A 53678-nucleotide genomic window follows, 5' to 3' on the forward strand; every position below is an offset into this window, starting at 1 on the left:
GGACGGAGCCGGTGCGGTACGTGGCGGTGTGAGCCAAGGCGCCGAGGGGGGCGCCCGGGGCCGTGGCGTGTGGGGTACGGCGCCGGGAGGCGCCCGGGGCCCGGCCGGTAAAGTGGGCGGCCGTCGTCATGCCCGTACAGGGGGAAGCCGGTGGGAAACCGGCACTGTCCCGCAGCCGTGAGCCACCGTCACCAGTGGCGAGTCGGAATGCCCGGTACGGGACGTGAGCGCCGGCACCGTCGAGGAGAACGGCGCCGGAGGCTGGCTCCCCGGGTGCCGGTGTCCGGTGCCCGCAGGAGAGGGACCCATGATCAGCGTTCGCCGCGCCGCCGCCGCACTCGCGGCCGGTGCCGTGCTCAGCACCACCGCCGCCGGAGTGGCCGCCGCCGCGCCCGCGCCGACGCCCTCCCCCGTCCCCGTGAAGGTCCCCGCCGGTCTCTACGGCACGGGCGACCCCACCTACGACGGCGTCTGGCGCCAGTCGCTCGCCTTCCTCGCCCAGCGCACCTCCGGCATCCAGCCCGCCGACCAGGCCGTGAACTGGCTGCTCGGCCAGCAGTGCGCCAACGGCGCCTTCGCCTCGTACCGCCCCGAGCCGGCCAAGCCCTGCGACGCGAAGACGATGCTCGACACCAACGCCACCGCCGTCGCCGTCCAGGCCCTCGGCGCCGTGGCCCGCCAGTCCGCCGCCCCGGAGAAGACCACGCAGGCCGCCAAGGCCGGCGCCGCCTGGCTGAAGAGCGTGCAGAACAAGGACGGCGGCTGGAGCTACAACCCCGGCTCCGCCAGCGACGCCAACTCCACCTCCGTCGTCATCGGCTCCCTCGCCTCCGCCGGCGTCCGGCCCGCCGACGTCAGGTCCGCCTCCGGCAGGAACCCGTACGACGCCCTCCTCACCTTCGCCCTGCCCTGCGCGGGCGCGGCCGTGAAGGACGGCGGCGCCGGAGCCTTCGCGTACCAGCCCGACAAGACCGGCAAGCTCCTCGCCAACGCCGACGCGACCGCCGCCGCCACCCTCGCCGGTCTCGGCAAGGGCATCACCGCGCGCGGCGCCGACCCCGAGCAGCCGCCGGTCTGCACGGACGCCGCCAAGCCGGCACCCGACCAGGCCGCCCGCAACGGCGCCGCCTGGCTCGCCGCCCAGCTCGCCAAGAACCCGCACCTCTCCACCCCGCCGCTGCCCGGCGCCGCGGAGACCGGCGAGCTGCCCGACTACGGCAACACCGCCGACGCCGTCGTCGCGCTCGCCGCCGCCGGGGCGAAGAAGGAGGCCACCGGCGCCCTCGCCTGGCTGGAGAAGAACTCGGCGCCCTGGGCCAAGACCGGCGGCCCCGCCGCGTACGCCCAGCTGGTCTTCGCCGCGCACGCCATGGACACCGACCCGCGCAGCTTCGGCACCGCCGACCTGATCGAGCAGCTCAACGCCACCGGTCCGGCCCCGAAGGCCCCCGACAACTCGGCGGCGTCGGCCGGCGCGGGCGACGACGAGGGCGGCTTCGACGTGTGGTGGATCATCGGCATCGGCATGGTCGTCGGCGTCGGCATCGGCTTCCTCCTGAGCGGCCGCAAGAAGTGAGGTCGACGCTCGCGGTGGGCGCGGCCGCCCTGCTGATGTCCGTCGCGGCGGCCGCGCCCGCCCAGGCCGTCGGCTACCGCTACTGGTCCTTCTGGGACGGCGGCGGCAAGGGCGGTACGTGGGCCTACGCCACCCAGGGCCCCGCGAGCGCCCGCCCCGCCGACGGCGACGTCATCGGCTTCCGCTTCGCGGTCAGCCAGGACTCGAACGACGCCGCGCGCCCCTCCGCCCGGCCCGACTTCGCGCGGCTGTGCGCGGGCGTGCCGGAGCGGGCCGGCACCAAGCGGGTCGCCGTCGTCATCGACTTCGGCCGCCCCGAGGACGCCGCCGCCGGCGAGACCCCGCCGCGGCCCGGCCTGCGGACCGGCTGCCCGCGGGTCCGCGAGGACGCCTCGGCGGCGGAGGCGCTGGCGGAGGTCGCGAAGCCGCTGCGGTACGACACGAACGCGCTGCTGTGCGGGATCGCGGGATATCCGGCGAAGGGGTGCGGGGAGCAGGTGTCGACGGCCACGACGGCTTCCGCGAATCCCTCGGCGAAGCCCGCGGCCTCGGAGGCCGGCGGCTCCTCCGGTGGTCCGTCCCTCGGGCTCGTCGCGGGCGGGGCCGCCGTGCTCCTGCTCGGCGCCGCCGGCGTCTGGCAGGCCCGCCGCCGTCGCGGATGACGCCGCTGCGCGCCCCCGAGGCGAACCGTTCCAACGCCCTGCACCCCGGCGCCTGGTGGCTCTGGGCGCTCGGCCTCGCCGTGGCCGCCTCCCGCACCACCAACCCGCTCCTCCTCGGCCTGATCGTCGGCGTCGCCGGTTATGTCGTGGCGGCCCGCCGTACGGACGCGCCCTGGGCCCGCTCGTACGGCGCCTTCGTCAAGCTCGGCCTGTTCGTCGTCGCCCTGCGCGTCGTCTTCTCGCTCGTCCTCGGATCGCCGATCCCCGGCTCGCGGCTCCTCTTCACGCTGCCCGAACTGCCGCTGCCCGACTGGGCGCAGGGTGTGCGGATCGGCGGCCGGGTCACCGCCGAGCAGGTCGTCTTCGCCCTGTACGACGGCCTGAAGCTGGCCGCCCTGCTCATCTGCGTCGGCGCGGCGAACGCCCTCGCCAACCCGGCGCGGCTGCTCAAGTCGCTGCCGGGCGCGCTGTACGAGGCCGGGGTCGCCGTCGTGGTCGCCATGACCTTCGCCCCGAACCTCGTCGCCGACGTGCTGCGCCTGCGCACCGCCCGCCGGCTGCGCGGCCGTCCCACGGGCGGGGTCCGCGCCCTCCTGCAGATCGGGCTGCCCGTGCTCGAAGGCGCCCTGGAACGGTCGGTCGCCATCGCCGCGTCCATGGACGCGCGGGGCTACGGCCGTACGGCCCAGGTCCCGCCCGCCGTCCGGCGCACCACCAACGTCCTCACCCTCGGCGGGCTGCTCGGCGTGTGCGCCGGTTCCTACGGGCTGCTCGCCGCCGAAGGCGCGGGCTACGCGCTGCCGCTGCTCGTGGCCGGGCTCGTCGCCGCCTTCGCGGGTCTGCGGCTCGGCGGGCGGCGCGCCGCCCGTACCCGCTACCGGCCGGACCGGTGGGGCGCGCGGGCCTGGCTCGTCGCCGGCTCGGGCGTCGCCGTGGCGGTGGCGATGATCCGGGCAGGGTCGGTGGCGCCGGAGGCCCTGCATCCCGGGGTCGTACCCCTGGAAGCCCCGCAGCTGCCGGTGTGGCCGGCGGTGTCCGTGCTGCTCGGTCTGCTGCCCGCGTTCGTGGCCCCGGTGCCGAAGGATCCGAAGGAGGCGAACCGGTGATCCGTTTCGAGAACGTCTCGGTGACGTACGACGGCGAGGCCGCGCCCACGCTGAAGGACGTGGACCTCGTCGTGCCCGAGGGCGAGCTGGTCCTCCTCGTCGGCCCGTCGGGCGTCGGCAAGTCCACCCTGCTCGGCGCCGTCTCCGGTCTCGTCCCCCACTTCACCGGCGGCACCCTGCGGGGCCGCGTCACGGTCGACGGCAGGGACACCCGGACGCATCCGCCGCGCGAGCTGGCCGACGTCGTGGGCACGGTCGGACAGGACCCGCTCGCCCACTTCGTCACGGACACCGTCGAGGACGAGCTCGCGTACGGCATGGAGTCGCTCGGCCTCGCGCCCGCCGTCATGCGGCGGCGCGTGGAGGAGACCCTGGACCTGCTCGGCCTCGCGGAGCTGCGGGACCGGCCGATCGCCACGCTGTCCGGCGGCCAGCAGCAGCGGGTCGCGATCGGTTCCGTGCTCACCCCGCACCCGAAGGTGCTGGTCCTGGACGAGCCGACCTCGGCGCTCGATCCGTCGGCGGCGGAGGACGTACTGGCCGTGCTGCAGCGGCTGGTGCACGACCTGGGCACGACGGTGCTGATGGCTGAGCACCGCCTGGAACGGGTGGTCCAGTACGCGGACCAGGTGCTGCTCCTTCCGGAGGCCGTGATGGGCCCTCCGGCCGAGATCATGGCGGTGTCGCCGGTGCATCCGCCGGTGGTGGCGCTGGGCCGCACGGCGGGCTGGGACCCGCTGCCGCTGACCGTGCGGGACGCGCGGAGGCGGGCGGACGGGTTGAAGGAGCGGCTCCTCCCCCGGACCCCCGCGCCTCGAACGCCGGCGGGGCTGCGTTCGCAGCCGGCGGGGTCTGGGGCGGAGCCCCGGTTCGGTAAGGGGCTGGGTGGGGGAATTCGCCTGTTCGGACGGCGGCGCACCAAGCCCGCCACCCCCGCCCCCGCCGACCCCGCCTCCCCCCTCCTCTCCGTCACCCGGCTCGCCGTCCGCCGCGGCCGCGTCGAGGCCCTCCGCCGCGTCGACCTCCAGGTCCACCCCGGCGAGACCGTCGCGCTCATGGGGCGCAACGGGGCCGGCAAGTCGACGCTGCTCGGGACGCTCGTCGGGATGATCGCACCGACGGGCGGGGCCGTGCGGGTCGCGGGGCTCACCCCGCACGCCACGGACCCGCGCGCGCTGATCAGGCACGTGGGGCTCGTGCCGCAGGAGCCGCGGGACCTGCTCTGCGCGGACACCGTCGCCGCCGAGTGCGCGGCGGCCGACCAGGACGCGGGCGCCGCGCCCGGGAGCTGCCGGGCCCTGGTGTCCGAGCTGCTGCCCGGCGTCGCGGACGGGACGCATCCGCGGGACCTGTCCGAGGGGCAGCGACTCGCCCTCGCGCTCGCCGTCGTACTGACCGCGCGCCCGCCGCTCCTCCTGCTCGACGAGCCGACCCGTGGTCTGGACTACGCGGCGAAAGCCCGTCTCGTCACGCGACTGCGCGCCCTCGCGGCGGACGGCCACGCCATCGTGCTCGCCACGCACGACGTGGAGCTGGCCGCGGAGCTCGCTGACCGTGTCGTGATCGTCGCGGGCGGTGAGGTGGTGGCGGACGGGCCGACGGCCGAGGTGGTCGTGTCCTCGCCGGCGTTCTCACCGCAGGTGGCGAAGATCCTGGCGCCGGAGCCGTGGCTCACGGTGGAGCAGGTGGAGGAGGCGCTGCGCGCATGAGCTCGCGTCCCGTCCGGCTCGGGCCCCGCTCGATCGCCGCCCTCGTCCTCGTCTCCGTCGTCGGTCTGATCGCCGTCGGCTGGCCCCTCTTCGCCGACGCGGGCTCCGCGCTCACGGACCACGCCGCCGACGCACCGTGGTTCTTCGCGCTGATGCTGCCGCTGCTCATCGCCGTCGTCGTGGCGACGATCGCCGACTGCGGGATGGACGCGAAGGCGGTGGCGATGCTGGGGGTGCTGGCCGCAGTGGGGGCGGCGCTGCGGCCGATCGGGGCGGGGACGGCGGGCCTGGAGCCGATGTTCTTCCTGATGGTGCTGAGCGGCCGGGTGCTCGGGCCGGGCTTCGGCTTCGTGCTCGGGGCGGTGACGATGTTCGCGTCGGCGCTGCTCACGGGCGGGGTGGGGCCGTGGCTGCCGACGCAGATGCTGGCGATGGGCTGGTTCGCGATGGGCGCGGGTCTGCTGCCGGGGGCGGAGCGGCTGCGGGGCAGGGGCGAGCGGCTGCTGCTCGCGGCGTACGGCTTCGTGGCGGCGTTCGCGTACGGCACGGTCACCAACCTCTACGGCTGGGTGACGGTCGGCGGCATGGGCCAGGGGATCTCGTTCCAGCCGGGGGATCCGGTGCGGGAGAACCTGGTGCGGTTCGTGGCGTACGTGGCCGCCACCTCGCTCGGCTGGGACCTGGGCCGGGCGCTGCTCACCGTCGTCCTGACGCTCACCACCGGCGGTGCGCTCCTGAGGGCGCTGCGCAGGGCCACGCGGCGGGCGAACTTCGAGGCCCAGGTCACATTCGAGGCCCCTGGGAGGGCCCCCCGGGGTGAGGCCCCTCATAGGACCCACGTCACGTCCGAACCGGAATAGTAGACCGGGGCGAGACCACCCAAATCCACCCATACGCGGCCATGAGCTGCGGTTATGTCATGGGCTGGACATATCACGGCGGCCCGGCCCCGCACCCCCGACCTCCGAACCGACCTCGTACACGGGGTCGTTGCCACGGCCTCGCCGGGCTGCTTCTCTGGTGGACGTCGCCAGGCAGCCGGTGCTCGGGACTTCTCGTCCGAGAGCATCACGGCAGGCCGGTTCCCCCCAGTTCCCGGGTCTCCCGGGCCCTGGTTCCGGCATGCCGAAAACGCCCGGCGCGACCTTTGCCCCCGACGTTAGGTAAGACGCTTTGTTCCGCTCGATCGCCACTCGTGTCAACGCCCGCAAGAAGACCTTCGCCGTCTCCGCCGCCGTCCTCATCGGCGCGTCCGGCGCGGTGCTCGGCACGACCGGTACGGCCTCGGCCGCCACGGAGCAGGAGATCGCCCGCCAGATCGTCCCGCCGGCGCAGTTCGCGTCCTTCAGCAAGATCGTCGAGCACGAGTCCGGCTGGAACCACACCGCCACCAACTCGTCCTCCGGTGCCTACGGCCTGGTCCAGGCCCTGCCGGGCTCCAAGATGGCCTCGGCCGGTGCCGACTGGAAGACGAACCCCGCGACCCAGATCAAGTGGGGTCTCAACTACATGAACGAGCGCTACGGCTCCCCGAACGCCGCCTGGAGCTTCTGGCAGACCCACGGCTGGTACTAAGCCGACAGCCGCACCGGCGCACAGCCTGACGACGCAAGGCCCCGTCCTCCCCAGTGGAGGAACCGGGGCCTGCGGCGTTTTCTCATACGTCCGGGCCGGCGCCCAGCAGCATCCGGACCTGCGGCCACAGCCCGTCCAGGACCGCCGGGTCGTTCTTCAGCTTGGCCAGCAGGACGAGCCCCTCCAGCTGGGCCACCACCGCCCGGGCCATCTCCGCGCCCGCCCGGTCCGCCGGGATCGCCCCCTCGGCCGCCGCCTCCCCCAGCACGCCGGCGATCAGCTCGATCTGCTCGTCGAAGATCTCGTCGAGCCGGACCCGGACGTCCGGCTCCTGGGTGCTCAGCTCCAGGGCGAGGTTGCCGAGCAGACAGCCGTCGACCGTGCCGCCGGCCTCCTTGAGCCGCCGCTGGGTCTCCGCCGGACCGGTGAGCAGGGCCCGCAGCCGGTCGAGGGCGGGGCCGGGCGCGGCCAGGGCGCTGGTCCAGCAGGAGCGCTCGGCGGCCCAGTAGGCGCTCGCGACCTCGACGGTCAGGGCCTGCTTGGAGTCGAAGAAGTAGTAGAAGCTGCCCTTCTTCACGTCCGCCCTGGCACAGATCTCGGCGACGCCCAGGCCCGCGTAGCCGCGGCCGCGCATGAGCTCGCCGGTGGCGTCGAGGAGTCGTTCACGTGCCGTGCTGGTGCGTCCCATGACGGTGACTATAGGCGACTTCCCGGTTTTTAGTTGACCGGTCGTCTACAACCCTCCTACTGTCCTCCACGCAGGCGGGCACCGCGCCCGCCCGGACCGAGGAGGCTGTATGCGGCCGGGCCGTCTGGGAGAGCTGCTCTCCCTCGAACTCCCCATCGTCCAAGGACCGTTCGGCGGGGGCCTGTCCTCCGTCGAGCTGACCGTCGCCGTCTCGGAGGGCGGCGGCCTCGGCTCGTACGGGGCGCATGTGCTCGACCCGGACGGGATCACCGCCCTGGTGGCCCGGCTGAAGGCGGCGACGGACCGGCCGTTCGCCGTCAACCTGTGGGTGCCGCAGGAGGGCGAGCCCGGCCCCGACACCGATCCCGCCGGTCTCGGCCGGCACCTGGACCGGATCCGCCCGTACTACGACGACCTCGGTGTGACCGCCCCCACCGCCACCGAAGTCGCCGCCGCCCTGGCCGCCCACCCCGACTTCGACGCCCAGCTCGACGCCCTGATCGCCGCCGCCCCGCCCGCCGTCAGCCTGGTCATGGGGCTGCCGCCGGCCCGCCTGGTGGCGGCGGCCCGGCGGCAGGGCATCGTCCTGATCGGCACGGCGACCACGGTCGCCGAGGCCGTCGCCCTCGAAGCGGCCGGCGCGGACGTGGTGGTCGCCTCGGGCAGCGACGCGGGCGGGCACCGCGGCGCCTTCCTCCGGCCCGTACGGGAGTCACTGGTCGGTACGTTCTCGCTGGTCCCGCAGGTGGCGGACGCGGTCGCGGTGCCGGTCGTCGCGGCGGGCGGCATCGCCGACGGCCGGGGCGTGGCCGCCGCCCTCGCGCTCGGCGCCGACGCCGTACAGATCGGCACCGGCTTCCTCGCCGCCCGCGAGTCCGGCGCGAGCCCGGTCCACCGCCGGGCCCTCGGCACGCCGGAGGCCCGTACGACGGTGCTGACCCGGCTCTTCTCGGGCCGCACGGCGCGCGGCATCCCGAACCGCTTCGTCCGGGACATGGCCGCCCACGAGGAACACGTACCGCCGTATCCCCTGCAGAACGCCCTGATGCAGCCCGTCCGGCGGGCCGCGGCCGCCCAGGGCCGCCCGGAGTACGTCAACCTGTGGTCCGGCCAGGCCGCCGGACTCAGCCGGCCGGGCGTACCGGCGGCCGAGTACCTGGCGGCGCTCGTGGCGGATGCCGACAAGCGGATGGATGGGGCCGCGGCGGATCCGTACGGGACCGATCCGGCCGCGGCGGTTCCGTCCGCGACCGATCCGGCGGCGACCGATCCGGCCGCAACCGGTCCGGCCGCGAGCGATTCGGCCGCAACCGATGCGGCTACAACCGCTGGATGATCGTGCCCGTCGCCAGCGCCCCGCCCGCGCACATCGTGATCAGCGCGAACTCCTTTTCCGTGCGCTCCAGTTCGTGCAGGGCCGTGGTGATCAGACGGGCCCCGGTAGCGCCGACGGGATGGCCGAGGGCGATGGCGCCGCCGTTGACGTTGACCTTCTCCAGGTCCTGGTCGAAGACCTGAGCCCAGCTCAACACCACCGACGCGAAAGCCTCGTTGATCTCGACGAGGTCGATGTCCCTGAGCGACATCCCGGCCTTGCCGAGCACCGCCCGGGTCGCGTCCACGGGCCCGTCGAGGTGGTAATGCGGGTCGGCGCCGACCAGGGCCTGGGCGACGATCCGGGCGCGCGGCCTCAGCTTCAGCGCGCGGGCCATGCGCTTGGAGGCCCACATGAGGGCGGCGGCGCCGTCGGAGATCTGGGAGGCGTTGCCGGCCGTGTGGACGGCGGTGGGCATGACCGGCTTGAGCCGGGCGAGCCCCTCCATGGTGGTGTCGCGCAGCCCCTCGTCGCGGTCGACGAGCCGCCACATACCCTGCCCGGCGTGCTGCTCCTCCTCGGTGGTCGGGACCTGGACGGCGAAGGTCTCGCGCTTGAAGCGTTCCTCGGACCAGGCGACGGCGGCGCGCTCCTGGGAGAGCAGGCCGAGGGAGTCGACGCGCTCGCGGGTGAGGCCGCGACGGCGGGCGATGCGCTCGGCGGCCTCGAACTGGTTGGGCAGGTCGACGTTCCACTCGTCCGGGAAGGGCTTGCCGGGCCCGTGCTTGGAGCCGGAGCCGAGCGGGACCCGGGACATGGCCTCGACGCCGCACGAGATGCCGATGTCGATGACGCCGGCCGCGACCATGTTGGCCACCATGTGGCTGGCCTGCTGCGAGGAGCCGCACTGGCAGTCGACGGTGGTGGCGGCGGTCTCGTACGGCAGGCCCATGGCGAGCCAGGCGGTGCGGGCGGGGTTCATGGACTGCTCGCCGGCGTGGGTGACCGTGCCCCCGACGATCTGCTCGACGCAGTCGGCGTGGATGCCGGTGCGGCCGAGGAGTTCGCGGTAGGTCTCGCCGAGGAGATAGGCGGGGTGGAGGTTGGCGAGCGCGCCTCCGCGCTTTCCGATGGGGGTGCGTACGGCTTCGACGATGACGGGTTCCGCGGCCATGAGCTCGTCCTCTCCTCGCCCGGGCGGGTGTCCCGGCACCCTCACCGGTCGGCGGGTCACGTGGAACTGGTGCCGAACTAGTACGTGTTCTAGTTCCGGTAGCAGTCTTATGACTGCTACCGCCGGTACGCAAGGGTCCGGGACGCAACAGTTCCCGCCGTGCGCCTTGCTACTTGTAGAACTCGTTACTACCTTTCCCGGCAACTTCTGATGACCCATCAGATATGGAGTGTGTTGCCGATGCGCTGCCCCCATCTCTCCGAAGGGTTCGACGCCACCGACCCCGATCTGCTGCAAGCCCGCGTCCCCCACCCGGAGTTCGCGCAGCTGCGGCAGACCGCCCCCGTCTGGTGGTGCGCCCAGCCCCCGGGTGTCACCGGCTTCGCCGACGAGGGCTACTGGGCCGTGACCCGCCACGCCGACGTCAAGTACGTCTCCACGCACCCCGAGTTGTTCTCCTCGAACGAGAACACCGCCGTCATCCGCTTCAACGAGCACATCACCCGGGACCAGATCGAGGTCCAGAAGCTGATCATGCTCAACATGGACCCGCCCGAGCACACCCGGGTCCGCCAGATCGTCCAGCGCGGCTTCACCCCGCGCGCCATCCGCAGCCTGGAGACCGCGCTGCGCGACCGCGCCCGCGCCATCGTCGCCGAGGCGAAGGCGACGGCCGGCCCGGACCGCACCTTCGACTTCGTCACCCGCGTCGCCGTCGAACTGCCGCTCCAGGCGATCGCCGAGCTCATCGGCGTACCGCAGGAGGACCGGGCCCGGATCTTCGACTGGTCGAACAAGATGGTCGCGTACGACGACCCCGAGTACGCCATCACCGAGGAGATCGGCGCCGAGGCCGCCATGGAGCTCATCGGCTACTCCATGAACCTCGCCGCCGCCCGCAAGGAGTGCCCGGCCAAGGACATCGTGTCCCAGCTCGTCGCCGCCGAGGGCCAGGGCAACCTCTCCTCCGACGAGTTCGGCTTCTTCGTGCTGCTGCTCGCCGTCGCCGGCAACGAGACCACCCGCAACGCCATCAGCCACGGCATGCACGCCTTCCTCACCCACCCCGAACAGTGGGAGCTCTACAAGCGGGAACGGCCGGCCACCGCCGCCGAGGAGATCGTCCGCTGGGCCACCCCGGTCGTCTCCTTCCAGCGCACCGCCACCCAGGACACCGAAATCGGCGGCCAGAAGATCCGCCGCGGCGACCGCGTCGGCCTCTTCTACTCCTCCGCCAACAACGACCCCGAGGTCTTCGAGAACCCCGAGACCTTCGACATCACCCGGGACCCGAACCCGCACCTCGGCTTCGGCGGCGGCGGACCGCACTTCTGCCTCGGCAAGTCCCTCGCCGTCAAGGAGATCGAGCTGATCTTCGAGGCCCTCGCCGACGAGCTGCCCGACCTGACACCGGCGGGCGATCCGCGCCGGCTGCGGGCGGCCTGGCTCAACGGGATCAAGGAGCTCCAGGTCAGGGTCGGTTAGGCGGTCCGGGACGCGCGAACGGAACCGGCAGGTCCGTTCGCGCGTCCGAGCAGGCATGCGGGGGACACAGAGAATCCTTACGGAGCGAATCCTTACGGGGCGAAGCCATACGGGGCGAAGCCATACGGGGCGAAGCCATACGGGGCGAAGCCTTACGGCGCGGATCACGGCCGTGCTCGTCGCGCTGCTCGCACTCCAGCTCGGCTCGCTCGTCGCGCCGGCGTACGCGTGCGGCTGCGGCGCCATGGTCACCAACCGGATGGCGCAGCTCGGCGTCGACCGGGAGACCTCGGTCGTGCGCTGGGACGAGCGCGCGCGGGTGGAGCAGATCGTCATGCGCTTCACCGTGCACGGCGACGCCCGACAGGCCGCCTGGATCATGCCCGTGCCGCACCGCGCCGACGTCAGCCTCGGCGACCCGGACCTCTTCGGCGAACTCGACGGGCTCACCGCGCCCGAGCACCGCGACCGCGACTACTTCTGGCCGCGCGGCTCCGACTGGCCCTTCGCCGGCGGCGGCGACGGCATGGCGGGCGCCGCCCCGCCCGGCGCGCGCGCCCCGGGCGTCGGCGTCGTCGGCCGCGAGCGGCTCGGCCCCTTCGACGTCGCCCGGCTCACCGCCACCGACCCGACCGCGCTCGGCGACTGGCTGCACCGCAACGGCTTCGAGCTCTCCGACCGGCTCTCCGGCGAACTCCGGCCGTACGTGGAGCGGAAGTGGGAGTACGTGGCCGTGCGCCTCGCCCTCGAGAAGGCCGGCGAGACGCTGTACGGCGCCCTCGACCCGATCCGGATCCGCTTCGCCAACGACCGGCCCGTCTACCCGATGCGGCTCTCCCGGCTCGCGAAGACCCCGCAGTCGCTCGGCCTGTACGTGATCGCCGGCCACCGCATGGAACCGCGCGGCGCCATCGGCGGCGACCGGCCGGAGGTCCTCTTCGCGGGCGCCGTCACGCCGAGGCGGGACGGCGAACTGGCCCGCCTGGCCGGCCCCGCCCCGGTGTTCCTCACGGCCGTCGACCAGTACTTCCCCGAGCCCGCCCGCATCGACGGCGACCACGAACTCGTCCGGGCCGCCGCCGACACCCCGTACCGCGTGATCGTCTGGCACGACCACCTGTGGACGGTCGCCGGCGGCATCCCGGTCTGGCTCCTCACCGTGACCGGCGCCCTGCTGCTGCTCGCGTCGGCCGCCCTCGGCGTGGCCCGAACGCGGACCCGGGCCGCGCGCCCCGCGCCGGTCGTACCTCCAACCGCCTGAGCCCTGCGCGACGGCGCGCATACGGCCTCGGGCTCCGCGACCCGGGCCCGGTGCACGTCCGGCCGCGGGGCCCTTCGCGGCGGCGCGCACAACGGGCTCGGGCTCCACGACCCGGGCCCGCAGGACGTCCGGCCGCCGCAGGGCCTGCGCGACGGCGCGCATGCGGGCTCGGGCGTCGCGGCCCGGGCCCGGTGCACGTCCGGCCGCCTGCACCCCCCTCGGCGGCACGCGCACAGACCCGGGCTCCCCGGCCCAAGCCCGCCGCACGTCCAGCCGCCTGAGCCCTTCGCTGCGGCGCGCATACGGGCTCGGGCTCCCCGACCCGCGCCGGGTGTACGTTCGGCCGCATGAGCAACGACCACGCGCGTTGGACCGCAGTCGACCACTACCTCACCGACCTGCTCGCCCCCGCCGACGAGGCCCTGACCGCCGCCCTCGCCGACTCCGCCGCCGCCGGGCTCCCCGAGATCGCCGTCGCCCCCAACCAGGGCAAGCTGCTCCACCTCCTCGTCGCCGCGCAGGGCGCCAGGAACGTCCTGGAGATCGGCACTCTCGGCGGCTACAGCACCATCTGGCTGGCCCGCGCCCTGCCTGCCGACGGCCGGCTCGTCACCCTCGAGTACTCCCCCCACCACGCCGACGTGGCCCGTGCCAACCTGGCCCGCGCCGGCCTCGACAAGACCGTCGAGGTGCGCACGGGCGCGGCCCTGGACACGCTCCCGCTCCTGGAACAGGAGGGCGCGGGCCCCTTCGACTTCGTCTTCGTCGACGCCGACAAGGTCAACAACCCGCACTACGTCACCTGGGCCCTGAAGCTCACCCGCCCCGGCAGCCTGATCGTCGTCGACAACGTGGTCCGGAACGGCACGGTCGCCGACCCGCACCCGGACGACGAGGCGATCACCGCGACCCGCGAGATGTTCGAAATGGTGGCCCGCGAGCCCCGGTTGGACGCGACGGCGTTCCAGACGGTGGGCACGAAGGGCTACGACGGCATGCTCGTCGCCCGGGTCGTCGGCTAGCCGCCACCTCCGGCCTTTGCCTCCCCCATGAGCATCGTGAAGATCAACATAGCTCTCCGCAGAAACGCTCAAATGAGCCATGCGAGTTTTTTGCCTCCCTGCCGTGCTTTCAGAGCGCGGGGAGAGGGTCCCTGCCTGGGGCAGGGTCACGAGCGGCGAGGACGGACACGCTCGGCAGCCCATCCGCCCGGTTGATGCTTCGCGGTCTCGCGGTTGTGGCACGACGTGCACAGCGGGCGCAGACGCGACCACGCATCCGGATCGGACACGCCACGCGCGAGCAGCACACGGCGCGATTCGGGGAAGTGGTCAGCCACCGTCGCCGGCTTCGTGCACAGCACGCACCACGGATGGGCGTAGAGGTAGCGGCGCCGGATGTTCGGCCACCGTCGCCCGTACGCGCTCGTCCCCGGTGTCTCCCGTAGTGCGTTCGCCTCACGCTCGTGAGCGGCACAACGGCCACCATGGGCCGTCAGTTCGGGGCACCCGGGTACCGAGCACGGGGGGGGCGGGGTCGTCGGGGCATGAGTGCTCGCCTCCTCGGCATCTCGGTGTGCAGGTAGTAGCGCTGGGATCCTCACGGCGCCCCTGTCGAACCTTCGCGCCGGTGAGGCCATAACCGCACGTCAGAGGGTTCCCAGCCACGCCATAGCCACATGTCAGAGATGCCCCCCAAGGGGCCGCGCTGGCCAAAGCGTCAAACTTCCGCCCTTGCTTTGTGCACATACGCCTCATGACGGCATGGGGGGGGGAGCAGCGATAGTCTTCACTTGTGATCAGCGCGATACCCCGAGGGGCCAGCGCAGCCCCCTGGCGTTAGCTCGAAGCACACGACCACGCCAAGCGCTACTGATCCCCGCGCTGTTCGAACTGGCTTTATCTGGCGTGGACTCGGACTCCTTGAACCTGGTCATCACCCATGGCTGCACAAGGGTGGTGCGCACCGGGCACTCCACGTCGCGGCGTGGCGTTGAGTCCCTTCATCTACTGACGTCACACAACGGCGCGCGACAGGATCCAGAGGACACGCGAGCCGCTTGACCCGAGCCATCGAGAGGACTGCCAACCATGACTACGAAGCACGGCGTACCACAGAGCACCACTTGCCCGGCACTTGAACTCCGCCTGGGTGGAGTGCACTTGACCGTGCAGCGCGTCCCGTCGTGGCTCGTCGCCCTGGTCACCACGGCCGGCGGGGCAGCGGGCACGTGGTGGGCACAGCGGTAGGGAAGCCGCCGGGTCAGTACGGTCGAGCAGCTCACGTTGGTGAACTGCCCCCCTTACTCGCAATCGGCCCCGCCTCAGCCCTGCGCCCCAGGACTTCTCGCCCTCGACGGCTAGACTCTGGCAGGCCGTTAGTTCGTCGGGGGAGGTGACATGGAGACAGCGACACAGCGCAACATCTGGACAGATGCCGGGTTGGACCACAACGTGATCGCCCGCCTGTGGGCCAAGAGCTCAGACGGGCTCCGCAGTGCCCTCGCCGAGCAGTTTCAGAGGCTCCTTAGCGAAGATCGCGAAGATCAGAACGACACCTCTTGGCTCTGGCCCAAGGGCGACGACTATGACGTGGTCTGTTCGTTTAAGCGTCTCCGAAACCTTCGTCAACCGCTTGGCACGCGGGATCGACTCAAGGCTGCCGCCGAGGATCTGCGCTCCGCGAACACTGTTACCGAGCGACGCGCCGCTGTACGCGAGTTCCGTGCCGCCTTCGCCGAGTTCGTTGCCTCCCTACTGCGGTTCCTCGTGCGGGTGCTCATCCTTCTTCTGTCCCGCATGTTGGGCCGCGCAGGAGCCGACGACGTTCCCGTGTGGAAGCCGGACCCCATCGACGCAGCACCACAGATCACGCCCCGAGGACCGAACCTCGCCTTCCCCGTGACTACCTACCGGGGCGGGCGTCGCAGCAGCGCGCAGGGGAGCGCCGTACTCGTTGCCTAGACAGCCCGTCGACCAAGCAAGGTCGAAAGGCTCAAAGTCATGTTCAACCTGCCGGACAGCGCCCCTTGGTGGGCGCTCCTGTCCGTGTCCGTCTTCCTCGCCGTCGTCTACGGCGGAATCCAGTTTTGGCGGCACACGTGGCCCCAGAACAGTCGGGACCGTCGAGCCGTCATCGAAGCGTGGCAGCGCGACCGCATCGAGCGGCGCAAGGAACTCGGCCGCGAGGCGGACCAGCAGGACCGATAGCTAGTGCGGGCCGGGGCCGTTGTCGTACAGCACCTTCACGAAGTGCGGCGCGGCCCGGGGACGAGAGTTGACGCGCCCTTCGGGATGCGGTCTCCTGCCCTCATGCCTGAACTCATGGGTCCCGACGATACGGAGACCGCCGGTAAGAACACGTTCGCACTCAAGCTCGGGCCAGTCCGCTTGCGCATGGAGAACGTATCCGAGCGGGTACAACTAGCCGTCGTCTATGGGGCAACTGCCATCGGTCTAAGTGCAGTCGCCGTCTACGCTGCACAGCTGATGGCGAGCCAGCCCACTGCGGAGGAAGGGGATTCGGAGGCCACTTATTGATCGTTTCAGAATGAGGTTCGGAGTCGTCTCAGGCACATGATGCTGCAGGCGAGTTGAAGGAGGCCGAGGTGCAGGTCGGCGCGTACCTCGTAGCGGACACGTAGGCGCTTGAACTGGTGCAGCCAGGCGAAGGTCCGCTCGACCACCCAGCGGGTCTTGCCCAAGCCGGAACCGTGAACGACGCCGCGACGGGCGATGAGAGGCTTGATCCCACGCTTCCACAGCAGGCGGCGGTACTTGTCGAAGTCGTAGCCCCGGTCGGCGAACAGTCTGCGCGGTCGCGTCCGCGGGCGGCCTCGCAGGCCCCGGATCGGCGGGATCGCGTCCAAGAGGGGCAGGAGCTGTGTGACGTCGTGGCGGTGGCCGTCGGTCAGCGTTACGGCCAGCGGGCTGCCGTGCCGGTCGACGATCAGGTGGTGTTTGCTGCCCGGCCGGCCCCGGTCGACCGGCGAAGGGCCGGTGTGATCCCCCCTTTGAGCGCCCGGACGTGCGAGCCGTCGATCGCCGAATCCTCCATGTCCAGGAGACTCGCCTTCCGCAGTTCGGCGAGAAGCACTTCGTGCAGCCGGGGCCAGACGCCATCCTCAGTCCAGTCCCGGAGCCGGCGCCAGGCAGTCACTCCTGAACAGCCAACGACCTGGATGGGGACATCGCGCCAGGCCACGCCCTTGCGGAGCACGTAGATGATGCCGGCGAGCGCGACGCGGTCCGGCACAGGCAGTCGTCCGGGGTGGCGATGGCGTCGGGCAGGCCGAGTCGGGAGAAGCGCAGCTATGCGCTCCCAGAGATCGTCGGGCACAAGGTCGGCGGGCATGCCGGAGATTCTGCCCGACGCCCTATCAAGCATTGGCGGCGAATCCGGTGTTGATGCGAATGGTGGGGCTGGGCGGGTTCAGCGCCAGCCTCCGTGGCGTGGTTCCACGGGCTCGCCGAACAGTGGGCCGAACTCCTGGCCGTCCTCGTCGATCACGACGTAGTCCGCCTCCGTCTTCGACGCAGCTGCGTGCAACCGGATGACGAGGTCAGTGACAGGCACGATACGCAGCGACAGGGCTGCGGCCACCTGGGCAGCTTCGTTGTCGATGTCCGGGTTGTACTTGTCGCGGGACAGTCCAAGGCGTCGAGCGGAGACCTGCATGACCTCGACATCGCCACCGCCCGAGAACGTGAGGCAGTCGTGCCATTCCAGCCCGATGATGATTTCCAGGGCTTCCCCCAGATCATCGGCGAGCAGACCACCTTCCCCTTCGGAACTCGCGTACACAACCGGTCGCCGGCCGTTCTGCTCGGCGCAGAGGAAGTAGGCCCCACCGGCGGACTCCCCGGCGATCACCTCCATCGGCGCACCCGAGGCAAGCCTCAAGCCCTCGCCATAGTGTTTCCGATGGATGTCGAAGCCGAACGACGACCTCAGCAGAAGGTCGATCTCCTGGGTGTTCCGGATCAGGTCGAGCAGGTGATCACTTGAGGTCATGGCACGGACGATAGCGACTGTCACTGACGTGTCGGCACCGCGGTGAACAGCGTGCTGCTGTCCGTCCACGGCCTGCCTGTCCCCGAAGAGGGCGCTTCACGTCCGCTCGAAGGGCCATCCATGCCTGCATCCGAGCCATCACTGCTCATTCTGAAACCACCAGTTAGGCCGCTCCTCCGAACTCGGTACTCGTCTTGAGCTGGTGGCACCCCCGGCACAGCACTTGCACGTTCCCCGCCGTGTCGGCCCCTCCCAACGCGAGGGGCCGCACATGGTCCGCGTCCACGTCTGCCGCAAGGAAATCGTCTAGGCACCAGTCACACCACGCGTGCCCCTTCCGCTCGATGATCCGGCGGAGCCGTGCAGCAGCATCGTTCCGGGCCGCTCGTCGTCGCCTCCGTGCTCGGCGCGTGCGGACGGTCGGTCGTCGCTCGTACACCCCGTGGCGGGTCTTGCGGCCCCGATGGGTCGCCGGCTCCGTGCAGTCGATACAGCGCATGGCGCCCCCTCTATGTCGTGAGCGACCGGATAGGCAACACACCGCTACCCGTGGGCCCGGTTGCAACGGGCATGTGGTCGCTCGTCGTCGTTCTCTGCGCGCCCACCCCGGGACTCGAACCCGGAACTCTGCGGCCGATATCCCCGAACCGGGGCCGGTACCGACACCAGACCACCCCGGTAACGCGGGATGCGGTGCAGCACGGGCAGAGCTGGTGTGAGGGCGGGCACTCGGTCCGCCGCGATCCCCCTTGGGGTGGGTGCGCGGTAGTCCCGCCCTCACTGTGTTGTGGGGACCAGCAGATTCCCGCGCCGTCTATCCGGCCGCGGGCCGTACCGCTCGGTCCCTCCCTGGTGCCCCAGTAGCCGGGACCGAAGGTGTCCCGGGAGCGCCGAGCCGTTTCGGTGGTGACGACAGAGACCCCGGCTTCCCTTTCCTCTGCAAGTGAGCACTCCCAACACCTCTTCGCCCCGCTGTAGGGCGGTCCCGCCCAAGGGCGAGCCAGCGTCCTCACGAGGCGCCCCCAGCGTGCCTAGCCCCGGCCGGAAGCTGGCTCGGTACCTCCTCACTGTGTTGTAGGGATCAACAGATTCCCAGCAGCCGCCGTGCGGCGTGCTCGGTTCGTGCAGTCCCTATGGGGAGCAAGAGATCCCCGCCCCCTCTGCCCGGCTGCGATCGGTGCGGCTCGGCCCCTCACTGCGATGTGGGGGCCACCGAATTCCCGGGGGCCGCGAGCGGAGGGGCTGAGCATGACGGGATGGCGTTTCGACGAACGGTTTGTTTTTCTCCATATTTTTTTCTTGTGCACACGAAAAATAGTCTTAACTGTCATATCGTCATGGCTCCGCCCGCTGTGGTCGGCTCCGCTGTGGGCACAGCAAAGCCCCGGCGGTCTGCGGGGACTACCGGGGCTGGCTGGGGGCGATCCGTAAGCCGACAGGGCTCAGAAACACCGAACGGCCCGCCGCCGAATTTCCCCGCGGCGGACCGTACAGACCCCTCAGAGGGCTCAGGTTTCCGCAGGGTCGGGTGACTCAGCCCATCGCACGATCACACGGTCCCGCGTGTTCGCGTTGCGGCCCCTGCCGACGGACTTGGCGATCCTCACGGAGTCGATAAAGAGCGCCAGGAACTCCCGCTTCTTCTCCAGGTCCCACGCCGCCCATGTCGACCCCTCCCCGATGGGATCTCCGTCCACGCTCGTCCACTCGTTGGGGATCTGGATGCTTCGGTTGCCGGTTGCCTCCAGTTCCGTCAGCCGTTCGGCCGTCCGCTCCTCGTGGGCAGCCAACCGCGCCATGGACTCCCTGAACATCTGCGCACCGGTCTCGTCGGCGTAGACGCCGGCCAGCCGGTCCACGTGGAGGATGCGGCGGGACTCCCGTACGTGCTCCAACTCGGCTCGCACCGCCGCACGTTCCGCGTCTCGCTGGGACGTGTCCTGTTGGCGGGCAAAGCGCCGTGACGCCTCGGCCAGCCATTCGAGGTCTTCCGGGTCGTCGGGGTCGATGGCCAGGAGGCGGGCCCACACCCGCCCCGCCGTCTCGCTGTCCGCCGCGTCCTGGCCGATGGCGAGACCACCGTGGCCCGCGATGACTCCCCCGGCCCGGTTGCACTTGTAGTAGAGCTTCCCGGCACGCCGGTCAGTCACCATCACGGAACCGCAGACGTCGCAGAACAGCAGTCCGTGTCCGGCCAGCAGAGTCGGGACGCGCCGACCCGCTCGTACGACCACCTGCGTCCGGCCGTCCAGCACGTCCTGGAGCTTCCACCACTCCTCCGTGGGGATCAGCGCTTCGTGCGACTGGACGGGCTGCCCTTCGTCGTCCCGCAGGATGACACGCTTCCCCGTCTTGCCCGGGATGGGATTGCCGTCGGCGTCCTTGGTCGCCTGTACCCGTCCCTGCCACTCGATCGCGTACCCCGCAAGGCGCGGGTCCCGCAGAATGCGCAGGACTGTCGACGACACCCACGCGGGCCGCTCCACAACTTCCGAGACTCCGCGCGCACGGCGCGAGGCGAGGCGCTTGGCTCCCGAGGCCCCCAGGGACTCCGCCTTCGTGGGGACGCCGTCCTCGTTGAGTCGCTTGGCGATCTGCGAGGCGGACATGCCTTCCGCCGCCCACTTGGCCATGTCACGAACGTGCGGTGCTTCCACCAGGTCCGGGACGAGTCGGACGACGGTCAGATTGCCGCTGGTCGCCCTCTCCGCCGTGAAGCCGTACGGGGCTACGCCGGAAACGTGGCTACCAGCCCGCCGCAGCGTGTCCTTGGTGGCGGAGACGTAGGCCGACTTCATGTCGGACTCCTGCTGTGCCAGACCCGCGATGATGGCGAGGATGCCGACCCCGACCGGGGTGGACGTGTCGAGGTACGGCTCTTCGACGCTCACCAGCCGGACGCCGTGCGCCTCCAGTTCCTCGATGATCCGCATCGCTTCCAGCGCGCCACGGCGGGTGAGGCGGGACAGCGAGAAGACGACCACCGCGTCCACGTGCCCACCTCGCACCGCCGTCATCATCTCCTCGAACCCCGGGCGGTGGATACTCGGGTCCCACCCCGACTTGCCCACGTCCTCGAAGTGGCCCGCGTCGCTCCACCCCTTCGACGCGATCAGCGAGGAGCACCGTTCGCGCTGCGCCACGGGCGATGCTTGCGAGTCGTCCTCACGCCGTTTTGACTGGCGGATGTACGAGACTGCACGTACGTGATCAAGGCTCGGCGCAGCGCCCGGCCTGTGCTTCCTGAGAGGTGTCATGTGCCCAGTGTGGTAAAGATCAACGTCCTGACCGTCCCGGCCGAGCAGCGCGAGGTCCTGGAGCAGCGCTTCGCCTCCCGCGCCGGGGCCGTCGAGGGGTCGGACGGCTTCGAGTGGTTCGAGCTGCTCCGGCCGCTGGAGGGCACGGACCAGTACCTCGTGTACACGCGCTGGCGCAGCGAGGAGGACTTCCAGAACTGGATGAGCGGTTCCATGAAGGAGGCCCACCAGGGCGGCGCGGACCGGCCGAAGCCCGCCTCGACCGGCTCCACGCTGTGGTCGTTCGAGGTCGTCCAGCAGGCGTCCCCCAAGAACTGAGCTGCGGGCCGGGTCATGCGCGTCCCACAATGGCGCGCATGACCTGGATGATCACTCCCGAGCGCGTCGACACCCCGGACGCCACCGCCCTGCGCCGCGACTACTACGGCGATGTCGCGGGCCGCTACTTCGGTCGGGTCCTGAGCGAGGACGAGTACGACGACGACATGATCGACGACGGCCTCGAAGAGCTGGCCCCGCCGTCCGGCGCGTTTCTCGTCGGCCGGCATGACGGCGAGCCGGCGGCCTGCGGCGGTGTCGTGCTGCTGGACGCCGAACGGGCCGAGCTGACACGGGTGTTCATCCGTCCGGCGTTCCGCGGGAAGGGCGGGGCCGACCTGCTCATGCGCGGTCTGGAGGACGCGGCGCGCGAGCTCGGCGCCCGGCGCATGGTGCTGAACACGCGCCTGGACCTGGTGGAGGCGCGGGCGCTGTACACGCGCAACGGCTACGCGGAGATCCCGGCGTACTGCACGGGCCCGTACATGGAGATCTGGTACGGCAAGGAGCTCTGACCCGCCGGACCGGCCTCAGGCGCGGTGGTCGCGGGGCGGCTCCGGTTCGGGGGGCCGTTCCGCGTCCGAGCCGGCGAGTTCGGCGGTGAGGAGTTCGACGAGCCGGACGAGGTCGGTGGGCCGGTCCGGGCCCCACCAGTCGCCGAGGAGGTCGGCGAGGGAGTCCTCGCGGGCCTTGGCGAGCCGTACGGCGGTCTCCGACCCGGGTGCGGTGAGCACCAGTTGGAGCCCTTCGCGCGCCACGAGCTGCCGTTCCTCCAGCTGCCGGGCGGCCTCGGTGATCGCGCGCAGCGGTACGGGGGTCGCCTCGGCGAGGCGGGCGGGTTCGACGGCGCCGTGGCGGCGGACGCGCAGCAGCAGCCAGCTGGCGGCGGGCAGGAGGTCGAGCCCGGCGCGGGCGGTGATCTTCTCGTAGACGTGTTTGCGGCCCTCGCGGGTGCCGAGCACGGACAGCGCACGGGCGCACTCGTCGTAGGAGGAGCGCTCGACGGGGTTGGAGGCGACGGTCTGGCTGGCGTCGGGCGCGGTGACGGAGCCGCGCAGCCGGTCCTCCTTGAGGAACCAGGCGACGACGAAGGCGACGAGGACGACCGGCGCCGCGTACAGGAACACGTCCGTGATGGACGTGGCGTACGCGTGCAGGACGGCCGGCTGGAGGCGGGCCGGGAGCGCGGCGATGGCGCGCGGGTCGGCGGCGATGCGGTCGGCGCTGACGCCGGGTGGCAGCGGCTGTCCGGCGAGGGCGTCCTGGAGTTTGCCGGTGAGGCGGTTGGTGAAGATCGTGCCGAAGACGGCGACGCCGAAGGACGCTCCGATGGAGCGGAAGAAGGTGGCCCCGGAGGTGGCGACGCCGAGGTCCGCGTACGGCACGGAGTTCTGCACGACGAGGACGAGGACCTGCATGACGAGGCCGAGTCCGGCGCCGAAGACGAAGAAGTAGACGCTCATCTCCCAGGTGGGGCTGGTCTCGGTCAGCCGGTGCAGGAGCAGCAGGCCGAACGCGGTGACGGCGGTGCCCGCGATGGGGAAGACCTTCCAGCGGCCGGTGCGGGAGACGATCTGCCCGGAGGCGGTGGAGGTGAGCAGCATGCCGACGACCATGGGCAGCATGTGCACGCCGGACATGGTGGGGCTGACGCCCTGCACGACCTGGAGGAAGGTCGGCAGATAGGTCATCGCGCCGAACATCGCGAAGCCGACGATGAAGCTGATGACGGCGACGAGGCTGAAGGTGCGGATCCGGAACAGCTTGAGCGGCAGCACGGGTTCGGCGGCGCGCCGTTCGACGAGGACGAAGCAGCCGAGGAGGACGGCGCCGAGGACGGCGAGTCCGATGATCTGCGCCGAGCCCCAGGGCCAGGTGGTGCCGCCGAGGGAGGCGACGAGGACCAGGCAGGTGGCGACCGAGGCGATGAGGAAGGTGCCGAGGTAGTCGATGGTGTGGCGGGTGGCGCCGACCGGGATGTGCAGGACGGCGGCGATGACGAAGAGCGCGACGACGCCGATGGGAAGGTTGATGTAGAAGACCCAGCGCCAGGAGAGGTGCTCGGTGAACAGTCCGCCGAGCAGCGGCCCGAGGACGCTCGTGGCGCCGAAGACGGCACCGAAAAGACCCTGGTAGCGGCCGCGTTCGCGCGGCGAGACGAGGTCGCCGACGATCGCCATCGACAGCACCATCAGCCCGCCGCCGCCGAGGCCCTGGACCGCGCGGAAGGCGATGAGCTGCGGCATGTTCTGGGCGATGCCGCAGAGCGCCGAGCCGATGAGGAAGAGGACGATCGCGCCCTGGAAGAGCTTCTTGCGCCCGTACTGGTCGCCGAGCTTGCCCCAGAGCGGGGTGGCGGCGGTCGAGGCCAGCATGTAGGCGGTGACGACCCAGGACAGGTGCTCCATGCCGCCGAGTTCGCTGACGATGGTCGGCAGGGCGGTGGAGACGATCGTCTGGTCGAGCGCGGCGAGCAGCATGCCGAGCAGCAGCGCGCCGATCGCCACGAGGACGGTCCGGTGACTCTGCCCCTCGCCCGGCGCCGCCCCGGGTAGGGGGCCTCCGGCGGGCTGCGGAGCGCGTATGTCCTGGGCCATGGGCATCTCCTCCGGGTCCTGCGGGTCCTACGGGCCTGCGGGCCTGCGGGCCTGCGGGTCCTGCTGGTGCCGCCGCTCCTCTGGGCGCGTCCTTCGTAGATCCATCCTGGATGGTTGACGCCGTTATGGCCTGTTATGGCCTGTGGAGGGGTACAGGCGTTCACCTCGCCGTGGCGGGCGGGCTGCATAATCGCTCGCAGTTGACTGGGGAGGGGCTCCAACCATGTCCGGAAACGTCTGTCCTGAGTGCGGTGCACACAGACCCGGCTGCGCCTGCGAACGCACGGAGGCACAGGCTGCCGCACTGGCCGCGGCGGAGGACTTCGATCCGCTGCGCATCCGGCCGTACGTGTCGCTGGGCGCGCCGGACGACGACACGGCGGTGATGGCCCCGGTCCCGCCGGGGGCGGGAGCTCCGGGGGCGCTGGGGGTCTCGGCGGTGTCGGTGACGCCGGGAGCTCCGATGGCGCCGGGGGCTCCGATGGCTCCGATGGGGCCTGGTGCGCCGATGGCGGCGGCGGGGCCGTTGCCGCCGGAGGTGCCGCCAGGTGGTGCGCCGGGTGGGGCGCCGGGTGCTTTGGCGGGCGACGGGCGGGGTGCGGTGCCGGGCGCCGGTCAGGGCGCGGCGGCGGGCGCGCTGCCGGATGCCGGTCCGGATGCCGGGCTGGGCGCAGGTCCGGGCACGGCGCCGGGCGGGCTGCAGGGCGCGCTGCCGGGGGAGCTGCCGACACAGGTGCAGGCGGCCTACCCGACCGGGGGTTACGGGGAGGGGTACAGCGCCGGGTACGGGGCCGGGACGGCTGCGACCGGGTACGGGGCCGGGCCAGGGGCCGCCGGGTACGAGGAGGCGACGGCCGCGTACGGGGCCATACCGGCTGCCGGGTACGGGACCGGGGCCGAGAGCGGGTACGCGCCTCGGGCGGAGGACGACGGGTACGACGGCGGGTACGAGGGCGCGTACAGCCACACCACTCCGTCCTTGGGGTCCGTGGGCGCGTACGAGGGCGCCGACGCCTACGAGCCGGCGCACACCCTCGCGTACGCCCCCGACGGGTACGAGGAGCGGGGCCGCGGCCGGGGCCGGGCGGTGATGATCGCGGGCGTGGTGGCGGCGGCGGTCGTCGGCACCGCGGTCCTCGCGACCACGCTGATCGGCGGCGACGACGGCACCGACGACCGGGCCGACGTCCCCGTCGTCACCACCAGCGCGTCCCTGAACCTCGCCGTGTCCGAGGCGCCGACCACCACCCCCTCCTCGTCGGCGTCCACCTCCGAGTCCCCCACGGCGAGCCGGACCTCCGCGTCCGCCTCGCCGTCGCCGAAGGCCACGCGTACCGCGACCGCCACGACCTCCGGCGCGCCGACCGGCCCGGCCCGGCCGACGGCCACGGCGGGCGGGAGCGCGCCGACCGAGAGCGGGGCGCCGGAGGCCGAGACCCTGAGCATGGGCTCGACGGGGCCGCAGGTGGAGGACCTCCAGTGGCGGCTGCGCGAGGCAGGGCTCTACAGCGGGCCGATCGACGGCCGGTACGGGAAGAAGGTCAAACACGGGGTCGAGGTCTTCCAGTCGTACATGGACATCACCGAGGACCCGCGGGGCGTGTACGGGCCGACCACACGGAGCCAGCTGGAAGCGGTGACGAGCGGCCAGGGGGACGGCCAGTAGGGCGGGCGGCCCGGCCGACCGACCGACGACCGGCTGACGACTGGCTGACGGCTGGCATGGTCCGGGATGCGGACGTGGGTGGCGGTCCCGGCACAGCGTTTTGTATCGTGGAGAAACAAAGTGGCCCCGCCCGCACCCCCTGACCGGCGGGCGGGACCGCTTCGTACCGCTTCACGCCGATTCGTACGACTTCGCACCGCCGCATCTCCGACACCCCTCCTGGAGATCCCCATGACCGCCACCACCCCGGCGTCGCTCACCGCCCGTGCCCTGCTCCTCGACATGGACGGCACGCTCGTCAACTCCGACGCCGTCGTGGAGCGCTGCTGGCGCCACTGGGCGGAGCGGCAGGGGCTCGACCCCGACGAGGTCATGACGGTGGTGCACGGGCGTCAGGGGTACGCCACGATGGCCGTCCTGCTGCCGGACCGGCCCATGGAGCAGAACTACGCCGACAACCGGGTCATGCTCGCCGAGGAGACCGCCGATCTCGACGGCGTCGTCCCGGTCCCCGGCGCCCCCGCGTTCCTGGCCGCGCTCGCCTCGCTCCCGCACGCGCTGGTGACCTCGGCCGACCGGGCCCTCTCCGCGGCCAGGATGGGCGCGGCGGGGCTGCCGATGCCCGCGGCCCGCGTGACCGCCGAGGACGTGAGCGCCAGCAAGCCGGACCCGGAGGGCTTCCTGAAGGGCGCCGCCGAACTGGGCTTCGCGCCCGAGGACTGCATCGTCTTCGAGGACTCCGAGGCCGGCATCCAGGCCGGCCGCGCCGCCGGCATGCGGGTGGTCGGCGTGGGTGCGCGCGCAGCCGCGTTCGCGCCGGACGTACTGGTGGAGGACCTGACGGCCGTACGGATCGAGACGGCGGGCGACGGCGCGATCACCCTCACTTTCGCGGCCGAGTAAGCCCAACGGCCCCTTCAGCCCAGGGCGGGGCCACCCCGGCCCGACCCTGACCCAGGAACCCGCCTCGGCCCCGGCCCAGCTCCCGCCCCCGGACCCCGGACCCCGGGCCTGTTCCAACCTCAGCACCGCCCTGAACCGGGGACCGCCCCAGCCCCGCCCTCAGCCCCGCCCGGGACCCGCCGCGGCCTCACCCTGCCCGCACCAGGCCTGCCCGTGGCGCCACCCTGCCCGCACCCGGGAACTCGCCCCAGCCCTCACGCTCCGCCCGGTCCGGGACCTGCCCCGGCCCGCCCTTCCAGCCCAGGCCCGCGCCACCGGCCGAAGGCCACCGGACCCTAGGGCCCGCAAGGACCATCTCCCCTCCCCTACGCCACGCCGTCAGGCCGCCAACCTCCCACCCCCACACGGGAACTGCCCCCTCCTCACGAGAACAGCCACCCCGCCACACCTTCACCACACCTCCGCACCCGCCACCCCTTGATGTGACGTGCACATGTCGCCACGCTGTCACCTGGCGCATCCCCGACGGAAACGTCGCGCCGCCACGATGACCGGGCCGACCACCCGGCACCGGCCCCCACACCAAGGGAGTTCGCATGTCCGCCGCCAGTGTCTACGCGCGTCGAATAGCCACGCTCGCCGCCTCCGCCGCCCTGACCGTCACCGGCCTTCTCGCCACCGCCCCGGCCGCACAGGCGTCCCCGCCCACCCCGGTCGACGCCGCCACCGCCCGCACCTACCTCGCGGCTCTGACGGTCAAGCCCGCCGGCTCGACCACCGGCTACAGCCGCGACCTCTTCCCGCACTGGATCACCCAGTACGGCACCTGCAACACCCGCGAGGTGGTGCTCAAGCGCGACGGCGTCAACGTCACCACGGACGCCAACTGCGCGGCCACGAGCGGCAGCTGGTACTCCGAGTACGACGGCGCCACCTGGTCCCTCGCCTCCGACCTCGACATCGACCACGTCGTCCCGCTCGCCGAGGCGTGGCGCTCGGGCGCCGACAGCTGGACCACGACCAAGCGGCAGGGCTTCGCCAACGACCTGACCCGCCCGCAGCTCATCGCGGTCACCGACAACGTCAACCAGGCCAAGGGCGACAAGGACCCGGCGCAGTGGATGCCGCCGCGCACGGCGTACCACTGCACGTACGCCCGGATGTGGGTGCAGGTGAAGTACTACTACGACCTCAGCGTCGACTCGGCGGAGAAGAGCGCGCTGCAGTCGATCCTCAACGGCTGCTGAGCCGAACGGAACCGGATCCGGAACCGGCACCGATTTCCAAATGTTGAACTTGCAAGCACTAGTGAGGGATGCCTAACCTAAGGACTTCATCGGTTCACCGTCCCCCCACGCCCGAAGGAGTCCTCCCCCCATGAATGCGCTTGCGAGCCGTCTGAACCAGGCCCAGCCCTACGCGCTCGGACTGTTCCGGGTCGTCGTCGGCCTGCTCTTCGCCTGCCATGGCGCCGCCTCGCTCTTCGGAGTGCTGGGCGGCGCCATGGGTGGCGGCACGGTGCCGACGGGCAGCTGGCCGGGCTGGTACGCGGCCGTCATCCAACTGGTCGCCGGCGCCCTGGTCCTGGTGGGCCTGGGCACGCGCGCGGCCGCGTTCATAGCCTCCGGCTCGATGGCGTACGCGTACTTCTCGGTCCACCAGCCCGAAGGCCTGTTCCCGCTGCAGAACGGCGGCGACGGCGCGGCCCTGTTCTGCTGGGCGTTCCTGCTGCTCGTCTTCACCGGCCCGGGCGCGTTCGCGCTCGACGCCCTGTTCACCGGGCAGCGGTCGGAGAAGAGCGCGACCGTCACCGCGTAAGGGCAGCCAGGTCTACGCGGCGGGCCAGGGCCGGAGCCTGCGCCAAGGCCGGGCCGAAGCCGGAGCCTGCGCCAAGGCCGAAGCTGAAGCTGAAGCCTGCGCCAAGGCCGGGCCGAAGCCGAAGCTGAAGCCGGAGCCCAGGCGAAGACCGGGCCCGGGACCAGAGCGGGACCAGGCCCAGGGCCGGACCCGGGACCAGAGCCGGACCCGGGACCAGAGCCGGACCCGGGACCAGCGCCACGGTTCCCGGCCCCGGTCGCCGCCCGGGAACCGCCGCCCGCGTAGGCTCTGGCGCTGTGAACGTGCTCGACGGCACGGGGTGGTCGCTGCAGGCGCTGACCGCGGGCCCGTGGATCTACGCGGCGGTGACGACGTCGATCCTGCTCGACGTCTTCCTGCCGGTGCTGCCGAGCGGAATCCTGGTCGTCACGGCCGCCACGGCGGCTGCCGGGGCGTCGGCCTCGGCCCCACTCTCCGTCGCGGCAGCCGTCCCGACCGCCGTCCCGGCCGCCGTCCCGACCGCGGCGAAGGCCACCGCGTTGGCCGGCGCGGCCGCCCCGTACGCCCCCTCCCTCCTCGCGCTGCTGCTCTGCGCGGCCACCGCCTCGATGCTCGGCGACCTCGCCGCGTACCACCTGGCCCGGCGCGGCGGAACCCGCCTCGCTCGGGCCGTCGCCCGCTCGCGCCGCCTGACCGCCGCGCAGGAACGTCTCGGCGAGACGCTCGCCCGGGGAGGCGGCCTGCTGGTCGTACTCGCCCGCTTCGCCCCCGCCGGCCGCTCCGTCGTCTCCCTCGGCGCGGGCGCGACCGGGCGCCGGCTGCGCGACTTCCTGCCCTGGTCGGCGCTGGCCGCGGCGATCTGGGCGGGCTACGGCGTGGGCCTCGGCTGGCTGGGCGGCCGCTGGCTGGGCGCGACCTGGCTCGGCGCCTGCGTACCGGTACTGGCGCTGTTCCTGGTCGGCTCGCTCGCGGCCTTCGTCATACGGCGTCCGGCTGCGACTCCGGCACCTGCGGCCTGACCGGCTCCGATACGACCGGGTGAGCCCCTCGTATCCGGAGACCGGCCAGGAGCCTGGCGGTGGCGTCCGCCATCTCCTCAACGGCGCGGTCGAAGACCTCGCGGTTGTGCGCGGCGGGCGCGCGGAAGCCGGAGACCTTGCGGACGTACTGCAGCGCGGCGGCGCGGATGTCGTCCTCGGTGGCCTCGTGGGACAGCGCGGGCGGGCGGAGTGTCTTGATGCTTCGGCACATGCCTCCAGTGTGGCGCGCGCCACTGACAACGCCATGCCGCGTCAGTTTCCCCAGGCCCGCCGGCTGCGGGCGTTGATCTCGGCGGCGCGGGCGCGCAGCTCGCGCAGGGGCGTGGCGGGCTGGACGTCGACGGGCTCGGCCTCCCACTCGTGGCCGCCGTGGACGGGGCGGATCAGGAAGCGGCCGGCCACGGTGGCGACGTAGAAGCCCACCTTCCCGGTGGCCGTGTCCCGGACGAGGTCACCGACCTCGGGCACTGGCTGCATGCATCCCTCCCGTCCGACCGTCCATCCGTCCGTCCATCCGTCCGTCCATCCATCAATCCATACGCGGAGATCAGATAGATACACCCAGAGAATCGCCGAGACCCCCCTCTGTCAACGCATCTCTAGAGATGTCCCCCGAAGGATGGATCGGCGGCGCGGGCCCGCGCACACGTGTACACCAGCCGCGAGAACCGGGCCTTAGGGTGTCCCGCAGACGGAAGGGAGTGGTCCACCCATGACTGACCAGACCGACCAGGACGCCGGTCGTCGGCCCAAGTACCAGCGCATCGCCGACGAGTTGAGAACCGCGATCCAGTCGGGCACCTTCGCCCCGGGCGACCGGCTCCCCGGCGAGAACGACCTCATGTCCACGTACGACGTGGCACGGATGACCGCCCGTCAGGCCCTGTCCGTCCTGCGCAGCGAGGGCCTGGCCGAGGCCCGCAAGGGCGCCGGGGTCTTCGTCCGCTCGTTCCGCCCGCTGCGCCGCCGCGGCATCCCGAGGCTGGCCCGGGAACACTGGGGCAGCGGCCGTTCGGTGTGGTCGGCGGACATCGAGGACCGCGCGCTCGTCGTCGACCAGATCGAGGTGACCCCGGCCGCCCCGGCGGGCGCGCGGGTGGCCCGGGTGCTCGGCCTGGACTCCCCCGACGCCCCGGTCTGCGTCCGCAGCCGCCGTTTCGTGCTCGACGACCGGCCGGTGCTGCTCTCCGTCTCGTACCTGCCGGCCGCCCTAGCCGAGGGCACCCCCATCACCGAACCGGACACCGGCCCCGGCGGCACGTACGCCCGCCTCACCGAACTGGGCCACCGCCCGACCCGTTTCCGCGAGGAGATCCGCTGTCGCATGCCCTCCTCGGAGGAATCGGCGCGACTCGCTCTGGAGTTCGGCACGCCGGTGATCCTGATCGGCCGGACGGCGGTGACGGAGGCGGGAGTCGCGGTGGAACTGAACGAGATGACGCTGGACGCGTCCTCGTACGTCCTGGAGTACGACTTCGACGCATAACGGCCAGTGGCCGATTCCCTTCCTTTCACGGAGAAGGCGTGAAGAACGTGCGTATTCTGTGAGCGCGTCCGGGATGGTTGAACGGGGGACGATGCCCGACACGCGCTCACCGAACGTCACTTGACCCGTGATTGAGGGACACCCATGTTCCGTACGCGCACGATCGCCGCTGCCGCCACGGCCGCCGCGGCGGGCCTGCTCCTGCTCCCCTCGCAGGCCCAGGCCGCAGGATCCGTCCACCTCTACAAGATCTACTACGACAGCCCGGGGACGGACTCCCGCTCCAACACCAGCCTCAACGGCGAGTGGGTCCAGATAGCCAACACGACCGCCTACGCGGTCAACCTGCGCGGATGGACGCTGACGGACGCGTCCGGCCACAAGTACACCTTCGGCAACTTCACCCTCGGCAAGGGCAAGACCGTCACCGTCCACACCGGCCGCGGCACGAACACCGCCGCGCACCTCTACCAGGGCCGCGCCGCGTACGTGTGGAACAACGACCGGGACACGGCCACCCTGAAGAAGTCGAACGGCATACGGGTCGACACCTGCTCGTACAACTCGACCCGAGTCGACTACGTCTGGTGCTGATCAGGCGGTGACGCTGGCGTCGCCGGCGCTCCCCTCGCGCTGCGAGGGGAGCCCGTACTGCTGCAGTTCGGAGTTGACCTGCCCGCCCAGGGTCATGACGTTGAGCGTCGCCGAGTTCTCGCTCGCGATCGCCTTCTCCACGCGCGCGACGAGCGTGGTGAACGCGTCCCGCTCCGACTGCCCGTGGTACGGGCCCACCCGTGCCTCGAAGTACACCCGCTCGTGCCCGAGCAGCTGCTCGGTCGACCGGTAGTTCTTCCACTGCTCCCGGTACCGGTACACGCTCTCCAGCGACACCGACGCCACCACGATCAGACTCAGCACGGTCGCCGTCACCCGCGCGAACCCGAGATCCAGATTCACGAGCACGGGCACCAGCGCACCCCCGACCACCGACACGGTCCGCATCCGCAGATGCATCGCCTTCATCTTGGTGGCCTTGCGGTCGTACCACTCCTGATACTGCCCGAGCCGCTCGTCGACGTACGCCTGAGGCGTCATCTCCCCGTCCCTCAGCTGCACTTCCGGCCCGTCCCCCATGTTCTCCATGCGGCGAGTATGGCACTGTCGGACCCGGTCGTTACGGTGGCCGCATGGCGATGACGATCGACGACCTCCAGCAGCTCTGCACCGCGCTGCCCCCGCTCCGCAAGGCGGCCACGGCAATGGACGGCACGCCCGTGTACGTGGGCGAGGTCGACGGCGTCGACGCGTTCCGACTGTGGAGCGACGTGCGCCAACTGCACGAGCGCACGGGCTGGTGGCCCGTCCTCACCGGCGAGCCGGGTGACCTGGCCGGCGTCCTGATCGGCCTGCGTCCCGACTTCGCGCCCGAGGCGACCGCCCCCAGCAGCCCCTACCTGCTGTCGGAAGAAGTGACGGCCGACGCCGTACACACCCTCGCCGCCCACATCGCCGCCGAAGTGGACCTCACCCGGGTCGGCGGCACCCACATCTCCGCGATCCGCCAGCCCCGCACGACCCTCTGCCTCGTCCAGGCCCCGGCCGGCCACGACGTCCCCGCCCTCCTCAACTGGCTGGGCGCCTGCAACCACGACCTCACCGGCGCCGATCACCAGTCCGTCCTTCGTCACTTCCACACCCACTACGGCGCCGAACTGGTGACCCTCCAGGACAACATCCTCGAACTCCTCGTCCACCACCGCCCCACCACCCCGGAGGCGGTAGCGACCGCCACCCTGGAGCACTACGCCTACTGCCCCGACATCGTCTCCCAGGGCGTCGGCTCCCTGGAGGCCCTCGCCGCAGGCCAGCTGCGCGCCGGCAGCTGGTACTTCTGGTGGGACTGAGCCCCCGGAGCGCCTCACCCGCGTCGGGCCCCCACCGCAATCGCACGAAGGCCCCCTGCCAAGATCGGCAGGGGGCCTTCGTCACACGGTGGGCGCGGACGGTTTCGAACCGCCGACATCTGCTTTGTAAGCCTGGCGCCACGCGTGTACACGTCCTCGCTGGTCGTCGCGCGTGCCACGCGACGAGCCTCTCGACGGGCGTTTACCCCGCGACGGGCTCCGAGTGTCCGTGGTTGACCGCTCGATCTGGCACGGATCTGGCACGAGAGCGCGCCGAGGCCAGGGGGTCAGTCGTGTCGCAAAGCTGGTACACGGATGCCGGGAGCAAGGTCGGTAGAAGACACCAACAACTGGGCTGCCGTTTGTAGATCGCGTTCCCATGCCGGGAGATCGTCCGGTTCGATCCATTCGCTGTACTCCGCTGCGACAGAGAGGAACTGCGTCTCCTCCTGGGTGCGTGCCGTGACGGTCATCGAAAGGCCGTCGCCGACTTCCTTGGGACTCAGCGCGCCTTGCACGAGACCGAACGCGAGGCTCACGAGAAGACGTCGACCGGCCGTCTCCTCGTCAGGAAGAGGCACGTCGAGCTCGCTCAGTGCTTGGACGTACAGCTCGCGAACCTCGGTCGCATCGCTCCGGCGCGACAGGCCGGCCAGCTCACGCAGGGCATGAGAGTCATGCCCGTCAACTAGCGCGTGCGCAGCGAGCATCGGGAGATCCTCAGGGCGGAGCACCTCCGCCACGTACTGCCAAGCACTGTCCTGCAACCGGTCCATGACGGCCATCGTGGAGGGCGCGAGGCGTTTTGACCAGCAGATTGTCATTGCCTCAGCGGCTTGCCTGGACACGGCTCCGGAGGCCCCATGCGGCTCGCCTGCCTCCGCTGGTCACACGGTCGCCGGGCCCCAGCCCGGCAACCGCCGTCCACAAATAGTCCACGCCTGAAAGGAGTAGGGGCTCCCCCGCCTGGCAAGATCAGGAAAGCAGGATGGTGCAGCAGGGGGAGGCCCAGTGGGAAGCTTGCGTGTCGGTGACGTGTTTCGGTCGGCCCAGAACCGAGACCCGTCGGTAGGGCGCATCGATGGCTACCCGAATATCCATCACATCACAGCTTCCACGGTCCTCGCCCAGATTCAGCTCAGCAAGGGAATCAACCCGATCGCCAAGGCCAAGGCTGTCGGCGGGCGGCGGCGCCCGGCCATCCTGATCCGTTCCAGCCCGTGGAAGGCTGGTACCGCTGAGACACCTTGGCACGACGTGTTCGACCTGGATAACGGCCACGTGCGCTACTTCGGCGACCACAGGGTGGATCACGCAGTGCCGGTGGGAACGACCCAAGGCAACGCGGTGCTGCTGGAGGCGTTGGGGGAGCATCAGGCAACTACCTCAGAAGAGCGTGCGCTGGCCACGCCTATGCTGCTCTTCGCGGCGGTATCCCGGAACGGAACGCCGAAGGGATACGTCGAGTTCTGCGGCGTGGCGATCATCGAAGATGCCGAGCAGATCGAGCAGGAGGCGGAGGGAAGGTCCTTCCCCAACTATCGCTATGACCTCTCCATCTTGGACCTGACCGCAGAAGAAGATCAGGTCGATTGGGCTTGGATCGAGGACCGAGGAAGACCCGAACTGTCGGCTGCAGACGCGCTCACACGCGCTCCCCGCTCCTGGCGTCAGTGGGTCGAGCAGGGGCATGCCGTCTTGCCGAAGTTGCGACGGCAGACCACGCGAGGGGCCAGTAGCTCAGGCTGGCGCTCGGAGGACGACGACCGCGGCTCCATGACACTGTTTCCCGCCCCCCGCCGACCGGACGACTCAGCTTCAGCCCCTTCTGTACCAACCGGGTCGCTGGAGAATATGACGGTCAGCGTGCTCATGGACAGGTTGAGAAGCCTCAAAGTCCACCAGAGGAACGGTCGGCAGAGTAGGCACAAGCCACTTGCCTTGCTGTGGGGCATCTCCCGCGTGGCTACGGGAAAGCCTTCCCTTGCACCTTGGCGCCAGTTCCGCGACGAGGTGGGAGGGCTGTTGGCCGAGTTCGGCCTCCCAGACTCTTCTGTGACCCCTGAGTATCCGTTCTGGCACCTGCGAACAAGCCAACTGTGGGATGTGCATGGTGTGCCGGCCGAGCAGACCACCAAGGTGCATGCGGCAACGTTCGACAGGTTGAATCCCGAGGGAGGGATAGTCGAGCAGGCCGAGCGGCTGCTGAGCGATCCGTGCGTGCGGTCGGAAGCGATCGCCGTGCTGCGGGAGACATACCTTGCCGACATAGACCAGCACGCCCTGATGCAACGGCTGGGATTGGCCGGCTACGAGAGAGCCAGCGGCGTCGGCGACTTCACAGAAGACCAGGGGACGGAGGGCAGCCCCGCCGCACGGCGTACGGTCGCCGCATCTCGTATCGTCCGCGACACCGATTTGGCGGCCAAGGCGAAGAAGCTGCACGCCGACCGATGTCAGGTCTGCGGCCTACAGTTGCCCACGCGGTTCGGCACCTACAGCGAAGCCGCCCACATCCGCGGCCTGGGCCGTCCCCATAACGGTCCCGACGAGCTGCCGAACCTACTGGTGCTGTGCCCGAACCATCACGTCCAGTTCGACACATTGGCGATCTACGTCGACCCGGACGGCATCGTTCGCATCACTGCCGACGGCAGCCGCATAGGCGAACTCCGGCCGCACCCCGCTCACCAGATCAACGCGGTACACCTTCGCTACCATCGCGCGCTGTGCGGCAGGGACACGACTGGCTAACGCCTTGCTCCGCTCGATCGAGAACCTTCACCAAAGGTGTGACCACCGCTTTAGGAGTTCGGTCGGGGTGTCGCTGGTGGGGGAGGGTAGCTGCTCGCGGCTGCCGTGCGGAGCCGTGGTGGACTGCTGTCATCCACCGTCGTTGATGTCAGTTGTGGATGTCGGCCGTCGGCGGCCTGCGAACGGCCGGTGATAGTCCGAAGCTTCTCCGACCGGGGGGTAGTCCCTGCTGAACACCACGTAGACGGGGAACTCGGGGTCGCCGACCTCCAGGAGCTGGAAGATGTCCAGGTCGTGGTTCGCGTACCGATGCATGTACTGGATGAAGAGCTTGAACTCGTCGTCCGACAGTCGCTCGTCGTGCCGCTCGTTGTGCATGTCGCCCCGTCGTTCGCGCTCGTTGATGTCAGCACTCATGACTGTCCTGGCACGGCGCGTGCTGGCACTTGTCGTCGCGTCGGTGCAGCCGTCGAAGGTCTTGCAGAGCAGCGACAGGGAACGGATGCAGCACCCACTTCTCCCGGTACCCGGTCTCGCCGTGCACCCGCAACACCGTCGCGGCGGCTTCCAGTACGGCATGACCCAGCACACTACGGGGCTGTGTCGAGCTCCAGGAGAGACTGCCCGCTTCGTCGGGCGAGTCCCGGCTGGTCGACATGTCCGGGAACCGGTAAATGGCGATGGCCACGTCTGTTCCTCGGCGCCGGAGACGCCACCTCAGTTCGGCGGGTTCGAGATCGAACGAGACGCGCTGGGCGGGTGAGTCTCCGTAGAGACCTGCCACGGCATGCAGCAAGTCGGCCAGGGCGTCCGTGCAGTAGCTGGCGAAGCCCTGGTGCTCCGAAGCGGTGTCGGCGATCCGGTACGTGACCCACCCCGAGCCGCCCAGTTCCCAGCTGAAGTGGAGATCGTCCGCCATTCGCACCCCTCCAAAGTGGCTCACAGCCCCATCATCGATTGATGGGGATCTCGTAAACGATCTCGCACAAAGCAGCCGGGACGACGATGTCCGCCGTCTCTACGGGGCGCCCCTGATCGCTGTAGTACGTCCGCCGGATGTGGGTGACGAGCGCGGCCTTCTGAATCCCGAGGAGTGAGGCTTCCTCGGTGGTGGCTTGGCGGGGCTCGGGCTGCTCGACGGCGTGGCTGACGGTGACACCGATCTCGGCCATCCGGTTCACGACGCCAACCCCCGCGTGAGGCCCGCCCTCGGGAAGGACGACGAGAGTCCCGCCGGTGAGGTCGTACGGCTCCCAACTCGTCGACAGTTGCACCGGCCGTCTATCGGCGAGGAACTCGTACACGGTCCGGACGCACAGCTCGCCCTCACCGATCCCGAGCCGCGCAGCGATCTCCGCCGGCGCGGGCACCTTCGCATCGGTACGGCTCTCCCAGCCGCCGTTACGCCCGACGGCCTTCATGTCCGCCCGGAACGGCGACCCGTCAGGCTGCTCGCGCGCTGCGGACCGAACCATCCGTACCCGTTGCCGGGGCTCGGCCACGTACGTCCCCGACCCGGCCCGCCCCTCCAGCACTCCCTGGGAGATCAACAGCTCTTGGGCCCGGCGAACGACGTTCTCGCCCACCCCGCACTCCTGGCCGATCTGGGCCCGAGAAGGCAGCCGGTCTCCAGGAGTCCACTCGTGCTCCGCGATCCGCCGCCGCAGTTCGTCGGCGATGCGGAGGTAAGGCGGCTGCTCAGGCATATGGAAAATCTAGTCCACTAGCTCTAATCTAGTTAACTAGCTTTACTGAAAGTGATCGCCGGTGACGGAGGCTGCCCTGTGCCTGCTCCAGAAGTAAGCGCGGAGGCCATCGCCGCCCGGCTGACCGCCATCGGGCTCACCACGCGCACGCAGGAGCACGCCCGACACACGTCGATCGAAGTGGAGGTACCGGAAAACCTCCCCGCCGAGACATGGCGTGAGGTCCTGGAAGTCATGGCGACGGCAGACCGGTTCGGGCTCCTCGCCACCAGCTTGGGCGGCCGCACCCTGTGGGCCGTCGTACGCAAAGCGGTCCCCGCGACGGGCGATGTCCGGGGACCTGGCCATCAGCGATAGGAGCTGATCAGCGTGCTCAACCGTATCCGTCGCGCCCTCGCGTGCACCAGAGAGCGGAACTCCCGAACGCCCGGCCGCCACGCGGTCTTACCGCCCACCTGCCTGATCCGCCCGGACGCCATTCGGGGCGAGGAGACCGTCCTGGTCCGCCCGTACGTACCCGCCATCGAGCACCTCCTCACGCCGGCGGAGGTCTTCTGATGCCGCACACGAAGTCCACCCCGTACCGCTCGACCTCTTGCCGGATCGGCACACACCACGAGTGCGCCCACTCCGCCCCGACGACGGCCCCGGTCGGCGTCCCGGTCATCTACGAGGCGTGCACCTGCTCCTGCCACAAGCCGGCCACGCACCCCGCCACCACGGAGGCGACGGCATGAAGACCTGGACTCCGAGCGGCGCCGTGGCCGGTCCCGTCGAGATCACCTCGACCAACGTGCAGCGCGGCGACGTCATCCAGATCGGCGGCCAACCCTGCCGCGTCGCCGACCTCCTCCAACTGCCCCGCGGCGCCAAACGCCTGCTCTTCGAATCGGGTGAACAACTGACCATGCACCCCCGCACCCGACTCATCGCGCTCCGAGTCCACAGAAGGTGGTGATCCAAGCCGTGCCGTCCCTCCGCGACACCATCGCCGAAGACCTCCGCACCCAGATCACCACCGGCCACCTCAAGCCCGGCGAACGCCTTCCCCCGGAACCTCAACTGGCCGCCCGCTACAAGGTCAGCACTCCTACCTTGCGTAACGCCCTGGCGCTCCTTCAAGCGGAGGGCCTGATCGACAAGCTCCACGGCAAGGGCAACTATGTCCGCCGCCCTCTCAGCCGACTCACGTACGAAGGCGGCGTCCTCACGCCCACCCACCCGTCCCTTCACGTCACGGTTCGCACCACCCAACTCCGCGCCCGAGGCGCGCTGGTCGCCCTGCTCAAGGTCCCGTCACGTACCCCGTTGACGGAGTTTCTCTGCATCGGTCACGAGGGCGGGTCCCCGCACAGTCTGGCCCGCATCTACATCCCTCGGGAGCTCGTCGCCGCCGAGCCGCCTTGGTGCCGCCAGCGGCCGGCGGAAGTCCAGGACAGCGTCACCGCCCGCCTCCCAACCTCGGAGGAAGCCGCAACCCTCCGCATCACCCCAGCCCTGGCCATCCTCGCCATCACCCGTGTCTCGACCGACCCGACCGGCCGTGTCATCGAGGCGGCCCACCTGGTCCTTCCTGGTGACCGCGCCGACGCCCGCTTCACCACCCGCCCCACGATCGAGGAAGGGAGCACAGAAGGATGACGGCCCACAACGGCCTCCGCCTCCTCCCATGGACAACCCAAGCCGGTAGCCCTTGCTACTTGAGCACCGACGACGCCAACAGCCACCTGTCCCGCCTGGCTGACCACCTGGAAGGCCACCAGCTCGGCCTGGCGTCCGAGCTTGTCGACCTCGCATCAGACGCGCTTAACAACAAGGAGGCCGATCCAAATGAACTGCACGCGCTGGCAGCGAACCTGGTAAGAGCCCTGCGGAATGTCCTGCGTGTAGCGGAGAGCCGCGGCCACAGACTTGCTGATCCAAATTGACGCCACGAGATGGGCGCCTGACTCGCCCCCGACTGCCAGCAGCGACCTTCGGCTAGTAGCACCGAGCAGTGGAGAAGAGAGGCCCCGGCTGAGCCGGGGCCTCTCTTGCGTCTTAGCGCAGGTTGCAGACGTCCAACTGATCGGCGAGATGTGGTTTGGCCATGAATAGTCCATGGAGCGGTCGCGGCCCGATACATCGGAAACCAGCGCTGGTGCGACTACGATCGGCAGCCCCATGTTGTCGACCCAGGCGTTTAGAAACCCAATGAGGTCCGGGGCCTCCTGTGAACCGCCAGCCTCCGGGAGGGTGATGGCAATTCAACTCTCCGGAGGTTGAGCGGTTGCGGTACGCGACTCGGGCCGTCGTGACCGCTAATGTGGCTATCGAGTAAGGCGCAATTTCCCCCGGAGGCAGGCTGTGGTGTACGGCATTACAGAGACTCTGACCCTACGCTCCGCTGGGAGGATGACTCCAACAGTGGCGCACGCTCGCAACGTCCTGATTCCCCTCGACTACGCATACAATATCGCCGCCTTTGTTGAGCTGGCGGGGCATGATTATTTGAGCGAAGGGCAAGTGGATATCGGCTACAAGATCCTTCAAGAGGCCGCAGTGACGGAGATTACCGCGGCCAATCATGCACTCGGGTCCCTCATCAGCGAGGGCGCCCAGCTAGTCTTGCGGCGAATGGAGGCGGAGAGCCCTTTCTGTATCACCGTCGATGGAATTGCTGACATTATCAAAGAGCTAAGGGCATGCTTCAGTCCCACGGCTCGAAAGGAGAGGAAGGAAGGTCTGCGGCATCAGCAGGAAATGAATCGCCTGAAAGAAGTCGATTACACGATTGATGTTCAGCGAAAATTCGACGAGTACCTCGCCAGCTCTCCTCGGTTCAACAAGGAGGAGCTTTCTCGGCGGATCGGTGAAACTCGGGCCGACCAGCTGCGTTATGAACTGAGTGCCGAGTTCGTGCGGTCAATTGAAATGGGCAGGTCAGAGGGCATTATTTCGGAAGAGGGCGGGGAGAACTCGGGAGAGGGGGAATGACCTTGGTGCTTACTTGGTGATGACGCTGTGGACCCCTGCAAACTCCGACTCCTGGTCATGGAATTGGTTTCAGGCTGCGAGAATCGCCCCTCGCGTGGTGCAAAGCCGAGGCTTTCGGATTTAGGCGCCCCGCTTCCTGTGCTTGCGGGTGTGACTTATCCTGGTTTATGGAACACTGCATCAGTTGCAGAGGGCGCATGGAGAATCTCCGGCCTAAGTCGGGGATTGTGATACGAGTCGCGCCCGCAGCCTTGAAGTTAATCTAAAGCGTTAGTCGTGTGGCGCCGGAAATGAGAAGAAGCTGGGCTAGGTGGCGCACAAGCGTAATGTCTTTTTCTAGCGTCATGGCCTCTTTCGAGAACGGCATAAGGATATCCTTGGTGGTTTCCCCGCCATCCTCTTTTGCGTGCACGATTCGGCACCGCATGTCATAGATTCGATTGCTGACCTGAGTGATCAGATCGCTACTCTTGTCGTTCAAGTGAACGAGGGTCACATCGCGTACCTTCTGTTTGTCCTTGATTTGCGAAACCATTTCTTCATCTGATTCGATGAAGGTTCGCAGATCTTCTTCGGTTGTGCACGCTCGAAGAGTGGATTTCAGTTGGTCGCGCTCTGATCCGAATCCTTTTCCGGTGCGAGCCGCTAGGGCTAGAACTCGGTTCAGTTGAGAGTCATCTTCCGGCTCGAAGCGAGGGTCCCGCAGTGTCTGTCGGAGTCGATCGAGTGCGTCTCTGCGGCTATATGAGGGGAAGTAGTATTCCAGAACCTGATAGTAGGCCAAGTATTCGAGGAGGGGTAGGCGAGTGGAGGAGCGCCCGTACCAATAAAGACTCATTGGTTTATCGTCGTACTGGGACCGGGGTGTGCGTACGCGGCCAGTTACAATTCCGTTCAAAGCGGCTGGGCGCCGCACTCCCATCTTTACTCGATCAGAGAGACGCAATCCGATGCCGAATTTTGTATCAAGGTCGAAGAAGGTGGCATCTGCCACTCGATTGAGGAGTGAAAGTAGTTCATCGTGGTATGTGGCTGTAACGCCGCTAAGGCGCAAGCTGTAACGCTGAGCCGGGTTTGCGGCGAGGGGGCCGGTAAAGGTGGAGAGGCGATTTGAAGCTGTTCGCAACTCTAGAGATATTCCGCCAGGAAGTTCCTCCGGGAAGCGTAGGCGCCAGCCCTGGAAGCGCTGACTTCCTTGAATTGCAGGAGGGGAAATTTCGGGGTCGAATTCGTCGTCAGAGTCACCGATCTCTGGTCCTTCTAGTGGTTCGATCCCAGGGAGGTCGCGCATCTTACGCAAACCTCCATCGCCGGCGAATCCGTAGACGATTGCCTCGATAACTTTTTCGTCGGCGAAGTGGCAGGCGTCCAAGTCTCCGAGGAGTTTGACCTTCGTGAAATCGTACTCAAGGAAGTTCTCGGCCTTCCTTCTTGACATGTATCGCCGCTGAGTTCTCCTGCCGTTGGGAAGCTCGACGTAGAGGGCGAAGTCATCATCGATGCGAGTCCATGACGTCTTCCAACCAACAGCCTTTGCCTGTGCCTCAACAAGCAGCCTTGGATCGTCCTCGGGTAGGGCGCCTTGCGGGGTGACCGTCTCTTCGTCCACTGCTTTCCCTCACTGGAGACTGAGCGCTGGAGAATCAAGGCTAGTCGTTCAGGGGCAGTCTTGCCGAAGAGTTGGTTAACGATGCTCGCCGGTCGGCGGAGCGGCTTTGGGCTGGAGCTGCTTTGGGGCGAGTGATCATGGCCCCGTAAGCTTCCGGCGCGTCGGGCAGTCTGTGGACCTGCCCGGTAAAGCACGACGTTGGGGCCATGATCTTAGAGGCTCGCCCCAAAGTGGCTGCCTAAAGCCGTGGAGCCGACCGCCCCAGCCACAGAGGGGTTCACCACCCATCAACCCGAGCCGTCAGGCGCGCGGCCGGCGGTCGGGCTGGAGCGGGGCGCAGACAGGAGCGCAGGCCCGGGCGACGGGCCGCGCGCGCCGCGCTGGGCGCGGCGGGTGCCTTGATGAAGTAGAGAAAGTCTTACCGCGCTGGCCTCAGAGGGCGATCGGCTTGTAGGCCAGGGCTCTGTCGACGACCTTCTCGGCGGTCAGCTCCGGATCGAAGTCCCAGAAGATGTAGTTGCTGATGTGCGGGCAGGCTAGGCCCCGTTCGAGGGCGGCCAGGATTTTGGAGGACTCGCCCTCGGCTGCCTCTCCGCTCATGAGCCGCTCTACGAGGGGAATCGCTTCTTCGCGAGACATCCGCCATGGCTGCTGCATGCTCACTGCTGCCCGATCAGTCGGCGGCCGTCGTGGCTGCGAACGTGGGGGCCCTTGTCGTCCAGGGCGTCTAGGAGGCGGATCGCGTAGACCTCCGCCATCCGCTCCTCGACCTCGGCCGGCGTGAGCCAGTCCACCGCGGTCGACTCGTCCGAGGTTCGCTCGGTGCCGCCGGACGGCTTGCAGCGGAAGACCAGGGCGACGATGCCTCGCGTCGTGTTCTTGTAGACGCCGGTGAGCTCGTCCACCTCGACGTGGATGCCCGTCTCCTCCAGGACCTCGCGGGCGACGCCCGCTTCCGGTGCCTCGGTGAGTTCGAGGACGCCGCCCGGGAGCTCCCACGTGCCGTTGTCCGCTCGGCGGATGGCCAGGAGGCGGCCGTCTTCGCGCACTACCGCTCCGGCCACGGACACCGAGTGGAGTGGCGTTGACTTTGTTCCCGCGCTCCCGTTACTCATGTACAGGAGCATAGGAGAGTGGGTAGGACTGTGGGAACTCCAGCAGGAGCTGGCAAGGCCGTACCGCGGTACGTGCAGATCGCGGACGACATCGTCCAGCAGATCCGGTCCGGCGTACTGAAGCCCGGCGACATGGTGCCCAGTGAGTCCGAGCTCGTCGAGCGGTACGGGGTCGCCGGCGGCACCATCCGTAAGGCCATGGTCGAGGTTCGGGCCAGTGGGCTCGTCGAGACCCGGCACGGCAAGGGTTCGATCGTGAAGGACCGGCCGCCCGTACGGCTACGCTCCTCTGACCGCTTCCGGGCCTCGCACCGCCGCGGCGGCAAGGCGGCTTACCTCGCTGAGTCCGCGCAGTCTGGCGCCACGGCCAAGGTGAGCGTCCTCTACATCGGGCCCATGGAGGCCCCGGCGGACATCGCCGAGCGGCTTGGCATCGAGGTAGGGACGCAGGTGCTCGCGCGGCGTCGGCTGTACTTCCGGAACGGGACGCCCGTCGAGACCGCCTCGTCGTACCTCCCGTGGGACGTGGTGAAGGACATCCCCGAGCTGTTCGCCGAGAACCCGGGCCCCGGTGGCATCTACGCCCGGCTGGAAGATCACGGCCACACCTTCGCCGAGTTCGTGGAGACGCTTCAGGCTCGGCCGGCCGCGAAGGCGGAGGCATCCGAGCTGGCGCTGAGCCCCGGGGCGCCCGTCATCCACCTGCTGCGGGATGCGGTGACGAAGGAGGGGCGGGTCGTGGAGGTCTGCGACACGCTCATGGCCGCTGACCAGTTCGTCTTCCAGTACCGGATCCCCGCAACCGACTGACGCTCACTCAACTCTCCACAACCCGCTACGGATTCTTTCCGTGACGGGTTGACTCATGTACAGGAGTGGTGCACTCTTCTTCATGTCACTCCTATACAGGAGTGAATGAGTCCAGCCTCTATAGAGGAGTGATCCACTGTGCGTCAGATCCCCGTCGACACGTCCGCCGCGATGGTGATGGTGGCCCAGCCCCCGGCCCCGAAGATCGCGAACCGCCAGACCGGCGAGATCGCCACCGACCGCGACACCGGCGCGCCGCTGATGACGGTCGACGTCATGTTCGTCATGGACGGCAACGCCGAGATCCTGAACCTGACCGTGCCGAAGACCGGCATCTCCGAGGAGCTCGCGATGGGCACCCCGGTCGCCCTGACCGGCGTCGTCGCCCGGCCTTGGGAGAACGAGTTCAACGGCCAGAGGCGCCACGGCATCAGCTTCCGCGCCGTCGCCGTCACCTCGCTCGCGCCCGCGAAGGTCGGCTGACCCATGACCGCCTTAACGGTCACCCTCGCCCTGGTCGCCACGGTCGCGCTGCAGCTCCGGTGGCAGCGTCCGGCCTGGTACTGGATGAGCTTCGGCGTCGTCTTCGCCGTCGTACGAATCCTGGCCCGGTATGCGTCGGTCATGGACGCGTGCGGGCTGACCGTCCCGCCCTCGCGCTGGCGCCTGGCGCTGGCCCGGATGACCGGCCGGCCCATCCCCGAGTCGCGGGCGCCCCGGATCCTGAGGCTGCGGCCGACGCGCACGGGACTGGTGCTGCGGGTGAAGCTGCGGCCCGGTCAGGACGCGTTCGACTTCTCCGCCGCGTCGGACCGGCTCCGGCACTCGTTCGTCATGCAGAACGTCACGGCCAGGGAGATCCGCTCTAGTGTGGTCGAACTGCGGATGACCGGCTACGACGTCCTCAAGCGGGTCCAGATGCCCGCGGTTGCACGTGGCGGGGTGATGCGGGTTCCGGTCGCGATGCGGGAGGACGGAGAGGTCTACTGCCGCGACTACCGCCAGACCCCGCACGCGCTGAACATCGGCGCCACCCAGTCCGGCAAGTCCGTCTATCAACGCAACCTCGTCGCCGCGCTCGCCGCGCTGGACGTCGCCCTGGTCGGCATCGACTGCAAGCAGGGCGTTGAACTCGCCCCGCTCGTCCGGCGGTTCACCGCCCTCGCCGACAACCCTGATGCCGCCGCCGACCTCCTCGACGCGCTCGTCGAGCACATGGAGGAGGTCTATCAACTCATTCGCCGCGAGCAGAGGTTGAGCGCGGATCTGCCCGATGCAGAGATCACCTCCGACATCTGGGACCTGCCCGACCACCTTCGACCGACTCCAATCGTGCTCCTGGTCGACGAGGTCGCCGAACTCGCCCTCTACGCCACGAAGGAGGAAGAGAAGCGCCGCGACCGGATCATCACCGCCCTGGTCCGGCTCGCCCAGCTCGGCCGCGCCGCCGGCATCTACCTGGAGATCTGCGGGCAGCGCTTCGGCTCCGAGCTCGGCAAGGGCATCACCATGCTTCGCGCCCAGCTCACCGGCCGCACCGCCCACCGCGTCAACGACGAGACCAGCGCCAACATGGCCTTCGGCGACATCGCCCCTGACGCCGTCCTCGCCACAATCCAGATCCGCACCGATCGCCCCGGCACCGCCGTCGCCGGCGACTCCTCTGGTGGCTGGGTCCGCATCCGGACCCCCCACCTCACGCTCCGCCGCGCCGTGAACATCGCGAACTCCCACGCCCACCGCACCCCGGAGATCCCCGCGCTGGACGCCTTCCGGCCCGTCCTGCCGCCCCTGGGCAAAGCCGCGGCGCCCTCGGCCGTCACGGCTCCCGCGATCGCCTGAATCCCCTCGCTTCACGGCGGCGTGACCGCTTCACGCCAAGTCCCTACCCCGCCCATGCCCAAATCCGGAAGGAGGACCCGCGATGCGTCCCATGCGACGACCGGACGCAGTCCTCGTACAAGCCGTAATCGCCGGCGCCCTGTCCTTCGCCCACCTTCACGACCTGGCCGCGGCTACCGGGCAGGCCGGCTGGAAGGCATGGGCCTACCCGGTCTCCGTGGACCTCCTGCTCGTCGCCGCCTGGCACCGACTGCGGACCTCGCGGGCCGCCGGTGTACCTGCCCGCTCGGCCTGGACGTGGTTCACGGTCGCCCTGACCGCGTCGCTCGGTGCGAACGTCGCCACCGCTGGCCTCCTCGACCTCGGCCACGTACCCGCCTGGCTGCGCATCCTCGTCGCGGGCTGGCCCGCCCTGGCGTTCCTCGGCGGCACCCTCCTCGTCCACTCTCCCGGCCCTGCGCTGGTGTCGGTGTCGGAAGGGGCGGCACCCGCAGCATCGGAGGTCACTGAACAGGGCGCGCAGGCGGAGCCTGCGACCGAGCCTGACCCGGCGGAAGCACTGCCCGCCATCGAAACCGTCCCCGCGCCTGCACCGACGGTGCCCGTACCAGCCGCGCTGGTCGCTCACGCCCGGAAGGTCGCAGACGACCACCACGCCCGCACCGGTGCCCAGATCGACACCGACACTCTCCGCGCCCGCCTCGGTGTCCCGCCCCAATTGGCCGACGCCATCGCCGCCCAACTCGCTTGAGAAGGAGATCGAACATGCGCGATTCGACCCGGCACGCCCTGGAGCGCGCCGCCGAGCTGACCCGAAACAACCGCCTGGTGGAAGCCGTGGCCACTGCCGAGCCGGTGATCCTCGCCGCCGACGAGTTCGAGTCGGCCGAGATTCGTCAGTGGCTCATCGACCACGCCGACGACTTCACCGGGGAGGTCTGAGCGATGGCCGCTCGCGACCACTTCCACTCCGTGATGCGGATCGGTCCGGTGCAGATCGGCACCTACCGCGACCGCCACGGCCGCACCAAGTACACCGCCGTGTGCACGTCCGACGGCTGCGGCTGGTCCGCCGAGTACTCCAGCTCCTCGGCCGCGCAGCTCGCCGCCCGCACCCACCGCTGCAAGCCCCGCTGACCTCAAACGCCTCGAAGACCTCGAAGGAGACCCGCGTCATGGAAGTCCCGCTCTGGCTCGCCCTGATCGTCGTCGGCGGCCTCGGCATCAAGCTCATCCGCCCGCCCTGGTGGCTCGTCGCCGTGATCCTCCTCGGCGGCTACCTCCTCGCCGACTCCGTCCTTGCCCCGCTCATCGACAGCACGATCAACAAGTAGGGAGAACCGTCATGTTCCGGCCGCGCATCCCGGTCAACCCGCTCCCGACCGGCATCGTCACCCCGCTCGTCCAGCCGACCGCCACCGGCGACATCGAGCCCCACCACGCCACCCACGCCGCGATCTGCAACCACCACCACGCCCCGGCCCCTGCTCCGGTGCCGGCGCAGTCCTCCGCCATGCGCCTCACCCCCGCCGGCCTGGCTGTCGTCGTCGCCGGCAGCGCCGGAGCCGTCCTGGTCGTCGGCGCGGTCCTGGTCTCCATGCTGCTCGCCGTCGCCGTCACCGCCACGTCGGTCGCCGTGTGCGCCGTCGTCCTGCGCTCACTCCTCAACGGCCAGCACAGGCACCGCTAGTCGGGCCCCGGGCGGCTCAACCGCCAAGTCTCCGCCGCCCGGAAGCCCCGCTCCTGCCCAGTTCGCAGAACCAGAAGGAACCGCCCCATGATGACCGATCCGGCCACCGCGTCGGCGGGACTGGACACCGCCACCCTGAGCGACATGCTCCGGGTGGCCGGGTCCCCCGGCTTCGACCGCTGGCGCGAGCAGATCCACCGCACCGGCGGCTGCTCCCACCCCATCCACCTCACCGGCTGGACCCTCACCCGCGACAAGACCACTGGCGAGACCCTGCACCAGTACTCCACCAATGCCGAACCGGGCGGACGGCTCCGGATCGCCTGCGGCAACCGCCGGGCCTCCCGCTGCCCCGCCTGCGCCTGGACGTACGCGGGCGACACCTACCACCTCATCCGCGCCGGCCTCGCCGGAGACAACGCCCGGGACATCCCCGCCACGGTTCGGGATCACCCTCGCGTGTTCCTGACGCTCACCGCCCCGTCCTTCGGCCCGGTCCACAACCGCCCCGGCACCCGGCCCTGCCGCTGCGGCACCCGCCACGCCGAGGACGACACCGCCCTTGGCACGCCGCTCGACCCCGACTCGTACGACTACGCCGCCGCCGTCCTCTTCAACAACCACGCCGGGCAGCTCTGGCAGCGGTTCACGAACCGCCTCCGCCGGGAAATCGCCGCCACGGCCGGCCTCTCGCAGAGGGAGCTGAAGGCCGTCGCTCGGATCTCGTACGGGAAGGTCGCCGAGTTCCAGAAGCGAGGCGCCGTCCACTTCCACGCCGTCGTCCGCATCGACGGCCCGGATGGTCCCGACTCCCCGCCGCCGTCCTGGGCCACCACCGAACGCCTCACCGACGCCATCCGCGCCACCGCCACCCACGCGTATACGACCGTGGCCGTACCCGCCGCCGGCGATCAGCCGTTACGTCGCCTCCGCTGGGGCACCCAGCTCGACATCCGGACCGTGAAGGCGTTCGGCGACGGCTCCGACATCACCGAACAGGCCGTCGCCTCCTACATCGCCAAGTACGCCACCAAAGCGGCCGAGACGACCGGCAGCCTCGACCGTCGCATCGGCAACCGTGAGGCCCTGGCCCTCCTCGGCGTCCCCGACCACACCCGTCGCCTCGTCGAAGCCTGCTTCGACCTCGACCCGCTCTACCCGGAACGCCGGCTCCTCGCCTGGGCCCACATGCTCGGCTTCCGGGGCCACTTCTCCACCAAGTCCCGGCAGTACTCCACCACCCTGGGCGAACTTCGCCAGACCCGCGCCGACTACCGCGCCGCCCAGGAACGCACCGCCCGCGGCCTCGACGCCATCGAGCCGGACACCGTCCTCGTCCTCACCTCCTGGGCCTACGCCGGACAAGGCCACACCCCCGGCGAGGCCGCCCTCGCCTCCTCCATCGCCCGGGACATCCAGCTCAACCGTGAGACCGCCCGCGAAGCCCTACGCGACCAACTCGCCCTGGAAGGAGCACCCGCATGACCGACCGACTGCTGACCGTGGGCCAGGCCGCCGAACTCCTCGGCACCACCGAGAGGTTTCCGCGTCGACTCATCGCCGAGCGCCGGATCGTCTTCGTCAAGGTGGGGCGGCATGTCCGCATCCCTGAACGGGCCTTGGAGGAATTCGTCGTCGCCCACACCGTCCAGCCGATCACCACTCGTCGCCGATTCGCGGCGGTGGCCTAATGGCGAACAGCAAGGGAAAGCGGCGACGCTTCGGTGCCGTGCGCAAGCTGCCCTCCGGACGGTTCCAGGCTCGTTATCAGGGGCCCGACGGGATCACGCGATCGGCCCCCGAGACGTTTGCCTCGCAGACCGATGCCGATCGATGGCTCGTCCGCAAGGAAGCGGAGATCCTCGACGGCAAATGGAAGAACCCTGACGACAAGGTTCTCTTCGGGGTGTACGCCGACGCCTGGTTCAAGGAACGCGACTACGCGGCGACCACCCGCGAACGTAACGGCAGCGCGCTGCGACTTCACGTCCTGCCAACCTTCGCGGACGTGGTCCTAAGTGAGATCACCACACCCCAGATCCGCCGTTGGCGTGCCGGCCTCCTGGAGTCGGGTGTCGGTGAGCCGACGGTCGCCAAGGCGTACCAGATCCTCCGCGCCATCATGAACACCGCGGTCGACGACGAGCTGATCCAGCGCAACCCCTGCCGCATCAAGGGCGCCGGAGCGGCCAAGACGGCCGAGCGGCCGTTCCTCAACGTCACCGAGGTCTTCCATCTCGCCGACGCCGTACCGGCGCGCTTCCGGGTGTTCATCCTGCTGGCAGCCTTCACCGGGCTCCGCTTCGGGGAGCTCGCCGCGCTTCAGCGCCATGACGTCGACATCGAACGGCAAACCGTCGCCGTGCGGCGTTCCCTGGCCGAGACCCGGACGGACGGCATCCTGGTCAAGACGCCCAAGAGCGCGGCCGGTGTGCGCACCGTCGCCTTCCCGGCCTCGCTGGCGGAGAGCCTGGCCACTCATCTCGCCGTCTACGCCGAGCCGGGTCGGACCGGGCTGGTCTTCACCGGGGCCCGCGGCGGGCAGCTGCGCCGGAACAACTTCCGCCGGCTGTGGCTGCGGGCCCTGAAGGAAACCGGCCTCCGCGACGTCCACTTCCACGATCTGCGCCACACCGGTAACACCCTCGCCGCGACCGGTGGCGCCACGACGCGGGAGCTGATGCAGCGGATGGGGCACTCGTCGGTGCGGGCCGCGTTGATCTATCAGCACCTGGTAAACGGTCGTGACCAGGCCATCGCCGCCCATGTCGACGAGCAGATCAGGAAGGTCCGGCCGACAGAGCCCGGCGAGGCATCTGGCACGTAAGTGGCACGACGCCTCTCCGCCGCTCTCGCGGCTGGGGAAAGAGCAAGGCCCAGGTTCCCGGTTCAGTACCGGTGACCTGGGCCTTTGTCGTGCTACATGCTGGTGGGCGCGGACGGTTTCGAACCGCCGACATCTGCTTTGTAAGAGCAGCGCTCTACCCCTGAGCTACGCACCCGTGGAAGTGAAGCAACAGCGTACATGGCGGACCGGTGGGTGCCGCAAACCGGTGCTTGGGGTGGGGCGGGACGGGGGGCGGGGCAACCGATGGGGTCGTGTGTTCGTCCAGGGTGGGTGGGAGAATGTAGCGGTCCGGGCAGGGCGGCTGAGAGAGCGCGGGAGAGGGAACGTGGCGGCGACCGAGGGCAGGGGTAGGGCGGCGCGCGGGAACTCCGGGGTGTTCGGGCTGGTCGTCGCGTTGCCGCTGGTCGTGGCCGCTCTGGTGCCGCAGGCCTTCGCCGGGGGCGGGGGCGGGGGGCGGCGTTGGTTCGGGGGGCGGGACGAGGGGCGGCGGGCGGCGGCGCAGGCGGCGAAGGATGCCGCGGCGGCCGCGTTCTACGAGCTGGACACCGCGCAGCGGGGGTTGCGGATCTCGATCGAGACGATCACCGCGGTCGACGACTCGGCGGAGGCGCGCCGCGCCATCGAGGGCTTCGCGGCGCTCGGGCGGCGGATCGACGAGGTCAGTGGCGCGTACATCACCGCTGTCGACAGTCATGACCTGGACCGCGACGAGCTGGACGCGGCGGCCGCCGGGCGGGCGCGGACGGACATGGAGAAGGCCAGGGACGAGCTGGTACGGGTCAAGGGGGAGCTGGACCGGTTCGAGCAGGGGCTCGCGCCGCTGCTCGGCCGGGCCGAGACCCAGCTGGCCCGGTTGGCGCCCGCCGTCGAGCGGGCGCGACAGGCGCTCCGGAACGCGAGCGGTGCTCTCGACGCGGTGCGAGAGGGTGGATTCCGGGCCGACGACCTCGCCGTCCGGCTCGCCCGGCTCGGGCCCGAGCTCACCCGGCTCAACGAGGGCGCCGGGCGGCACGGCGTCGCAGAGACGCTGGCCCGCGCCGACCAGGTGCTTCGCGAGGCCGAGGCCGTGCGGGCCGAGGTCGAGCGGGTGCCCGAGCGGGCCGCCGAGATCGACAAGCGCCTGGTGTCCCTCCGTACCCGCGCCCAGGCCCTCGCCACCCGCGCCGCCGGCGTCGAGCCCGTTCTGTCCGAGCTGCGCCGCCGCTTCTCCGCCGCCTGCTGGCAGGACCTCCAGCACGTGCCCGAGCAGGCCGGCACCGCCGCCCGGCAGGCCGAGGAGCGGCTCGCCGAGGCGGCGAAGGCCCGCGACGAGCAGCGCTGGCCCGACGCGACCTCGCTGCTCTCCACCGTCCGCGCCCTGCTCAACACCGCCGACGAGGGCGTCGCGGCCGCCGGTGAGCGGCTGCGCCGGCTGAACGCGGTCGCCAAGGACCCGCACGAGGAGATCGACCGTACGCGTTTCGCCGTACGGGACGCCCAGCGCCTCGCCATGTCCGGCCGCACCACCCCCGACCCCCGGCACGCCGGCCCGCTCGACGAGGCCGTGGCCCGTATCGACCGGGCCGTCGGCATGCTCGACACCGGCCGGCACCCCGACTACTGGGCCTTCCTCACCGAACTGGAGGCGATCCGGGCGACCGCCGCCGTCGTCGTCGAGCGGATCCGCGAGGAGCGTGGCCGCCCGTGAGCCGTACGCCGTAACCTGTGGCCATGCCTCGTTACGAGTACCGCTGCCGGACCTGCGGCGACACCTTCGAGCTCAGCCGCCCCATGGCCGAGTCCTCCGCGCCCGCCGCCTGCCCCGCCGGGCACGACGACACCGTCAAGCTGCTCTCGGCCGTCGCCGTCGGCGGCACGGCCGCGCAGAACAAGCCCTCCGGCGGAGGCGGCGGAGGCGGCTGCTGTGGCGGGGGCTGCTGCGGCTAGCCCCGGCAGGCCCTAGCTGCCCAGGTACCTCAGCACCGCCAGCACCCGCTTGCTGTAGCCCTCGCTCCGGCCCGTCAGCTCGAGCTTGTCGAAGATCGCGTTGATGTGTTTCTCCACCGCGCTCTGCGACACATGGAGCAGGGCCGCCACCGTCGCGTTCGTGTGGCCCTGCGCCATCGCCGCCAGGACCTCGCTCTCGCGCGGGGTGAGCCGGGCCAGCGGGTCGGTGTGGGAGGAGCGGACGAGGAGGCGGCGCACGACCTCCGGGTCGAAGGCGGTGCGCCCCTCCCCCACCCGGTCCAGGGCGTCCAGGAACTCGTCGACCTGCGCCACGCGGTCCTTCAGCAGATAGCCCACGCCGCCCGTGCCGGGCCCCTCCGTCGCACCCGTCAGCAGCTCGGTCGCGTACCGCTTCTCCACGTACTGCGACAGCACCAGCACCCCCACCTCCGGCCACCGTGCCCGGATCTCGATCGCCGCGCGCAGCCCCTCGTCCGTGTGGCCGGGCGGCATGCGCACATCGGCGACGACGACCTCCGGCGGGTCGGCCGCGACGGCCGCGAGGAGTTCGACTGCGGTGCCGACGGCGGCCCGCACCTCGTGGCCCTCCTCGGCCAGGAGCCGTACGAGCCCCTCCCGCAACAAGGTCGAGTCCTCGGCGAGCATCACCCGCACGGCAGCTCCGCCCCGATCACCGTCGGGCCGCCCGGCGGGCTGTCGACCGTGAAGCGTCCGTCGAGCGCCGCCACCCGGCTCGCGAGGCCCGCGAGGCCGCTGCCCCGGCCGGGGTCCGCGCCGCCCGCACCGTCGTCCCGTACTCGTATGTCCAACACCCCGTCCCTCTCGTTCACTTGAACGTGCACCAGGCCTGCCCCGGCATGCTTGACCACGTTCGTCACCGCTTCCGCGACGACGAAGTACGCTGCGGCCTCCGCGGACTTGGGCAGCGGGCCCGGCACGGCGTACCCGAGGCGCACCGGCAGCGGGCTGCGCTCCACGACCGCCTCGAGAGCCGTCCGCAGACCGGCCTGGTCCAGGATCGCCGGGTGCACCCGCCAGGCCACCTCGCGGAGTTCGGCGAGCGCCCGCCGGCTCTCCTCGTGGGCCTGGAGCAGCAACTCGGCGGTTCGCTCGGGGTCCTGGCCACGGCGGGCGCGGCCGATGAGCATGCCGAGGGCGACGAGCCGCTGCTGCACGCCGTCGTGGAGGTCGCGTTCGATGCGGCGGCGCTCCTCGTGGACGACGTCCATGATCTCGGCGCGGCTCGCGGCGAGTTCGGCGATCCGGGCCTCGAGCGCGTCGGCCTGGCGCGGCCCGAGCATGCGCAGCGCCAACTCGCCCTCCATCTTCGCGACGTGACCGAGTCCTTGGACGGACAGGAAGAGCAGGAGCAGCCCGCCCAGGCCGCCGAGGGCGACCGGCAGCGGCTGCCGGATGTCGACGAGGAGCCAGCCGGCGAGCGCGAAGGCGAGATACCCGAGGCCGGCCGCCGCGCACCCGAGGACCACCGCGCCCAGGAGGCCGACCGGCCAGCGGGAGAGGAGGTACGGGACGGTGCGTGGGTGGGCGTAGGGCGGTATGCGAACGCCGAGGAGCCGGTCGAGCCGCCACCGCTCCAGCCGTACGAGCCGGTCCACCGCCCCGGTCGCCGCGCGCCGCCCGCCCGGCCGGACCGCGAGCGGAAGCGAGAGGAGGCCGGCCGCCATCTCCAGGACCACGAGCAGGGCCCCGAGCGCGAGCCCGGCCGCGAGGGCGAGCCCCCTCGCGGGCCCCGTCACAGGCCCTGCCGCGTGCCCCCTCGGCAGCCCCGCCGCGGGCGCCGTCCCGAGCCCCGCCGCAGGCGCCGTCG

The 53678-nt window shown here is 70.3% G+C and carries 63 protein-coding genes, 1 tRNA gene and 1 riboswitch (1 of these 65 running past the window's edge); of the genes, 44 read left to right on the top strand and 20 right to left on the bottom strand.

Translation table 11 applies throughout. The features are described from left to right. The 7 genes from ACWEV0_RS01585 to ACWEV0_RS01615 form a co-directional block, all read left to right on the top strand. A protein-coding gene (locus tag ACWEV0_RS01585) for an MBL fold metallo-hydrolase (protein WP_453145438.1) crosses the window boundary here: on the top strand, positions 1–32 show its end. The gene continues 1027 nt to the left of window position 1, outside the view; 32 of the gene's 1059 nt are visible here — the last part of the coding sequence; the start codon falls outside the window, past its left edge; the stop codon is at positions 30–32. Positions 33–140: 108 nt separating this feature from the next. Continuing rightward, positions 141–213, top strand: a riboswitch (cobalamin riboswitch). Between the two features lie 94 nt (positions 214–307). Then, complete coding sequence (locus ACWEV0_RS01590; protein WP_453145440.1) at positions 308–1576, top strand: prenyltransferase/squalene oxidase repeat-containing protein; 1269 nt, start codon at positions 308–310, stop codon at positions 1574–1576. Between the two features lie 35 nt (positions 1577–1611). Further along, the gene (locus ACWEV0_RS01595) at positions 1612–2238 is read left to right on the top strand and encodes an SCO2322 family protein (protein WP_453145553.1); all 627 of its coding nucleotides are present in this window, start codon (positions 1612–1614) and stop codon (positions 2236–2238) included. Further along, positions 2235–3344: an energy-coupling factor transporter transmembrane component T gene (locus ACWEV0_RS01600; protein WP_453145441.1), complete on the top strand. Its 1110-nt coding sequence runs from the start codon at positions 2235–2237 to the stop codon at positions 3342–3344. Before ACWEV0_RS01595 ends, ACWEV0_RS01600 begins: the two co-directional genes overlap by 4 nt. Continuing rightward, entirely contained in the window at positions 3341–5053 is a 1713-nt protein-coding gene (locus ACWEV0_RS01605; RefSeq protein WP_453145443.1) for an ABC transporter ATP-binding protein, read from the top strand. The genes ACWEV0_RS01600 and ACWEV0_RS01605 overlap by 4 nt, the downstream gene beginning before the upstream one ends. Beyond that, positions 5050–5913, top strand: a complete 864-nt coding sequence (locus tag ACWEV0_RS01610) for an ECF transporter S component (protein ID WP_453145445.1) — start codon at positions 5050–5052, stop codon at positions 5911–5913. The genes ACWEV0_RS01605 and ACWEV0_RS01610 overlap by 4 nt, the downstream gene beginning before the upstream one ends. Before the next feature lie 313 nt (positions 5914–6226). Further along, on the top strand, positions 6227–6628 hold the full coding sequence (locus ACWEV0_RS01615) for an aggregation-promoting factor C-terminal-like domain-containing protein (RefSeq protein ID WP_453145447.1): 402 nt from the start codon (positions 6227–6229) through the stop codon (positions 6626–6628). A gap of 82 nt (positions 6629–6710) precedes the next feature. Here ACWEV0_RS01615 and ACWEV0_RS01620 read toward each other — a convergent pair whose 3' ends face one another. Further along, complete coding sequence (locus ACWEV0_RS01620) at positions 6711–7316, bottom strand: TetR/AcrR family transcriptional regulator (protein ID WP_453145449.1); 606 nt, start codon at positions 7314–7316, stop codon at positions 6711–6713. Between the two features lie 109 nt (positions 7317–7425). Here ACWEV0_RS01620 and ACWEV0_RS01625 point away from each other — a divergent pair, with 109 nt between their 5' ends. Then, positions 7426–8652 (top strand): NAD(P)H-dependent flavin oxidoreductase, encoded by a 1227-nt coding sequence (locus ACWEV0_RS01625; RefSeq protein ID WP_453145451.1) that lies wholly within the window; start codon positions 7426–7428, stop codon positions 8650–8652. Here ACWEV0_RS01625 and ACWEV0_RS01630 read toward each other — a convergent pair. Further along, positions 8636–9805 carry a steroid 3-ketoacyl-CoA thiolase gene (locus tag ACWEV0_RS01630; protein WP_453145453.1) on the bottom strand — a complete coding sequence of 390 codons (1170 nt, stop codon included), beginning with the start codon at positions 9803–9805 and terminating at the stop codon, positions 8636–8638. The two genes, ACWEV0_RS01625 and ACWEV0_RS01630, sit on opposite strands and share 17 nt — an antisense overlap. A 240-nt stretch (positions 9806–10045) precedes the next feature. Here ACWEV0_RS01630 and ACWEV0_RS01635 point away from each other — a divergent pair, with 240 nt between their 5' ends. From ACWEV0_RS01635 to ACWEV0_RS01655, 5 genes are all read left to right on the top strand, one after another. Next, positions 10046–11290 (top strand): cytochrome P450, encoded by a 1245-nt coding sequence (locus tag ACWEV0_RS01635; RefSeq protein ID WP_453145455.1) that lies wholly within the window; start codon positions 10046–10048, stop codon positions 11288–11290. A gap of 172 nt (positions 11291–11462) precedes the next feature. After that, a complete protein-coding gene (locus ACWEV0_RS01640; RefSeq protein WP_453145457.1) occupies positions 11463–12551 on the top strand; it encodes a DUF2330 domain-containing protein in 1089 nt (362 codons plus the stop codon). A gap of 347 nt (positions 12552–12898) precedes the next feature. Further along, entirely contained in the window at positions 12899–13573 is a 675-nt protein-coding gene (locus ACWEV0_RS01645) for an O-methyltransferase (protein WP_453145459.1), read from the top strand. A gap of 1377 nt (positions 13574–14950) precedes the next feature. Continuing rightward, positions 14951–15514 carry a hypothetical protein gene (locus tag ACWEV0_RS01650; RefSeq protein ID WP_453145460.1) on the top strand — a complete coding sequence of 188 codons (564 nt, stop codon included), beginning with the start codon at positions 14951–14953 and terminating at the stop codon, positions 15512–15514. A gap of 39 nt (positions 15515–15553) precedes the next feature. Beyond that, the gene (locus ACWEV0_RS01655) at positions 15554–15760 is read left to right on the top strand and encodes a hypothetical protein (protein WP_453145461.1); all 207 of its coding nucleotides are present in this window, start codon (positions 15554–15556) and stop codon (positions 15758–15760) included. Positions 15761–16095: 335 nt separating this feature from the next. Here the strand turns inward: ACWEV0_RS01655 and ACWEV0_RS01660 are convergent. The 4 genes from ACWEV0_RS01660 to ACWEV0_RS01675 all read right to left on the bottom strand — a co-directional run bounded on the left by ACWEV0_RS01660 (position 16096) and on the right by ACWEV0_RS01675 (position 20821). Next, a protein-coding gene (locus ACWEV0_RS01660; RefSeq protein WP_453145462.1) for an IS5 family transposase occupies positions 16096–16904 on the bottom strand; the annotation gives its coding sequence in 2 pieces (ribosomal slippage) (positions 16096–16565 and positions 16565–16904; 810 coding nt in all). A 78-nt stretch (positions 16905–16982) separates the two neighbouring features. Then, the gene (locus ACWEV0_RS01665) at positions 16983–17564 is read right to left on the bottom strand and encodes a hypothetical protein (RefSeq protein WP_453145463.1); all 582 of its coding nucleotides are present in this window, start codon (positions 17562–17564) and stop codon (positions 16983–16985) included. A 163-nt stretch (positions 17565–17727) separates the two neighbouring features. Then, positions 17728–18063 carry an HNH endonuclease gene (locus ACWEV0_RS01670; protein WP_453145465.1) on the bottom strand — a complete coding sequence of 112 codons (336 nt, stop codon included), beginning with the start codon at positions 18061–18063 and terminating at the stop codon, positions 17728–17730. 1009 nt (positions 18064–19072) lie between these two features. Further along, positions 19073–20821, bottom strand: a complete 1749-nt coding sequence (locus tag ACWEV0_RS01675; RefSeq protein ID WP_453145467.1) for a recombinase family protein — start codon at positions 20819–20821, stop codon at positions 19073–19075. Between ACWEV0_RS01675 and ACWEV0_RS01680 the strand changes: the two genes are divergently transcribed. Next, the gene (locus ACWEV0_RS01680) at positions 20822–21139 is read left to right on the top strand and encodes an antibiotic biosynthesis monooxygenase family protein (RefSeq protein ID WP_453145469.1); all 318 of its coding nucleotides are present in this window, start codon (positions 20822–20824) and stop codon (positions 21137–21139) included. 29 nt (positions 21140–21168) lie between these two features. Beyond that, the gene (locus ACWEV0_RS01685) at positions 21169–21654 is read left to right on the top strand and encodes a GNAT family N-acetyltransferase (RefSeq protein WP_453145471.1); all 486 of its coding nucleotides are present in this window, start codon (positions 21169–21171) and stop codon (positions 21652–21654) included. Between the two features lie 15 nt (positions 21655–21669). Here ACWEV0_RS01685 and ACWEV0_RS01690 read toward each other — a convergent pair whose 3' ends face one another. Then, positions 21670–23736: a DHA2 family efflux MFS transporter permease subunit gene (locus ACWEV0_RS01690; protein ID WP_453145473.1), complete on the bottom strand. Its 2067-nt coding sequence runs from the start codon at positions 23734–23736 to the stop codon at positions 21670–21672. A gap of 601 nt (positions 23737–24337) precedes the next feature. Between ACWEV0_RS01690 and ACWEV0_RS01695 the strand changes: the two genes are divergently transcribed. From ACWEV0_RS01695 to ACWEV0_RS01715, 5 genes are all read left to right on the top strand, one after another. Then, a complete protein-coding gene (locus tag ACWEV0_RS01695; protein ID WP_453145475.1) occupies positions 24338–25402 on the top strand; it encodes a peptidoglycan-binding domain-containing protein in 1065 nt (354 codons plus the stop codon). A gap of 231 nt (positions 25403–25633) precedes the next feature. Next, positions 25634–26305: an HAD-IA family hydrolase gene (locus tag ACWEV0_RS01700; RefSeq protein ID WP_453145477.1), complete on the top strand. Its 672-nt coding sequence runs from the start codon at positions 25634–25636 to the stop codon at positions 26303–26305. Between the two features lie 596 nt (positions 26306–26901). Beyond that, on the top strand, positions 26902–27552 hold the full coding sequence (locus ACWEV0_RS01705; RefSeq protein WP_453145478.1) for an HNH endonuclease family protein: 651 nt from the start codon (positions 26902–26904) through the stop codon (positions 27550–27552). A gap of 130 nt (positions 27553–27682) precedes the next feature. Beyond that, complete coding sequence (locus tag ACWEV0_RS01710; RefSeq protein WP_453145480.1) at positions 27683–28123, top strand: DoxX family protein; 441 nt, start codon at positions 27683–27685, stop codon at positions 28121–28123. A 296-nt stretch (positions 28124–28419) separates the two neighbouring features. Continuing rightward, positions 28420–29142 carry a DedA family protein gene (locus ACWEV0_RS01715; RefSeq protein WP_453145482.1) on the top strand — a complete coding sequence of 241 codons (723 nt, stop codon included), beginning with the start codon at positions 28420–28422 and terminating at the stop codon, positions 29140–29142. Here the strand turns inward: ACWEV0_RS01715 and ACWEV0_RS01720 are convergent. Both ACWEV0_RS01720 and ACWEV0_RS01725 read right to left on the bottom strand, forming a co-directional pair. Then, positions 29102–29374, bottom strand: a complete 273-nt coding sequence (locus ACWEV0_RS01720) for a DUF2277 domain-containing protein (protein ID WP_453145483.1) — start codon at positions 29372–29374, stop codon at positions 29102–29104. The genes ACWEV0_RS01715 and ACWEV0_RS01720 overlap by 41 nt on opposite strands. Before the next feature lie 41 nt (positions 29375–29415). Further along, positions 29416–29640, bottom strand: a complete 225-nt coding sequence (locus ACWEV0_RS01725) for a hypothetical protein (RefSeq protein ID WP_451609810.1) — start codon at positions 29638–29640, stop codon at positions 29416–29418. A gap of 235 nt (positions 29641–29875) precedes the next feature. Here ACWEV0_RS01725 and ACWEV0_RS01730 point away from each other — a divergent pair, with 235 nt between their 5' ends. Next, complete coding sequence (locus tag ACWEV0_RS01730; RefSeq protein ID WP_453145486.1) at positions 29876–30649, top strand: GntR family transcriptional regulator; 774 nt, start codon at positions 29876–29878, stop codon at positions 30647–30649. Positions 30650–30793: 144 nt separating this feature from the next. Next, positions 30794–31243: a lamin tail domain-containing protein gene (locus ACWEV0_RS01735; RefSeq protein WP_453145487.1), complete on the top strand. Its 450-nt coding sequence runs from the start codon at positions 30794–30796 to the stop codon at positions 31241–31243. Here the strand turns inward: ACWEV0_RS01735 and ACWEV0_RS01740 are convergent, their stop codons facing one another. Then, positions 31244–31792 carry a DUF4231 domain-containing protein gene (locus tag ACWEV0_RS01740; RefSeq protein ID WP_453145489.1) on the bottom strand — a complete coding sequence of 183 codons (549 nt, stop codon included), beginning with the start codon at positions 31790–31792 and terminating at the stop codon, positions 31244–31246. 44 nt (positions 31793–31836) lie between these two features. On the opposite strand from ACWEV0_RS01740, the gene ACWEV0_RS01745 reads away from it, so the two are divergent. After that, positions 31837–32553: a DUF4253 domain-containing protein gene (locus ACWEV0_RS01745; protein ID WP_453145491.1), complete on the top strand. Its 717-nt coding sequence runs from the start codon at positions 31837–31839 to the stop codon at positions 32551–32553. A 287-nt stretch (positions 32554–32840) separates the two neighbouring features. On the opposite strand, the gene ACWEV0_RS01750 is transcribed toward ACWEV0_RS01745, so the two are convergent. Continuing rightward, positions 32841–33329, bottom strand: a complete 489-nt coding sequence (locus ACWEV0_RS01750; protein ID WP_453145493.1) for a hypothetical protein — start codon at positions 33327–33329, stop codon at positions 32841–32843. A gap of 235 nt (positions 33330–33564) precedes the next feature. Between ACWEV0_RS01750 and ACWEV0_RS01755 the strand changes: the two genes are divergently transcribed. After that, the gene (locus ACWEV0_RS01755) at positions 33565–35307 is read left to right on the top strand and encodes an HNH endonuclease (RefSeq protein ID WP_453145494.1); all 1743 of its coding nucleotides are present in this window, start codon (positions 33565–33567) and stop codon (positions 35305–35307) included. Between the two features lie 129 nt (positions 35308–35436). Here ACWEV0_RS01755 and ACWEV0_RS01760 read toward each other — a convergent pair whose 3' ends face one another. Genes ACWEV0_RS01760 through ACWEV0_RS01770 form a run of 3 tightly spaced genes read right to left on the bottom strand, consistent with a single transcriptional unit; the run spans position 35437 to position 37013 of the window. After that, positions 35437–35724: a hypothetical protein gene (locus ACWEV0_RS01760; RefSeq protein ID WP_453145496.1), complete on the bottom strand. Its 288-nt coding sequence runs from the start codon at positions 35722–35724 to the stop codon at positions 35437–35439. Continuing rightward, positions 35714–36226: a hypothetical protein gene (locus ACWEV0_RS01765; protein WP_453145498.1), complete on the bottom strand. Its 513-nt coding sequence runs from the start codon at positions 36224–36226 to the stop codon at positions 35714–35716. The genes ACWEV0_RS01760 and ACWEV0_RS01765 overlap by 11 nt, the downstream gene beginning before the upstream one ends. A 31-nt stretch (positions 36227–36257) precedes the next feature. Next, positions 36258–37013: a GntR family transcriptional regulator gene (locus ACWEV0_RS01770; protein ID WP_453145500.1), complete on the bottom strand. Its 756-nt coding sequence runs from the start codon at positions 37011–37013 to the stop codon at positions 36258–36260. Between the two features lie 78 nt (positions 37014–37091). On the opposite strand from ACWEV0_RS01770, the gene ACWEV0_RS01775 reads away from it, so the two are divergent. The 7 genes from ACWEV0_RS01775 to ACWEV0_RS01805 all read left to right on the top strand — a co-directional run bounded on the left by ACWEV0_RS01775 (position 37092) and on the right by ACWEV0_RS01805 (position 39989). Then, the gene (locus tag ACWEV0_RS01775) at positions 37092–37370 is read left to right on the top strand and encodes a hypothetical protein (protein WP_453145555.1); all 279 of its coding nucleotides are present in this window, start codon (positions 37092–37094) and stop codon (positions 37368–37370) included. A 12-nt stretch (positions 37371–37382) separates the two neighbouring features. Continuing rightward, on the top strand, positions 37383–37571 hold the full coding sequence (locus ACWEV0_RS01780; protein WP_453145502.1) for a hypothetical protein: 189 nt from the start codon (positions 37383–37385) through the stop codon (positions 37569–37571). Continuing rightward, positions 37571–37750, top strand: coding sequence for a hypothetical protein (locus ACWEV0_RS01785; protein WP_453145504.1), 180 nt, complete (start codon positions 37571–37573; stop codon positions 37748–37750). The genes ACWEV0_RS01780 and ACWEV0_RS01785 overlap by 1 nt, the downstream gene beginning before the upstream one ends. After that, positions 37747–37971: a hypothetical protein gene (locus ACWEV0_RS01790; RefSeq protein WP_362146931.1), complete on the top strand. Its 225-nt coding sequence runs from the start codon at positions 37747–37749 to the stop codon at positions 37969–37971. Before ACWEV0_RS01785 ends, ACWEV0_RS01790 begins: the two co-directional genes overlap by 4 nt. Before the next feature lie 8 nt (positions 37972–37979). After that, positions 37980–38654 (top strand): GntR family transcriptional regulator, encoded by a 675-nt coding sequence (locus ACWEV0_RS01795; protein ID WP_453145506.1) that lies wholly within the window; start codon positions 37980–37982, stop codon positions 38652–38654. Positions 38655–38713: 59 nt separating this feature from the next. After that, a complete protein-coding gene (locus ACWEV0_RS01800; RefSeq protein WP_453145508.1) occupies positions 38714–38941 on the top strand; it encodes a hypothetical protein in 228 nt (75 codons plus the stop codon). 466 nt (positions 38942–39407) lie between these two features. After that, the gene (locus ACWEV0_RS01805) at positions 39408–39989 is read left to right on the top strand and encodes a hypothetical protein (RefSeq protein WP_453145509.1); all 582 of its coding nucleotides are present in this window, start codon (positions 39408–39410) and stop codon (positions 39987–39989) included. Positions 39990–40251: 262 nt separating this feature from the next. Here the strand turns inward: ACWEV0_RS01805 and ACWEV0_RS01810 are convergent, their stop codons facing one another. The 3 genes from ACWEV0_RS01810 to ACWEV0_RS01820 form a co-directional block, all read right to left on the bottom strand. Then, the gene (locus tag ACWEV0_RS01810) at positions 40252–41598 is read right to left on the bottom strand and encodes a hypothetical protein (RefSeq protein WP_453145510.1); all 1347 of its coding nucleotides are present in this window, start codon (positions 41596–41598) and stop codon (positions 40252–40254) included. A gap of 432 nt (positions 41599–42030) precedes the next feature. Then, the gene (locus ACWEV0_RS01815) at positions 42031–42198 is read right to left on the bottom strand and encodes an e9imm peptide (RefSeq protein ID WP_453145512.1); all 168 of its coding nucleotides are present in this window, start codon (positions 42196–42198) and stop codon (positions 42031–42033) included. A 59-nt stretch (positions 42199–42257) separates the two neighbouring features. Beyond that, the gene (locus tag ACWEV0_RS01820) at positions 42258–42725 is read right to left on the bottom strand and encodes an NUDIX hydrolase (protein WP_453145514.1); all 468 of its coding nucleotides are present in this window, start codon (positions 42723–42725) and stop codon (positions 42258–42260) included. A 60-nt stretch (positions 42726–42785) separates the two neighbouring features. On the opposite strand from ACWEV0_RS01820, the gene ACWEV0_RS01825 reads away from it, so the two are divergent. From ACWEV0_RS01825 to ACWEV0_RS01875, 11 genes are all read left to right on the top strand, one after another. Then, entirely contained in the window at positions 42786–43523 is a 738-nt protein-coding gene (locus ACWEV0_RS01825) for a GntR family transcriptional regulator (RefSeq protein WP_453145556.1), read from the top strand. Between the two features lie 138 nt (positions 43524–43661). Beyond that, positions 43662–44006 (top strand): SCO3933 family regulatory protein, encoded by a 345-nt coding sequence (locus ACWEV0_RS01830; protein WP_453145516.1) that lies wholly within the window; start codon positions 43662–43664, stop codon positions 44004–44006. A 3-nt stretch (positions 44007–44009) separates the two neighbouring features. Continuing rightward, positions 44010–45365, top strand: a complete 1356-nt coding sequence (locus tag ACWEV0_RS01835) for an FtsK/SpoIIIE domain-containing protein (RefSeq protein WP_453145518.1) — start codon at positions 44010–44012, stop codon at positions 45363–45365. Positions 45366–45447: 82 nt separating this feature from the next. Next, the gene (locus ACWEV0_RS01840) at positions 45448–46116 is read left to right on the top strand and encodes a DUF2637 domain-containing protein (protein WP_453145519.1); all 669 of its coding nucleotides are present in this window, start codon (positions 45448–45450) and stop codon (positions 46114–46116) included. Between the two features lie 14 nt (positions 46117–46130). Continuing rightward, positions 46131–46307: a hypothetical protein gene (locus ACWEV0_RS01845; protein WP_453145521.1), complete on the top strand. Its 177-nt coding sequence runs from the start codon at positions 46131–46133 to the stop codon at positions 46305–46307. A 3-nt stretch (positions 46308–46310) separates the two neighbouring features. Beyond that, on the top strand, positions 46311–46502 hold the full coding sequence (locus ACWEV0_RS01850) for a mobile element transfer protein (RefSeq protein ID WP_453145522.1): 192 nt from the start codon (positions 46311–46313) through the stop codon (positions 46500–46502). Between the two features lie 38 nt (positions 46503–46540). Next, the gene (locus tag ACWEV0_RS01855; RefSeq protein WP_389343805.1) at positions 46541–46699 is read left to right on the top strand and encodes a hypothetical protein; all 159 of its coding nucleotides are present in this window, start codon (positions 46541–46543) and stop codon (positions 46697–46699) included. A gap of 11 nt (positions 46700–46710) precedes the next feature. After that, on the top strand, positions 46711–47055 hold the full coding sequence (locus ACWEV0_RS01860; RefSeq protein ID WP_453145524.1) for a SpdD-like protein: 345 nt from the start codon (positions 46711–46713) through the stop codon (positions 47053–47055). A gap of 90 nt (positions 47056–47145) precedes the next feature. Beyond that, positions 47146–48540 (top strand): replication initiator protein RepSA, encoded by a 1395-nt coding sequence (gene repSA / locus ACWEV0_RS01865; RefSeq protein ID WP_453145557.1) that lies wholly within the window; start codon positions 47146–47148, stop codon positions 48538–48540. Next, the gene (locus ACWEV0_RS01870) at positions 48537–48746 is read left to right on the top strand and encodes an excisionase family DNA-binding protein (protein ID WP_341623205.1); all 210 of its coding nucleotides are present in this window, start codon (positions 48537–48539) and stop codon (positions 48744–48746) included. The genes repSA and ACWEV0_RS01870 overlap by 4 nt, the downstream gene beginning before the upstream one ends. Beyond that, positions 48746–49882 (top strand): tyrosine-type recombinase/integrase, encoded by a 1137-nt coding sequence (locus ACWEV0_RS01875; RefSeq protein WP_453145527.1) that lies wholly within the window; start codon positions 48746–48748, stop codon positions 49880–49882. Before ACWEV0_RS01870 ends, ACWEV0_RS01875 begins: the two co-directional genes overlap by 1 nt. A gap of 100 nt (positions 49883–49982) precedes the next feature. On the opposite strand, the gene ACWEV0_RS01880 is transcribed toward ACWEV0_RS01875, so the two are convergent. Continuing rightward, a tRNA-Val gene (locus ACWEV0_RS01880) sits at positions 49983–50057 on the bottom strand. 219 nt (positions 50058–50276) lie between these two features. Between ACWEV0_RS01880 and ACWEV0_RS01885 the strand changes: the two genes are divergently transcribed. Further along, positions 50277–51590 (top strand): hypothetical protein, encoded by a 1314-nt coding sequence (locus ACWEV0_RS01885; protein WP_453145559.1) that lies wholly within the window; start codon positions 50277–50279, stop codon positions 51588–51590. A gap of 23 nt (positions 51591–51613) precedes the next feature. Continuing rightward, the gene (locus ACWEV0_RS01890; RefSeq protein WP_453145529.1) at positions 51614–51829 is read left to right on the top strand and encodes an FmdB family zinc ribbon protein; all 216 of its coding nucleotides are present in this window, start codon (positions 51614–51616) and stop codon (positions 51827–51829) included. A gap of 12 nt (positions 51830–51841) precedes the next feature. Here ACWEV0_RS01890 and ACWEV0_RS01895 read toward each other — a convergent pair whose 3' ends face one another. Together ACWEV0_RS01895 and ACWEV0_RS01900 are read right to left on the bottom strand one after the other, a co-directional pair. Next, positions 51842–52495, bottom strand: a complete 654-nt coding sequence (locus ACWEV0_RS01895) for a response regulator transcription factor (RefSeq protein ID WP_451609782.1) — start codon at positions 52493–52495, stop codon at positions 51842–51844. After that, the gene (locus tag ACWEV0_RS01900) at positions 52495–53607 is read right to left on the bottom strand and encodes a sensor histidine kinase (RefSeq protein WP_453145530.1); all 1113 of its coding nucleotides are present in this window, start codon (positions 53605–53607) and stop codon (positions 52495–52497) included. The genes ACWEV0_RS01895 and ACWEV0_RS01900 overlap by 1 nt, the downstream gene beginning before the upstream one ends. Positions 53608–53678: the final 71 nt, after the last annotated feature.

This window comes from Streptomyces sp. NPDC003943, from assembly GCF_053605265.1.

Excerpts from the sequence above, each read along its gene's own strand:
- ACWEV0_RS01595 (WP_453145553.1), top strand. The coding sequence starts at position 1,612 with ATGTCCGTCGCGGCGGCCGCGCCCGCCCAGGCCGTCGGCTACCGCTAC.
- ACWEV0_RS01710 (WP_453145480.1), top strand. The coding sequence starts at position 27,683 with ATGAATGCGCTTGCGAGCCGTCTGAACCAGGCCCAGCCCTACGCGCTC.
- ACWEV0_RS01770 (WP_453145500.1), bottom strand. The coding sequence starts at position 37,013 with ATGCCTGAGCAGCCGCCTTACCTCCGCATCGCCGACGAACTGCGGCGG.
- ACWEV0_RS01895 (WP_451609782.1), bottom strand. The coding sequence starts at position 52,495 with ATGCTCGCCGAGGACTCGACCTTGTTGCGGGAGGGGCTCGTACGGCTC.
- ACWEV0_RS01645 (WP_453145459.1), top strand. The coding sequence starts at position 12,899 with ATGAGCAACGACCACGCGCGTTGGACCGCAGTCGACCACTACCTCACC.
- repSA (WP_453145557.1), top strand. The coding sequence starts at position 47,146 with ATGACCGATCCGGCCACCGCGTCGGCGGGACTGGACACCGCCACCCTG.
- ACWEV0_RS01860 (WP_453145524.1), top strand. The coding sequence starts at position 46,711 with ATGTTCCGGCCGCGCATCCCGGTCAACCCGCTCCCGACCGGCATCGTC.
- ACWEV0_RS01855 (WP_389343805.1), top strand. The coding sequence starts at position 46,541 with ATGGAAGTCCCGCTCTGGCTCGCCCTGATCGTCGTCGGCGGCCTCGGC.
- ACWEV0_RS01790 (WP_362146931.1), top strand. The coding sequence starts at position 37,747 with ATGAAGACCTGGACTCCGAGCGGCGCCGTGGCCGGTCCCGTCGAGATC.
- ACWEV0_RS01820 (WP_453145514.1), bottom strand. The coding sequence starts at position 42,725 with ATGCTCCTGTACATGAGTAACGGGAGCGCGGGAACAAAGTCAACGCCA.
- ACWEV0_RS01655 (WP_453145461.1), top strand. The coding sequence starts at position 15,554 with ATGTTCAACCTGCCGGACAGCGCCCCTTGGTGGGCGCTCCTGTCCGTG.
- ACWEV0_RS01745 (WP_453145491.1), top strand. The coding sequence starts at position 31,837 with ATGGCGATGACGATCGACGACCTCCAGCAGCTCTGCACCGCGCTGCCC.
- ACWEV0_RS01815 (WP_453145512.1), bottom strand. The coding sequence starts at position 42,198 with ATGAGCGGAGAGGCAGCCGAGGGCGAGTCCTCCAAAATCCTGGCCGCC.
- ACWEV0_RS01805 (WP_453145509.1), top strand. The coding sequence starts at position 39,408 with ATGACTCCAACAGTGGCGCACGCTCGCAACGTCCTGATTCCCCTCGAC.
- ACWEV0_RS01750 (WP_453145493.1), bottom strand. The coding sequence starts at position 33,329 with ATGGACCGGTTGCAGGACAGTGCTTGGCAGTACGTGGCGGAGGTGCTC.
- ACWEV0_RS01785 (WP_453145504.1), top strand. The coding sequence starts at position 37,571 with ATGCCGCACACGAAGTCCACCCCGTACCGCTCGACCTCTTGCCGGATC.
- ACWEV0_RS01600 (WP_453145441.1), top strand. The coding sequence starts at position 2,235 with ATGACGCCGCTGCGCGCCCCCGAGGCGAACCGTTCCAACGCCCTGCAC.
- ACWEV0_RS01760 (WP_453145496.1), bottom strand. The coding sequence starts at position 35,724 with ATGAGTGCTGACATCAACGAGCGCGAACGACGGGGCGACATGCACAAC.
- ACWEV0_RS01730 (WP_453145486.1), top strand. The coding sequence starts at position 29,876 with ATGACTGACCAGACCGACCAGGACGCCGGTCGTCGGCCCAAGTACCAG.
- ACWEV0_RS01630 (WP_453145453.1), bottom strand. The coding sequence starts at position 9,805 with ATGGCCGCGGAACCCGTCATCGTCGAAGCCGTACGCACCCCCATCGGA.
- ACWEV0_RS01735 (WP_453145487.1), top strand. The coding sequence starts at position 30,794 with ATGTTCCGTACGCGCACGATCGCCGCTGCCGCCACGGCCGCCGCGGCG.
- ACWEV0_RS01590 (WP_453145440.1), top strand. The coding sequence starts at position 308 with ATGATCAGCGTTCGCCGCGCCGCCGCCGCACTCGCGGCCGGTGCCGTG.
- ACWEV0_RS01870 (WP_341623205.1), top strand. The coding sequence starts at position 48,537 with ATGACCGACCGACTGCTGACCGTGGGCCAGGCCGCCGAACTCCTCGGC.
- ACWEV0_RS01835 (WP_453145518.1), top strand. The coding sequence starts at position 44,010 with ATGACCGCCTTAACGGTCACCCTCGCCCTGGTCGCCACGGTCGCGCTG.
- ACWEV0_RS01765 (WP_453145498.1), bottom strand. The coding sequence starts at position 36,226 with ATGGCGGACGATCTCCACTTCAGCTGGGAACTGGGCGGCTCGGGGTGG.
- ACWEV0_RS01705 (WP_453145478.1), top strand. The coding sequence starts at position 26,902 with ATGTCCGCCGCCAGTGTCTACGCGCGTCGAATAGCCACGCTCGCCGCC.
- ACWEV0_RS01670 (WP_453145465.1), bottom strand. The coding sequence starts at position 18,063 with ATGCGCTGTATCGACTGCACGGAGCCGGCGACCCATCGGGGCCGCAAG.
- ACWEV0_RS01890 (WP_453145529.1), top strand. The coding sequence starts at position 51,614 with ATGCCTCGTTACGAGTACCGCTGCCGGACCTGCGGCGACACCTTCGAG.
- ACWEV0_RS01620 (WP_453145449.1), bottom strand. The coding sequence starts at position 7,316 with ATGGGACGCACCAGCACGGCACGTGAACGACTCCTCGACGCCACCGGC.
- ACWEV0_RS01720 (WP_453145483.1), bottom strand. The coding sequence starts at position 29,374 with ATGTGCCGAAGCATCAAGACACTCCGCCCGCCCGCGCTGTCCCACGAG.
- ACWEV0_RS01675 (WP_453145467.1), bottom strand. The coding sequence starts at position 20,821 with ATGACACCTCTCAGGAAGCACAGGCCGGGCGCTGCGCCGAGCCTTGAT.
- ACWEV0_RS01875 (WP_453145527.1), top strand. The coding sequence starts at position 48,746 with ATGGCGAACAGCAAGGGAAAGCGGCGACGCTTCGGTGCCGTGCGCAAG.
- ACWEV0_RS01700 (WP_453145477.1), top strand. The coding sequence starts at position 25,634 with ATGACCGCCACCACCCCGGCGTCGCTCACCGCCCGTGCCCTGCTCCTC.
- ACWEV0_RS01625 (WP_453145451.1), top strand. The coding sequence starts at position 7,426 with ATGCGGCCGGGCCGTCTGGGAGAGCTGCTCTCCCTCGAACTCCCCATC.
- ACWEV0_RS01665 (WP_453145463.1), bottom strand. The coding sequence starts at position 17,564 with ATGACCTCAAGTGATCACCTGCTCGACCTGATCCGGAACACCCAGGAG.
- ACWEV0_RS01650 (WP_453145460.1), top strand. The coding sequence starts at position 14,951 with ATGGAGACAGCGACACAGCGCAACATCTGGACAGATGCCGGGTTGGAC.
- ACWEV0_RS01725 (WP_451609810.1), bottom strand. The coding sequence starts at position 29,640 with ATGCAGCCAGTGCCCGAGGTCGGTGACCTCGTCCGGGACACGGCCACC.
- ACWEV0_RS01635 (WP_453145455.1), top strand. The coding sequence starts at position 10,046 with ATGCGCTGCCCCCATCTCTCCGAAGGGTTCGACGCCACCGACCCCGAT.
- ACWEV0_RS01610 (WP_453145445.1), top strand. The coding sequence starts at position 5,050 with ATGAGCTCGCGTCCCGTCCGGCTCGGGCCCCGCTCGATCGCCGCCCTC.
- ACWEV0_RS01840 (WP_453145519.1), top strand. The coding sequence starts at position 45,448 with ATGCGTCCCATGCGACGACCGGACGCAGTCCTCGTACAAGCCGTAATC.
- ACWEV0_RS01740 (WP_453145489.1), bottom strand. The coding sequence starts at position 31,792 with ATGGAGAACATGGGGGACGGGCCGGAAGTGCAGCTGAGGGACGGGGAG.
- ACWEV0_RS01690 (WP_453145473.1), bottom strand. The coding sequence starts at position 23,736 with ATGGCCCAGGACATACGCGCTCCGCAGCCCGCCGGAGGCCCCCTACCC.
- ACWEV0_RS01850 (WP_453145522.1), top strand. The coding sequence starts at position 46,311 with ATGGCCGCTCGCGACCACTTCCACTCCGTGATGCGGATCGGTCCGGTG.
- ACWEV0_RS01845 (WP_453145521.1), top strand. The coding sequence starts at position 46,131 with ATGCGCGATTCGACCCGGCACGCCCTGGAGCGCGCCGCCGAGCTGACC.
- ACWEV0_RS01685 (WP_453145471.1), top strand. The coding sequence starts at position 21,169 with ATGGCGCGCATGACCTGGATGATCACTCCCGAGCGCGTCGACACCCCG.